The 41,162-nt window shown below is 67.2% G+C and carries 38 protein-coding genes and 1 tRNA gene (1 of these 39 running past the window's edge); 20 read left to right on the plus strand and 19 right to left on the minus strand.

Annotated elements, in window-relative coordinates; translation table 11 throughout:
• The 7 genes from B0W80_RS11715 to B0W80_RS11745 all read right to left on the minus strand — a co-directional run.
• Positions 1-1,116, minus strand: partial view of a HAMP domain-containing sensor histidine kinase gene (locus B0W80_RS11715; protein WP_256856548.1) — the 5' portion only. It extends 321 nt beyond the left edge of the window; 1,116 of the gene's 1,437 nt are visible here — the first part of the coding sequence; it begins with the start codon at positions 1,114-1,116; the stop codon falls past the left edge of the window.
• 187 nt (positions 1,117-1,303) lie between these two features.
• A complete protein-coding gene (locus tag B0W80_RS11720) occupies positions 1,304-1,513 on the minus strand; it encodes a hypothetical protein (protein WP_076999314.1) in 210 nt (69 codons plus the stop codon).
• A gap of 79 nt (positions 1,514-1,592) precedes the next feature.
• Positions 1,593-3,488 (minus strand): sensor histidine kinase, encoded by a 1,896-nt coding sequence (locus B0W80_RS11725; RefSeq protein ID WP_076999315.1) that lies wholly within the window; start codon positions 3,486-3,488, stop codon positions 1,593-1,595.
• Entirely contained in the window at positions 3,476-4,168 is a 693-nt protein-coding gene (locus tag B0W80_RS11730) for a response regulator transcription factor (protein WP_076999316.1), read from the minus strand. Before B0W80_RS11730 ends, B0W80_RS11725 begins: the two co-directional genes overlap by 13 nt.
• Positions 4,169-4,238: 70 nt before the next feature.
• On the minus strand, positions 4,239-5,195 hold the full coding sequence (locus B0W80_RS11735; RefSeq protein ID WP_076999317.1) for an alkaline phosphatase D family protein: 957 nt from the start codon (positions 5,193-5,195) through the stop codon (positions 4,239-4,241).
• Positions 5,196-5,281: 86 nt separating this feature from the next.
• The gene (locus B0W80_RS11740; RefSeq protein WP_256856549.1) at positions 5,282-10,144 is read right to left on the minus strand and encodes an NAD-glutamate dehydrogenase; all 4,863 of its coding nucleotides are present in this window, start codon (positions 10,142-10,144) and stop codon (positions 5,282-5,284) included.
• A 171-nt stretch (positions 10,145-10,315) separates the two neighbouring features.
• Positions 10,316-10,753: a CBS domain-containing protein gene (locus B0W80_RS11745; RefSeq protein ID WP_076999318.1), complete on the minus strand. Its 438-nt coding sequence runs from the start codon at positions 10,751-10,753 to the stop codon at positions 10,316-10,318.
• A 106-nt stretch (positions 10,754-10,859) separates the two neighbouring features.
• On the opposite strand from B0W80_RS11745, the gene B0W80_RS11750 reads away from it, so the two are divergent.
• The gene (locus tag B0W80_RS11750; RefSeq protein WP_076999319.1) at positions 10,860-11,651 is read left to right on the plus strand and encodes an SDR family oxidoreductase; all 792 of its coding nucleotides are present in this window, start codon (positions 10,860-10,862) and stop codon (positions 11,649-11,651) included.
• A gap of 12 nt (positions 11,652-11,663) precedes the next feature.
• Here the strand turns inward: B0W80_RS11750 and B0W80_RS11755 are convergent, their stop codons facing one another.
• Together B0W80_RS11755 and B0W80_RS34865 are read right to left on the minus strand one after the other, a co-directional pair.
• Entirely contained in the window at positions 11,664-12,044 is a 381-nt protein-coding gene (locus B0W80_RS11755; protein WP_076999320.1) for an FHA domain-containing protein, read from the minus strand.
• Positions 12,045-12,188: 144 nt separating this feature from the next.
• Positions 12,189-13,115, minus strand: a complete 927-nt coding sequence (locus B0W80_RS34865) for a LysR family transcriptional regulator (RefSeq protein ID WP_179106891.1) — start codon at positions 13,113-13,115, stop codon at positions 12,189-12,191.
• Between the two features lie 142 nt (positions 13,116-13,257).
• Here B0W80_RS34865 and B0W80_RS11765 point away from each other — a divergent pair, with 142 nt between their 5' ends.
• From B0W80_RS11765 to B0W80_RS11785, 5 genes are all read left to right on the plus strand, one after another.
• Entirely contained in the window at positions 13,258-14,235 is a 978-nt protein-coding gene (locus B0W80_RS11765; RefSeq protein ID WP_076999322.1) for a tripartite tricarboxylate transporter substrate binding protein, read from the plus strand.
• 52 nt (positions 14,236-14,287) lie between these two features.
• Positions 14,288-14,782 (plus strand): hypothetical protein, encoded by a 495-nt coding sequence (locus tag B0W80_RS11770; RefSeq protein WP_076999323.1) that lies wholly within the window; start codon positions 14,288-14,290, stop codon positions 14,780-14,782.
• Positions 14,779-15,498, plus strand: a complete 720-nt coding sequence (locus B0W80_RS11775; RefSeq protein ID WP_076999324.1) for a S9 family peptidase — start codon at positions 14,779-14,781, stop codon at positions 15,496-15,498. Before B0W80_RS11770 ends, B0W80_RS11775 begins: the two co-directional genes overlap by 4 nt.
• 14 nt (positions 15,499-15,512) lie before the next feature.
• A complete protein-coding gene (locus B0W80_RS11780) occupies positions 15,513-16,187 on the plus strand; it encodes a hypothetical protein (protein ID WP_076999350.1) in 675 nt (224 codons plus the stop codon).
• 389 nt (positions 16,188-16,576) lie between these two features.
• The gene (locus B0W80_RS11785) at positions 16,577-18,013 is read left to right on the plus strand and encodes a phospholipase D family protein (protein ID WP_179106892.1); all 1,437 of its coding nucleotides are present in this window, start codon (positions 16,577-16,579) and stop codon (positions 18,011-18,013) included.
• A gap of 104 nt (positions 18,014-18,117) precedes the next feature.
• Here the strand turns inward: B0W80_RS11785 and B0W80_RS11790 are convergent, their stop codons facing one another.
• Positions 18,118-18,768: a hydrolase gene (locus tag B0W80_RS11790; RefSeq protein ID WP_076999326.1), complete on the minus strand. Its 651-nt coding sequence runs from the start codon at positions 18,766-18,768 to the stop codon at positions 18,118-18,120.
• A 160-nt stretch (positions 18,769-18,928) separates the two neighbouring features.
• Between B0W80_RS11790 and B0W80_RS11795 the strand changes: the two genes are divergently transcribed.
• Positions 18,929-19,810: a LysR family transcriptional regulator gene (locus tag B0W80_RS11795; RefSeq protein WP_076999327.1), complete on the plus strand. Its 882-nt coding sequence runs from the start codon at positions 18,929-18,931 to the stop codon at positions 19,808-19,810.
• A 34-nt stretch (positions 19,811-19,844) separates the two neighbouring features.
• Here B0W80_RS11795 and B0W80_RS11800 read toward each other — a convergent pair whose 3' ends face one another.
• The 6 genes from B0W80_RS11800 to B0W80_RS11830 form a co-directional block, all read right to left on the minus strand.
• Positions 19,845-20,747, minus strand: coding sequence for a pirin family protein (locus B0W80_RS11800; protein WP_076999328.1), 903 nt, complete (start codon positions 20,745-20,747; stop codon positions 19,845-19,847).
• 255 nt (positions 20,748-21,002) lie between these two features.
• Positions 21,003-21,092 (minus strand) — tRNA-Ser (locus B0W80_RS11810).
• Positions 21,093-21,146: 54 nt separating this feature from the next.
• Positions 21,147-22,478: a serine--tRNA ligase gene (gene serS / locus B0W80_RS11815; RefSeq protein ID WP_076999330.1), complete on the minus strand. Its 1,332-nt coding sequence runs from the start codon at positions 22,476-22,478 to the stop codon at positions 21,147-21,149.
• Positions 22,479-22,528: 50 nt separating this feature from the next.
• A complete protein-coding gene (locus tag B0W80_RS11820; protein WP_373038562.1) occupies positions 22,529-23,461 on the minus strand; it encodes a threonine/serine dehydratase in 933 nt (310 codons plus the stop codon).
• A gap of 35 nt (positions 23,462-23,496) precedes the next feature.
• Positions 23,497-24,462, minus strand: a complete 966-nt coding sequence (gene ispH, locus B0W80_RS11825; RefSeq protein WP_076999331.1) for a 4-hydroxy-3-methylbut-2-enyl diphosphate reductase — start codon at positions 24,460-24,462, stop codon at positions 23,497-23,499.
• Between the two features lie 2 nt (positions 24,463-24,464).
• Positions 24,465-24,923 (minus strand): peptidylprolyl isomerase, encoded by a 459-nt coding sequence (locus B0W80_RS11830; RefSeq protein WP_076999332.1) that lies wholly within the window; start codon positions 24,921-24,923, stop codon positions 24,465-24,467.
• 65 nt (positions 24,924-24,988) lie between these two features.
• Between B0W80_RS11830 and radC the strand changes: the two genes are divergently transcribed.
• Positions 24,989-25,666 carry a DNA repair protein RadC gene (gene radC / locus B0W80_RS11835; RefSeq protein ID WP_076999333.1) on the plus strand — a complete coding sequence of 226 codons (678 nt, stop codon included), beginning with the start codon at positions 24,989-24,991 and terminating at the stop codon, positions 25,664-25,666.
• Positions 25,667-25,705: 39 nt separating this feature from the next.
• A complete protein-coding gene (locus tag B0W80_RS11840; protein WP_076999352.1) occupies positions 25,706-26,365 on the plus strand; it encodes a Smr/MutS family protein in 660 nt (219 codons plus the stop codon).
• A 9-nt stretch (positions 26,366-26,374) separates the two neighbouring features.
• Here B0W80_RS11840 and B0W80_RS11845 read toward each other — a convergent pair whose 3' ends face one another.
• Positions 26,375-26,794 carry a group II truncated hemoglobin gene (locus B0W80_RS11845; protein ID WP_076999353.1) on the minus strand — a complete coding sequence of 140 codons (420 nt, stop codon included), beginning with the start codon at positions 26,792-26,794 and terminating at the stop codon, positions 26,375-26,377.
• A gap of 89 nt (positions 26,795-26,883) precedes the next feature.
• Between B0W80_RS11845 and B0W80_RS11850 the strand changes: the two genes are divergently transcribed.
• The 9 genes from B0W80_RS11850 (at position 26,884) to B0W80_RS11890 (ending at position 35,149) form a co-directional block, all read left to right on the plus strand.
• Positions 26,884-27,714, plus strand: a complete 831-nt coding sequence (locus B0W80_RS11850; RefSeq protein ID WP_076999334.1) for an ABC transporter substrate-binding protein — start codon at positions 26,884-26,886, stop codon at positions 27,712-27,714.
• 112 nt (positions 27,715-27,826) lie between these two features.
• Positions 27,827-28,522, plus strand: coding sequence for an amino acid ABC transporter permease (locus B0W80_RS11855; RefSeq protein ID WP_076999335.1), 696 nt, complete (start codon positions 27,827-27,829; stop codon positions 28,520-28,522).
• Between the two features lie 16 nt (positions 28,523-28,538).
• On the plus strand, positions 28,539-29,249 hold the full coding sequence (locus tag B0W80_RS11860; RefSeq protein ID WP_076999336.1) for an amino acid ABC transporter permease: 711 nt from the start codon (positions 28,539-28,541) through the stop codon (positions 29,247-29,249).
• The gene (locus B0W80_RS11865; RefSeq protein ID WP_076999337.1) at positions 29,246-29,989 is read left to right on the plus strand and encodes an amino acid ABC transporter ATP-binding protein; all 744 of its coding nucleotides are present in this window, start codon (positions 29,246-29,248) and stop codon (positions 29,987-29,989) included. Before B0W80_RS11860 ends, B0W80_RS11865 begins: the two co-directional genes overlap by 4 nt.
• A 25-nt stretch (positions 29,990-30,014) precedes the next feature.
• A complete protein-coding gene (locus B0W80_RS11870; protein WP_076999338.1) occupies positions 30,015-31,022 on the plus strand; it encodes an isopenicillin N synthase family oxygenase in 1,008 nt (335 codons plus the stop codon).
• A 212-nt stretch (positions 31,023-31,234) separates the two neighbouring features.
• Positions 31,235-31,657 (plus strand): rubrerythrin family protein, encoded by a 423-nt coding sequence (locus B0W80_RS11875; RefSeq protein WP_076999339.1) that lies wholly within the window; start codon positions 31,235-31,237, stop codon positions 31,655-31,657.
• An 85-nt stretch (positions 31,658-31,742) separates the two neighbouring features.
• Positions 31,743-33,095: a (Fe-S)-binding protein gene (locus B0W80_RS11880; RefSeq protein WP_076999340.1), complete on the plus strand. Its 1,353-nt coding sequence runs from the start codon at positions 31,743-31,745 to the stop codon at positions 33,093-33,095.
• Between the two features lie 5 nt (positions 33,096-33,100).
• Complete coding sequence (locus tag B0W80_RS11885) at positions 33,101-33,682, plus strand: DUF3501 family protein (protein ID WP_076999341.1); 582 nt, start codon at positions 33,101-33,103, stop codon at positions 33,680-33,682.
• A gap of 105 nt (positions 33,683-33,787) precedes the next feature.
• Positions 33,788-35,149 carry a hypothetical protein gene (locus tag B0W80_RS11890; protein WP_143684584.1) on the plus strand — a complete coding sequence of 454 codons (1,362 nt, stop codon included), beginning with the start codon at positions 33,788-33,790 and terminating at the stop codon, positions 35,147-35,149.
• Between the two features lie 95 nt (positions 35,150-35,244).
• Here B0W80_RS11890 and B0W80_RS11895 read toward each other — a convergent pair whose 3' ends face one another.
• Both B0W80_RS11895 and B0W80_RS11900 read right to left on the minus strand, forming a co-directional pair.
• Complete coding sequence (locus B0W80_RS11895; protein WP_076999343.1) at positions 35,245-36,450, minus strand: PLP-dependent aspartate aminotransferase family protein; 1,206 nt, start codon at positions 36,448-36,450, stop codon at positions 35,245-35,247.
• Complete coding sequence (locus B0W80_RS11900) at positions 36,447-37,811, minus strand: cystathionine beta-synthase (protein WP_218668892.1); 1,365 nt, start codon at positions 37,809-37,811, stop codon at positions 36,447-36,449. The genes B0W80_RS11895 and B0W80_RS11900 overlap by 4 nt, the downstream gene beginning before the upstream one ends.
• Before the next feature lie 94 nt (positions 37,812-37,905).
• On the opposite strand from B0W80_RS11900, the gene B0W80_RS11905 reads away from it, so the two are divergent.
• The gene (locus tag B0W80_RS11905) at positions 37,906-38,841 is read left to right on the plus strand and encodes a LysR family transcriptional regulator (RefSeq protein WP_076999345.1); all 936 of its coding nucleotides are present in this window, start codon (positions 37,906-37,908) and stop codon (positions 38,839-38,841) included.
• A 152-nt stretch (positions 38,842-38,993) separates the two neighbouring features.
• Positions 38,994-41,150, plus strand: coding sequence for an acetate--CoA ligase family protein (locus B0W80_RS11910; protein ID WP_256856551.1), 2,157 nt, complete (start codon positions 38,994-38,996; stop codon positions 41,148-41,150).
• The last annotated feature ends 12 nt before the right edge of the window (positions 41,151-41,162 follow it).

Here is a 41,162-nt window from a genome sequence, read left to right on the forward strand (position 1 = left end):
GATGGCGTTGGCCAGCAGGTTGCCGATCATGCGGCGCACGCGAATCGGGTCGGTCAGCACCGTGCCGGAGCTCACGTGCATGCGAAAGCTCAGGCCCTTGGCCTCGGCGACGGGGCGGTACTGCAGTTCGAGGTCGTGCAGCAGCTGGGCCACGTCCACCCGCTCGATGTGCAGGCGCACCTGGCCCGAGTCGATGCGTGCCAGGTCGAACAAGGAGTCGAACAGCGCATTGACCGCGTGCGTGGCTCGAACGATCTTGGGCGCGATCTCGGCCACCAGCTCAGGTTCGTTGCGCAGCCAGTCGGCGTAGAGCGACAGCGCCAGCACGGGCTGGCGCATGTCGTGGGCCGCGCTGGCCAGGAAGCGGTTCTTCATCGCCACCGCCGACACCGCCGCCTGGCGCTGCTGCGTCAGCGAGTTGATCAGAATGTGGTTGTGAAAGAGCAGCTCGAAGCTGTTGCGCGCGGTTTCGTGGATGCGCCGGCCGGCCCTCAGCAGCAGCCACCAGTGCAGCCCTGGCAGCAGCAGGAAGCCGTAGTGGAAATGCGGCCGCTCGAAGTTGAGTTCGATCACGCGGAACACGATCGCCACCAGCATGGTCACGAACAGCGTGTTGACGTAGCGCTTGAGCAGCGGCGGATGCAGCGCCAGCCCGTTGAGCGGAAAGGTGGCGACGCCGGCCACGATGAGCCAGCTCATGAACTGGTTCACGAGCGGCGTGCGCTCGAAGAAGATCAGGATCGACAAGCCCCAGGCGAAGGCACTGGCGCTCCAGAGGTATCGGTAGCGCTCGATGAAGTACTGCTGCGCGGCCGAGTCGCGGTCGGCATAGTGCCGGCCGTACACCTGCTCGCCCCAGATGCGGCAGCCGGTCGCGCCGATGCCGATGGCCAGCCACGCGAAAAGCTGCCAGGGCGGCACGTGGCCCCAGCTCAGGCCCACCATGGCCGGCATCAGCGCCGCGGCCAGCAGGTAGGAGCCGCGCGAGGCCCGCATGAGGCTGCGGATCAGTTCCCCGCGAACCCACGGTTCAGCCTCGTCGGCCGAGGCCGGCGCAGGCGTCAGGCTGGCGAAGGACGAATTGCCCAGCCCGGCGAAGGACGAATTACCCATCATGCGCGCGGTCCCTCTTTTCCCAGGTCGGCTATGAATGCGGCCATAAAAAAAGCCCCTTGTTCGAGGGGCCCCTGCTCGCGGCTCTGAGGCACGCTGTAAAAAAATCCGGCAGCGGGTGCGGCACGACGGCCCTGCCCGCGAATGCGCGGCCTGGCTGCGATCTTAACTGCGGCGCGGCGCCGCCGAGCTACGCGCCGCCGAAGTAGCGCATGGCCGTGCGGCCGAGCGGCGTCAGCGCGATGACCACCGCGCCGGCCTGCGCCGCACCCTGCGGCTCGAATTCCGCTTTCACATATCCCGCATCGCGAAGGATGCGCAAGTCCTCGATGTCCGCCTGTGAATCGAGCGTCATCGGCAACGAAGCGCCGGCAATTTTTCTCAGCAGCTCGTAAGCCATCCCCGTCCTCCACTGGATTCGTTCGTCTTGTTGGTCGGCATTTTGGCGCATGCCGGCGCTCCGCCACCGCGCTCCCGGATCAGGCTTTTCCCTGAGCGCCGGGCCATTCGAGGACTACCGCGGTACCCCCCTCCCGCCCGCCTCCGATCTGCAAGGCCGCACCGATGGCGTCGGCGCGCGCATGCATGTTGGCGATGCCGCGACCGGCGGCGGCCGGCGCCTCGCCGCTTCGCATGCCGCTGCCGTTGTCTCTGAGTTCGATGCGCACCTTCGGCGACGGCCCGTCCTGCCAGCTCGCAAGCAGCGCGATGCGCGTGGCCCTGGCGTGCTTGAGGACGTTGGTGAAGGCCTCCAGCAAGATCCGCTGAAGCTGCAACGAGGCTTGCGCGTTGAAGGCCGCGATCGGCGGCAGCTCCACCACGTCCCAGTCCAGCGCAATCCCGGCCGCGTCGAGCCGAGGCTGCAGGCGGTAGCGCAGCGTGGCGAGCATGGTGGGCAGGTCGTCGTGCATGGGCTGCAGGGAGTCGACCGCCATGCGCATCTCGTCGAGCGCCTGCTGCACGTGTTCGGTGAGCACGTCGGTGCGCGCATCGCGCTGCGTCACCAGGTTCAGCAGCCCGACGAGCTGCGAGCCGACACCGTCGTGGATCTCGCGCATGATGCGCTGCCGCTCGAGCAGCACCACCTGCTCCTCCTGCTGCGTGCGCAGTGTCTCGAACGCGGCACGCAGTTGCTGTTCGCGCTCCGCCACCCGCTGCGACAGCTCGGCATTGAGCACCCGGTAGTCCGCCACCAGCCCGCTGTATCGCTCGACCACCAGCCCGGCGAGGATCAACACGAAGAAGAAGATGGCGTGCGAGGTCAACGTGAACTCGGCGCCGCCGAACAGGCCGGCACGCACAGCCAGCAGATCGTGCGCGCCCGCCATCACGGCCAGGCTGCCGGCGCCCATCAGCACCCATGCGATGCGCCGGCGGCTGCCGAAGGCCTCGCGCACCACCACCGGCAGGCAGACGGCCGCCGCCAGTTCGAGCAGCGTCAGGCCGATGGTCCAGAGCACGGGCCGCGACAGCGCGAACGAGGCCGCTGCCAGCACCACCGCCGTACCCAGAGTGGCCTGGATCGTCCTGACCAGCCAGGGCGGGTTGCGTCCCAGCACCAGCAGCACGAAGCGCGCGATGAGCGCGATGTGGCAGGCATATCCGATGGCCACCAGTGCGCCCCACAGCGGCCAGGGCACCGGCACGTCGACCCAGGCGCGATCCAGATTGCGGATCACGCCGGACAAGGCGGCCAGGCTGAAGCAGCCGTAGAGCACGTCGCGCTGCCGCCACCACAGGCCGGCCGCCAAGCCGCCCATCAGCAGCAGGCTCACCGCATAGACCACCGAGGACGTGTGCCGCCAGCGACGCTGCGCGACCTGGACGGCCTCCATGGCCGTCTCCGGGCCGTAGCGCACCACGCCCAGGCCGCCACCGCGCTGGCGTTGCATGCTCGCCTCGACGAGCAGTTCGTTGGGCTGCGAGGCGCGCAGCAGCACGGCCGGAATGCGGAGCAGGTGGCTCGCCTTGGCCGCGTCGTGGCCCGGGTCGCCCAGCGTGCCGAGCTGCGCGATGACCACGCCGTTGAGCGACACCCGGGCCTGGTTGCCGGTACCCGAGAGGACCAGGGCCTGCGGCTCGCCATTCGCGCCGGCGCCGGGCGGCAGCTCGATCCGGTAGCGCGCCGTCCCGCCGCGGCCCGGAAACTCGTGGTCCCATCGAAACGGAAGTTCGATGCGCCGCTCGCTGGCAGGCAGCCCCTCGGGCTGGAATGAGGCGATCGCCGAATTCGACACCGATCCCTGGGCCAGCGCCTGCGCCGGCATCGCCAGGACCATGCAGGCCATGAAAGCCACGAAGGCCAAGGCGGCCGTGGCCCACCGGCCCCGCCTGCGGCACAAATGCGCGAAGCGCGCCACGATCAGGGAAGCCACCCCAGGTTGCGGGCCTCGAACACGGCTTCCGACTTGTTGTGGACGTCCAGCTTGCCGTAGATGTTGCGGATGTGCGTTTGGACGGTGGTGATCGACACCCCCATCCGCCCCGCCACCTCGAGGTAGGGAAAGCCGCGCGAGACCAGGTCGAGCACCTCGAACTCGCGCGGCGACAGGCGCTCGGTCGCAGCGCTCGCGCTCGGGACACCCGCAGGCGCCAGCGTCGGCGCAGGCGTCGGCATCGGTGGCTTGTTCGACTGCCAGCGCCGCAGCAGCTGCCGGGCGATCACCGGCGACATCGGCGAGCCGCCCGCGCGCAGGTTGCGGATGTGCGTCGCGAGGTCGGCCTCGGTTCCGTCCTTCAGCAGATAACCGCTGGCGCCGGCCTCGAAGGCCTGCACCATGTTGGCCTCGTCGCCGAAGATCGAGATCACCATCACCGCGCAGGCCGGCTGGGTGCGCCGGCATTCGCGGATCACCTCCAGCCCCGAACGGTCGGGCAGGCCCAGGTCGACCAGCAGCACGTCGACCGGGTTGTCGGCCAGCCAGGCCAGGATGTCGCGCGCGCTGCCCGCGCCGTGCACGAGCGCCAGCGACGGATCGGCGCGGATCACGCGCGAGATGCGTTCCCGCATCGAGCAGTCGTCTTCGACCAGGGCGACTTGGGTGGGCGGCATCATGAACGACGTAGGGGATGTGGAAACGAAGGCCCGCGCATTGTTCATGGCCTGGCCCGCGCCGGCAAGGACGCTACTGCCATGCGGCGCGATCGATGCTGCCTTGGTACTGCAAGACACCCGACTTGAAGATCTCGATCTTCACCGTGCCGTCGTCGATGTCGAGCAGGCCCCAGTTGCGCTGCAGCGCGCCGATGGTGACGCCGGTGCGCACCGCCGCGCCGGAAGAGGTCGTCTCGAAGAGGCGGCGGCCGCCGGGCAGGTCGTAGCTGGCCAGGTTGTTGTCGTGGATGTCACCGCTCAGGATCACGATGCGGTGCTGAGCGGCAAGTGCCAGCAGCCGGTCGTATTCGTGCTTGTGGTCGAGCCAGGTCTCGCCGTTGCGCGCGTCGAACACCACGCCGGTCGCGATCAAATGAACGGTGGCCGGGTCGGCCGCCGCGCAGGCTGCCTCCATCGCAGCCAGCTGGGCCTGGCCGAGCAGCGGTCCGCTGCCGCGACGGCTCTTGTAGCTGCGCCCATCGGTCAGGTGGAGCAGCACCTTGTGGGCAAGCTGCACCGTGCTGTAGCCCGGCTCCGGCACATTGTTCGGCCAGGCGAAAGGCGCCGCCGGATAGCTGCCCGGTGCCAGGCGCGCCGCGAGCGCCTTGCGGAACGCGGCAAACACCGCCCGGCTGGGCGGAATCAGATGCGCCCACGCCGGCTGCTTGGCGACATCGGCGCCGCAGGCGTCGTTCCACAAGAAATCGTGGTCATCCCAAATGGCGTGGGTCTCCAGCCCGGGCATCTGCACCAGCGCGCGAAAGTCCGGCTGCGCCAGCTGGCTCGCGATGCGCCCATGCGCATGCTGCGCGAACTGGTTCGCGGTCATCTCCTTGATCGCGCCGACGCTGGCACCCTGCCCCACGTCGTAGTAGGCCGAATCGCCCAACAGCACCAGCACGTCGGGCTGGCGCGCGGCGACCTCTTGCCACGCGGGCTGTTGCGGAAAGCTGACCGCGGACATGCACGAGCTGAAGGCGATGCGCATTGGTGATCCTCGAACGTGGGCGAGCGCAGCATAGGCGTCGCCCGCCCCGTCGGCCATCCTGCCTTTGAGGGAGGCGGCCTTCCCCGCTACGCCAGCGCCCGCAGTTCCCGCAACGCCACGGCGAGCATGGCCGCATCGGGCGCCGCCACCGCGCGCAGTTCGCCCATCAGCTGCGCGGCGCGTTCGAGCGTGCGGCCATTGCTGGCCTGCCAGGCATCGACCAGCGCATCGGGCGATTCCGATTCGGCCGCGGGATCGGACTCGGCGCCACCCGCCAGCACCGCGCCGGTGATGGCGCGCTGCAAGCCCGACAGGTCGTCCTGCATCGCGCCCTTCGCCAGCGCCTGCCAGTGCTGGTCGCCCGGCAGGGCCGAGATGCGGTCGCGCAGCCAGGGCATGCCGAGCTTGTTGGCCAGGTCGAAGTAGATCGCCGCGACCAGTTGCACGGGCCAGCGCGCGCTGCCGGCGATCTCGGCGATGTCGAGCGTGGCGTAGAGCGTTCCGAAATTGAGCACCCGTTCGGCCAGCTCGCGCGGCACGCCCTTCGCGGTGTACTGCTCCACCGCGGCTTCGACGCGCGCACGCTCGTCGGCGTCGAGCAGCTGCGGCAGCCGCGCCGACAGGGTTTCGACGTTCGACTTGAAGTGCTCGATGGTCGACGCCATGTCCTCGGCCAGACGCCGAGAGCGCAGGAACCACGTGGTGCCGCGCTCCAGCTGGCGACTGGTGTCGATGAGCATGCGCGACTGCACCTCGTCGTCGACGCGGTTGTCCAACGCCTCGATGGCCAGCCACAGCGGCACCATGCCGAAGATCTCGCGCGACAGCAGGTAGGCACGCACCACCTCGAAGGCACGCGCGCCGGTGGTCTCGACCAGCCGGTGCACGAAGGTGCTGCCGACGCGGTTGACGGTGCTGTTGGTGACGTGCGTCGCGATGATCTCGCGCTTGAGCGGATGGCGCGGCATCCAGCCCGCGAACTTCTCGCGCATCAATGCCGGGAAGTAGCGCTCCAGCGCGGTCGCGACCCAGGGGTCGTCGGGCAGCGGCGATTCCAGCAGCTCGTCGTAGAGCCAGATCTTGCTGTACGCCAGCACCACCGCGCGCTCGGGGCTCGACAGGCCCTGGCCCTGGGCGCGGCGCTCGGCCAGCTCCTCGTCGGTCGGCAGGTATTCGATCGCGCGGTTGAGCCGCCCGGCCTTCTCGAGGAACTGCATGAAGCGCGTCTGCGCATCGAGCAGCTGCGGCGCCATGCGGCTCGTGACCGACAACACCTGCGTCTGGAAGACGTTGTCGCGCAGCACCAGCGCTGCGACGTCGTCGGTCATCTCGGGCAGGATCGCGTTGCGCTGCTTCTCGGTGAGCTCGCCCTCGGTGATCGGCAGGCCCAGCAGGATCTTGATGTTGACCTCGTGGTCGGACGTATCGACCCCCGCCGAGTTGTCGATCGCGTCGGTGTTGATGCGCCCGCCCGCACGCGCGAACTCGATGCGCCCGAGCTGCGTGGCGCCCAGGTTGCCGCCTTCGGCAAAGACTTTGCAACGCAGCTCGCGGCCGTTGACGCGCAGCGCATCGTTGGCGCGGTCGCCCACCTGGGCATGGGTTTCGCTGGTCGCCTTGACGTAGGTGCCGATGCCACCGTTGTAGATCAAAGCGACCGGCGCCTTGAGGATCGCGTTGACCAGCTCGGTGGGCGTGAGCGAATCGGCTTGGATGTCGAGCACCTGCTTGACCTGCGGTGTCAGCGCGATCGACTTGGCGCTGCGCGCGTGGACCCCGCCGCCTTCGGAAATCAGCGAGGCATCGTAGTCGGCCCACGACGAGCGCGGCAGCTTGAACATGCGCTCGCGTTCGGCGAAGCTCTTCGCGGCATCCGGCGTCGGGTCGAGGAAGATGTGTCGATGGTCGAAAGCCGCCACCAGCAGGATGTGCCTCGACAGCAGCATGCCGTTGCCGAACACGTCACCCGACATGTCGCCCACGCCCGCCACCGTGAACTCGGTGCTCTGGGTGTCGATGCCCATCTCGCGGAAATGCCGCTTCACCGATTCCCACGCGCCGCGCGCGGTGATGCCCATGGCCTTGTGGTCGTAGCCCACCGAACCGCCCGAGGCGAAGGCGTCGCCGAGCCAGAAGCCGTATTCCTTGCTGATGCCGTTGGCGTAGTCGCTGAAGGTCGCGGTGCCCTTGTCGGCGGCCACTACCAGGTAGGGGTCGTCCGGGTCGTGGCGGCGCACCTGCGCCGGCGGCACCACCCTGGTACCGGCCAGGTTGTCGGTGATGTCGAGCAGGCCGCGCAGATAGTCCTGGTAGCAGGCCACGCCCTCGCGCATGTAGGCGTCGCGGTCGCTCGGCGAAGGCGCACGCTTGAGCACGAAGCCGCCTTTCGAACCCACCGGCACGATCACGATGTTCTTGACCATCTGGGCCTTCACCAGGCCCAGCACTTCGGTGCGGAAATCTTCCGGCCGGTCGGACCAGCGCAGGCCGCCGCGCGCCACCCGGCCACCGCGCAGGTGCACGCCCTCGAAGCGCGTCGAGTAGACGAAGATCTCGAAGAGCGGCTTGGGCGCCGGCAGGTCCGGCACCTTGGCCGCGTCGAACTTGAAGGACACGAAGCTGCGCCGCCGCCCATCGGCATCGCGGCGCCAGAAGTTGGTGCGCAGCGTGGCCTGCATCAACGCCAGGTACTGCCGCAGCACGCGGTCTTCGGAGAGGTTCGACACCGCATCGAGCGCCGTCTCGATCTCGCGTACCTTCTGCGCTTCGCGCTCGGCCGCGTCGCCGGCCACCTCCGGATCGAAGCGCACCTTGAAGAGCTCCACCAGCGCGCGCGCGATGCCGGCATGCGTGGCCAGCGTGCTCTCGATGAACGATTGCGACAGCGAGAAGCCGATCTGCCGCATGTACTTGGCGTAGGCCCGCAGCACCACGATGTCGTGGGCCGGCAGGCGCGCCGCGAGCACCAGCCGGTTGAAGTCGTCGTTCTCGACCTCCCCGCCCAGCACGGCGGCGAAGGCCTCTTCGAACACCGGGCGCAAGGCGTCGACCTCGATGTCGGCGTCACCGGTGGCGCTCTGCAGGCCGAAGTCGTGGATCCAGACCGGTGCCTCGCCAGGCGGCGACAGGCGGTGCGGATGCTCGTCGAGCACCTTCATGCCCAGGTGCTCCAGCATCGGCAGGCTGGACGAGAGCGTGAGCGGCTCGCCGCGGCGCAGCAGCTTGAAGCGCAGCGTGTCGGGCGGCGCTTCGAGCGGCCGGTACAGGTTCATGCCCAGCGGCTGCGCATCGTCCAGCCCCGAGATCAGCTCGATGTCGTGCACCGCGGCGCGCGCGGCGAATTCATCGCGGTAGCCGGCCGGGAAGGCGCCGCCGAAGCGCCGCAGCAAGGCATTGCCGCGGGCCTCGCCGGCGGCTTCGATCAGCGCCGTCTTCAGGTCGTCGTCCCAGCGCCGGGCCGCGGCGACCAGCCGCTCTTCGAGCTCCCGCACGTCGAAGTCGGGAATGCTGCCGGGCTTCGTGCGCACCGTGATCTGAATGCGCGCCAGCACCGACTCCGACAGATGCACGTTGAATTCGGAGCTGGTGCCGTTGAACGCGCGCAGCAGGATGTCCTGCCATTTCTGGCGCAGCTCGGTGGTGTAGTTCTCGCGCGGCGCGTAGATCAGGCACGACAGAAAACGCTCGAACGGATCGCGCCGCACGAACAGCCGGAAGCGCTGGCGTTCGCCCAGGTGCAGGATGCCCATGGCAGTCTGCAGCAGGTCGTCGTCGCCGGTCTGGAACAGCTCGTCGCGCGGATAGGTCTCGAGGATGTTGATCAGCGCCTTGCCCGAGTGGCTTCCGGCCGCCAGGCCGGCGCGCTCGACCACGCTCGCGATCTTGCGGCGAAGCAGCGGAATGTCCGCCGGGTTCGCGCTGTAGGCACTCGAGGTGAAGAGCCCGAGGAAGCGGTCTTCGCCGCAGACCTCGCCTTGGTTGTCGAAGCGCTTGACCGCCACGTAGTCGAGGTGGCCGGGGCGGTGCACGGTGGAGCGCGAGGTCGACTTGGTCACCACCAGCAGCTCGGGCCGGCGCGCGTAGGCCCGCACCTCCGGCGGCAGGGCGGCGAAAGCGGCGGCGCCGTCCGACTTGGACCCGGCCTCGCGCAGGATGCCGAGCCCGGAGCCGGCAACCACCTTCAACACGTCTTCGCCATCGACGCGCGCCAGCTCGTGGCTGCGGCAACCGAGGAAGGTGAAGTGGCCATCGGCCAGCCACCGCAGAAAGGCCTGGCCCTCGGCCAGCTCCTGTGGCGGAAGCGGCGGCGCACGTTCGTCCAGGCCCTGCACGATCGACAGCACACGCTCCTGCATCGCCTTCCAGTCGCCCACCGCCAGCCGCACGTCGTCGAGCACGCGGGCCAGGTCGCCGGCCAGCGCCTCCATGCGCTCCGCCTCGGACACGCGGTCGACCTCGACGTGAATGAAGGATTCGCGGCGCGCGTCGGGCGAGCTGCCGTGCTCGGCGGCCAGGCCTTTCAGAACGCCATCGGCGCCCCGCTCGACCGCCACCAGCGGATGGATGATCAGGTGCAGCGTGAGCCCATGCCGGTTGACTTCCATCGTCACCGAATCGACGAGGAAAGGCATGTCGTCGTTGACCATCTCGATGATGGTGTGCGTGGACTGCCAGCCGTGCTCCGCGACGGTCGGGTTGAAGACGCGCACCTTGGGACGGCCCGGCTCACGCTTGCGCGCGAAGCCCCAGTGCGAGAGCGCTGCGCCGTAGAGGTCGGCGGCTTCCCGGTCGGCCAGATCCTCGGGGTCGACCTGGCCGTAGTAGCGCTGCACGAAGCCGGCCACTTCGCCTGCCGTTTCGGCCGGCAGCTTCGTGCGTACCAGCCGCTCCACTTCGTCCAGGCGTTCTGCCCGGCGTTCCGTTTCCGTCGTCTGCGTTGTCATCAGCATGCTCGTCTCCGGTTCGGGCTCGTAATCTACATCGCAACGAGGGCGAAAGGATGACTTGCGGATGACGATGCGCCGCGGCGCCCGGCATCGGGAACCACCGGGTCGGATCGGGGCGCACGTGAGGGAGCACCGGGCATCGAATGCCCGTCGATCGCAGCGAGTGGCGGCGTATCAGCCGGCGATGTACTGGTGCAGCTGCTCGATGATGAACTTCTGCTCCGAGATGATGCCCTTGACCAGGTCGCCGATGGAGATGAGCCCGATCAGCTTGCCATCGTCGTCGAGCACCGGCAGGTGGCGCACGCGGCTCTCGGTCATCACGGCCATGCACTCCTCGCTGGTCTGGGACGGGCGCACACAGATCACCGAGCTGGTCATGATCTCGCGCAGCTTGGTGTCCTTGGACGAGCGCGCCATCAGCACGACCTTGCGCGCATAGTCGCGCTCGCTGAGCACGCCGACCATGCGGTCGCCTTCCATCACCAGCAGGGCGCCGATGTTCTTTTGCGCCATCAGCGCGACGGCCTCGAACACCGAGGCGTCCGGCCCGATGCTGTGCACGACGCCGGTGCCGCCTTTTTCCTTGAGGATTTCAGCCACTGTCTTCATTCATCTCTCCGGGTAGGGCACGTGCATGCATGAAAGCACAGGCCGGGCAGGCTCGGCAAGCCCCCTCTACCATCGACGTCATCGCAATACCACGGTGGAGTGACTCATGGATCTCGAACTCAGCGGCAAGCACGTGCTCGTGACCGGCGGCAGCCGAGGCATCGGGCTGGCCTGTGCGCGCGGCTTTTTGCGCGAAGGCGCGCAGGTCAGCCTCGCGGGGCGCAGCCAGGGCCACCTGGATGCGGCGCTCGCGCAACTGCGCTCGGAGGGCCACGCCGCGGTGCGCGGCTACGCGGCCGACCTGGCGGATGCCCAGGCCGCACTCGCGATGCTGGACGCGGCCGAGGCGGGACTGGGGCCCGTCGACATATTGGTCAACTCGGCCGGCGCGGCCCGCCGCACGCCCTTCGACGAACTGCAGCCCCCCGCCTGGCAAAGCGCGATGCAGGCCAAGTTCTTCACCTACATCCACGTGATGGACCCGGCCATCAAGCGCATGGGCGCGCGCGGCGCCGGCGCCATCGTCAACATCATCGGCATGGGCGGCAAGGTCGCTTCGCCCACCCACCTGGCCGGTGGGGCCGCCAATGCCGCGCTGATGCTGGCCACCGCAGGGCTGGCGACCGCCTACGGGCCGCGCGGTGTGCGCGTGAACGCGGTCAACCCGGCCATGACGCTCACCGACCGCATGGCCGAGGGGCTGGCCGCCGATGCGCGGCTCAAGCAGCGCAGCGTGGAGGAGGTGCGGCGCGACGCCGAAGCACGCATGCCGCTCGGCCGCATCGCCACGCCGGAGGACATCGCCGATGCGGTGCTGTTCCTGTGCTCGCCGCGCGCGGGCTACATCTCGGGCGCGATCGTGTCGATGGACGGGGCGGCGACGCCGATGGTGGTCTGAGCGCTCGAGCCGCTAGCGGGTGACGCTGCCGCGCACCGACGCCGGCGGCCGCAGCTTGTCGAGGTCGAGCAGTAGGCCGGGCACTGTCATGAGCCGCAGGGCTTCGACCTGGGTGTACTCCTGGTCCCCTGCCAGAAAGCGCAGTTCGCAGGCGCCGACGCGGATGCTGTCGCCGTTGGCGAGCACCTGGGTCTCGATGCGCTCGTCGTTGACGTAGGTGCCGTTGCGGCTTCCCATGTCCTTGATGGTGACGAAGGCCTCACCCACGGAGATCAGGGCATGCACCCGGCTCACCTGGTCCACGTCGATGACGAGATCGTTCGTGGTGGCCCGGCCGATCCTGGTTTCCTTCCCCAGCGCTATCTGCTTGGTCTGGCTCGCGCTGATCATCATGATCAATCGTGGCAAAAATCGCTCCTCTTTGTAGGCTTAGTCTTACAAAGGAAGCGTAGCCCAGATTCCCAGGGCCACAGGTCGTAGAACCCCTCGTCGGGGTAACAAGGTGTTCGAGCCCGCGCGGCACTCTGCCGTGGCGCCTCAGACCATGCCCATGGTCCGGGCGATCAGCTCGAACTGCTGCCGCAGCCAGCGATGGGCCGGGTTGTGGTGCATGCGCTCGTGCCAGAACATCGACGTGCTCACGTCCTCGAGCGCGAGCGGCGGTTCGAGCACCTGCAGCTGCCACACCACGGCAAAGTGCTGGGCGATGCGCTCGGGCAGCGTGGCCAGCATGTCCGACTGCGCCACCAGGCCCGGCGACACCAGGGTGGACGACACCCGCGCACCGATGGTGCGTGCCATGCCCGCATGCTCCAGGGCTTCGTCGACCACGGATTCAAGCGTCGATGCCCCCGTGCGGCCCAGGGCGTAGAACACATGCGGGTACCTCGCGTACTGCGCCCGGGTCAGCCGCCCCTGCACCTCGGGATGCCCGGCCGCGGCGATGACCCGCATGGGCTGGCGCAGCAGCGGCGTGAAGCGCAGGCCCGGCGGCGCATCGCGGATGAAGGCGACCACGAGGTCGATGCCGCCCTCCTCCAGGTCGTGCCGCACGCGCGCCAGGTCGGGCGGCTGCAGGGTCAGCTGCACGGCCGGCGCGAGCCGGCGCACGTGCGCGATCAGCGAGGGCATCAGCAGGTAGCCCAGGGTTTCGCTCGCGGCGATGCGGAAGCGCTCGGTCGCCGTCGCGGGCTCGAAGTCGGCACGGTCGGCCACGGCCTGATCGACCAGGTCGAGCGCCTGTTGGAAGCGGTCGGCCAGTTGCCGCGCGCGTGGCGTGGCGACCATGCCTTTGTCGGTTCGCACCAGCAGCGGATCGGCGAACTGCACACGAAGCCGCGCCAGGGTGGCGCTCATCGCCGGCTGCGTCATGCCCATGCGCTCGGCAGCGCGCGTCACGTGGCCCTCGGCCACCAGGGCGACGAGGCAACGCAGCAGGTAGACGTCGAGATGGCGGGCTTGCATCGCCTGGATTATCCGCAGCGCCGCATGACCGCGCAGCCCTTCATGTGTGCCACGGCATGTCTGCATGCCGGGCCGGACATGGCGTGCGACGACGCCGCTCCACACAATCGCCGCAAGACCACAGGCCACAGGAGACGACACGATGAAGACATTCGCCATGCACGCACTACTGGCCGGCACTTTGCTGACCGCCGGCCACGCGGCGCACTCGCAGCAGCCCGACAGCTACCCCTCGAAGCCCGTGCGCATCGTGTTCGGCTTTCCGGCCGGCAGCGCCACCGACGTGGCGGCGCGGCGCGTGGCCGCCAAGCTCAGTGCCGAGCTGGGCCAGACCTTCTACGTCGAGAACCGGCCAGGCGCCGGCGGCAGCATCGGCGGCGAGGTCGCGGCCAAGGCGCCGGCCGACGGCTACACGCTGCTGGCCGCCACCACCAGCGAGATGGCGATCAACAAGCCGGCCGGCATGCGCGTCGGCTTCGACCCGGCGAAGGACTTCATCCCCATCGGCCTGCTGTTCACCAGCAACCCGGTGCTGGTGGCGAGCAACGCGTCGAAGCTCGAGACCGTGCCCGAACTCGTCGCACGCGCCAAGGCGCGGCCGGGCGAGGTGAACTGGGCGACGGTCAACGCATTCCAGCAGGTGTTCATCGCTTCGTTCCAGAAGGCCGCGGGCGTGAAGCTCAATGTCGTGCCCTACAAGGGCACCGCCTTCGCGATGACCGACGTGGTCGGCGGCCAGCTCGACGGCATGGTGGGCTACCCGGCCGAAGCCATGGCCCAGACCTCGGTCGGCCGCGCCAAGGCGCTGGGGTTGGGCGGCGCGCAGCGCAACACCTTCATGCCCGCCACGCCCACGCTGGGCGAGCTCGGCTATGCCGACCTGGACCTGGTCGTCTGGGGCGGCATCTTCGCGCCTGCGGGTACGCCGCGGCCCATCGTCGACAGGATCAACCGCGCCATCCGCAACGCCAACGCCACGCCCGACGTGCGCGAGGCACTGGCCAAGACCGGCTCGGAGGTGAAGCTCTACAACGCCGACGAGTTCGCCGCCTTCATCGGCAACGAGATCACGCGCTGGGACAAGCTCGTGCGCGAGACCGGCGTGAAGATCGGCGAATGAGCGCGTCGCCGGTCCAGTATTTTTCCAACCCCGTCAAAAGAAGGCCCATCCCATGACCGTCGCCGACAAGACCTACGAGATGCCCATCCAGGCGTTGACCCCGCAGCAGATGCAATCGCGCGTGGCGCGTTTCAAGGAGCTGCGCTTCCCGCCCGACCGCTACCCCGACAGCCAGCTGCCGGGCCACGTGCGCCGCAACTACCTGGTCATCGGCCGCGGCCTGGTGGTCGAGGGCGGCAAGGACCCGATGTCGGCGATCCCGATCGACGAGGGCTTCCAGATGTCGTACGTCGAAGCCGAGCCCGGCAACGGCCCGATGCTGCACAACCACGACACCAACGAAACCTTCGTCGCCATCAAGGGACGCTGGCGCGTGATCTGGGGCGTGGACGAGGAGCATTCGGTCGACCTCGATCCGCTGGACGTCTGCTCGATGCCGGCCTACACCCCGCGCCGCTTCATCAACCTCGAGCCCGGCGAGGGCAGCACCATGGGCCTGCTGCTCGCGGTGCAGCCCGGCAACGCGCCCAACTGCGAGTTCATGTGAGCGGCTCCGAAGAAGGCATCACGCTGCAGGTGCTGCACACCACGCGCCGCCGCGTGCCGCTCGCGATCTGGCACCGCGCCGGCCTCGACACGCCGCGGCCGCTCGTGTTGATCGGCCATGGCGGCAGCGGCCACAAGACTGCGGCGGCCGTCGAGCGCGTGGCGCATGCGCTGGTGCGCGAGGCCGACTTCGTGGTCGCCGCGATCGACGGGCCGGTGCATGGCGAGCGGGCCGCAGCAGGCGAAGGCGCCGAGGCCGTGCGCGACCGCTTTCGCACGCTGTGGGCAGATGGTGGCAGTGTCGAGCCGATGGTGGCCGACTGGACCGACGCGCTCGACGACCTGTGCGCGATGCCCGTCGTCGACGCCGAGGTGATCGGCTGGTACGGCCTCTCGATGGGCACGGCCTATGGCCTGCCCGTGGTCGGCCGAACGCCCCGCGTGCGCTGCGCCGTGCTGGGCCTCTGGGGCGACTGCCGCCCGCGCGGTGACGAGATCCTTCAGCAGGCCGCGGCCGTGCGTGTTCCCGTGCTGTTCCAGGCCAAGCCAGGGGACGAGATCATCACGATCGCGGGTGCGCAGAAGGTCTTCGCGGCGCTCGGCTCGGCCGACAAGCGGCTCACGCTGCATCCGGGCCTGCACATCGAGATCGGCGAGCCGCAACTGGCCGAGGCGGTCGACTTTCTGCAGCAACGCCTGCGGCGCGGACGGGCATGAACGGCGCGTCGCCGATGCGCGCGGAACCGCGGCACCGCATCCTGACCGCGCCGCCGCCACCGCCCGCCGCGCTCGTGGAGGCGCTGCGCGCCTGCGCGACGGCCAACCTGGCTGACAGCCTGCCACAAGTGCAAGTCGCCCTCGGCCTCGTGCCGCGCCATGCCGTGGCCGGCGTGCTGTGCGGGCCTGCGCTCACCGTGCGCGTGGCCGCCGGCGACAACCTGCTGGCCCAGCATGCGATCGATCTTGCACAGCCCGGCGACGTGATCGTGATCGACGGTGCCGCCGGCGCGGAGCGCGCGCTGGTCGGCGAAGTCATGGGCCGCTGGGCGCACGCACGCGGGGTCGCCGGCTTCGTGGTCGACGGCGCGGTGCGCGACCTGGACTACCTGCGCCAGGGGCCGCTGCCGGTCTATTCGCGCAGCGTCTCGCCGCGCGGGCCCATGCGCACGGGCAACGGTGAAATCAACGGCGAGGTCACGGTGGGCGACGCCGTCGTCCGCGCCGGCGACCTGGTCGTGGGTGACCTCGACGGCGTTGTCTTCGTGCCGCAGGCCAGCGCGCCCGCCGCGATCGAGGCTTGCCTGCACATGATGACCTGCGAGCGCGAGACCTTCGAAGCGATACGCAACGGCACGCTGTCGCGGGCGTGGGTCGCCCAGGCGCTGGGCGGCGACGTGGCGGGCTAGCAGCCGATCGTTCCACTTCGGGCGACACAGCGTCCCCGGTTCCGGGGCTACCTTGGCGCGTGAGGGCGCAGCATCATCACGCCAGCCTGCAAGCGGAATCGGTTCGACGCTTCGGCGAGCCTCGCGAGACGAGCTTCGACCGTCACGGTCGAGGCACACCTCGGCGCTATCTCAACGCAACCGGAGCACGTCTTATCGCCTCGCCAGAGTCGGCGCAGTCTCATCGCTCGCCGCATCTATTCGCAACCTGTGTTCATGCCGGCATCGTGGCGATGGCGCTCGGGCTCGGCGCTTGCAGCACATTGCCCGACCAGAGCCCTCGCCTGCGAACCGTCGCGATTTCCGCCGAAGGATCGCAAGCCCGGCTGGACCACGTCGCTCAGGCGTCCATGGCCGATGCACCGGCTGGCGCCAGCGGCTTTCGACTGATGCTCGGTCCGGGCGGGCTGGACGCCCGGCTCGCGCTCATGCGCGGCGCGCAGCGCTCGCTCGACCTGCAGTACTACCACCTTCACGACGATGCCACCGGCCGGCTGGTGCTGCGCGAGTTGCGCGACGCCGCGCGGCGCGGCGTGCGCGTCCGGCTGCTGCTCGATGACTTGTACACGGACGGGCTGGAGCCGCTGCTCGAGGGGCTGGACGCCTACCCGAACGTCGAGATCCACCTGTTCAACCCCTTCCCCACGCGCGGCAGCATGGCCAAGCGCTTTGCGGCCGCGATGCTGGACTTCGCGCGGCTCAACCGCCGCATGCACAACAAGCTCTTCGTTGCCGATGGCGTGCTGGCAGTGACCGGCGGGCGAAACCTCGGCGACGAATATTTCATGCGCGGCACCCAATCGAACTTCTTCGATTTCGACATGCTCGTGGCTGGGCCGGTAGTCGCGCAGATGTCCAGCCTGTTCGACGAGTACTGGAATGCCGAACAGGTGCGAACCGCTGCATCGGTACTGCGCCCGGTCGCATCTTTCGCATCCCTGCGGCAAGCCTTCGATCAGCGCGTCGATGGCGTCGACACGCCTGATCCGCCGGCTTTTCGCGGGTTGGATCGATCGGGCCGCTTGCCGGTGGCCGACGAGCTGCGCGCGGGGTCGGTGCGAATGGTGTACGGCGCTGCCCAGGCCTTCGCCGACTCGCCGGCCAAGGCCTGGGGCGAGCGGCAGAGCCACCGCCTGCCGAGCGGCGCGCTCCTGGACAACAGCCACGTGCTGCTGACGACCGAGTTCCGTGCTGCGCAGCACGAGATCTGGCTCTCGTCGCCTTACATGGTCCCAGGCCCGGAGGCGCTGGAGCATGCGCGCACCAGTCGCAAGAATGGCGTGCGAATCAGCCTGCTCACCAACTCGCTGGCGGCCACGGACGAGCCTGTCGTGCATACCGGCTACCGGCGTTATCGCGACAACATGTTGCGGGCCGGCGTGCAGATCCACGAGCTGCACCCGAGCCTCGGCCGGCGGCTGCTTCTGCCCGGTGAGGTCGGCAGCGCGCCCCTGCGTCTGCACACCAAGGCCGCGGTGATCGACCGCAAGCAGATGTTCATCGGCTCGGTGAACATGGACCCACGCTCGGAGTCGTTGAACACGGAATTCGGGTTGCTCGCACAAAGCCCCGAACTGGCCGCTGAAGCGATCGGCCTGTTGGAGCTGCTCAAGCAGGAGGCCTCTTACCAGGTCAGGCTCAAGCAGGACTCCAGCCGTGATCTGGAATGGGTCTGGACCGATGAACGCAAGCAGCTGGAGGTGATCGACACCGAGCCCGGCTCGGACCCTTGGACGCGCCTGAAGCTCTACATCCAGTCGCTGCTGATTCCGGAGTCGCTGCTCTAGGCGGGGGCACCACGTCGATGCCACGAGAGCCCGCAACGATGATTGCCCTGCAGGCGCTTCTGCCCGATACGAAAGGGGCGTTTCATGCCCCTCGCATCGTCTTATCAGGCGCTGGCGGGCACCGGCGTGTTGAGCAACTGCTGCTCCCAGAGGTACGCGATGCCGCTGCCGCCGGCATGTTGCGTGATCACCTTCGTCAGTTCGGCGGCTTTTTCGGTCCGAGCCCAGTCCCGCTGCCATTCAGACGCCACCGCGAGCCAGGTCAGCATGTTCGCGCCGGCTGCGATCATCCGCTGGATGGCGACCTGATGCGCCTCGACCGACACGCCGCCGGAAGCATCGGTGACGACGGTGACGTCCCAGCCTTCGCCGAGGGCCTGGATCGTCGGCATCGCGACACACACCTCGGTCCACAGACCCGCGATGATCAGTTGCTTGCGGCCGGTTGCCTTGACGGCGTCGACCACCGTCTTGTCCTGCCAGGTGTTGATGAACGTACGGTCGATCACCTCCTGGCCGGGGAAGACCTCGGTGAGTTGAGGAAAGAGGAGGCCGCCTCGTTCGGCGATCACGCTGGTCAGGATGGTGGGCACACCGAAGGCCTTGGCGGCTTTTGCCAGGCCCACGGTGTTGTTGATGACCATCTGCGGTTCGTGACTGTTCAAGTTCGCAAGTTGGTAAGGCTGATGATCGATCAGGACGAGGATCGAATCTTCCGGACGAAGAAGTGAAGAAAGACCGTTGCGAGAAGTCATTGATGGGTTCCTGTGTTGCCGCTGCATGCGGAATGGCGGGATGGGTTCCGGGCGACGATGCCTTCGTGGCGTCGTCGCCTGCAGCCAGTATTCCGGTCTCGCGCAGCACGCGGTAGTACCATCATTCGTCGAACTGTGTCGCCGTCAAAGGAACGCCAGATTGGACATCGAGGACCTGCGTACATTCGTCGAAGTTGCCCATGCCGGGGGCGTTTCGCCGGCTGCCGTTCGGCTGGGAATTTCCAAGTCGATCGTGAGCCGGCGGCTGGTCCGGCTCGAGGGGGAACTCGGTGTCCAGCTTCTCGCGCGATCCACGCGCGGCGCGGCGCTCACCGAAGCCGGTGCCACGTTCCGGGACCATGCGGCCAGGGTCTGCGCCGAGATCGACACAGCCATCGAAACGATCCGGCCTTCAGGCGAGCTTCGCGGCCGCCTGAGGATCGCTGTGCCGCTGACGTTCGGGCCGACCCACTTCGCGCCCATGCTCGCGGAATGGGCCCGACGCCACCCCTTGCTCCAGCTCCAGACCTGCTACAGCGATCGATTCGTCGACCTGATCGCGGAAGGCTACGACTGTGCAATTCGTGTGGGCTATCTCGAAGACTCCAACCTCATCGCGAGGCGCGTCGGCCCCATCTACGGCAAGCTCGTGGCGAGCCCGGGGTATGTCAGCAAACATGGCGCCCCCGAAACACCGGATGAGCTGTCCGGCCATGAGGCCCTGATGCAGGGCACCGAAGCCTGGCAATTGATGGATGGCGACCGAATCATCAGCGTTCGGCCGCAGGGACGCTTCAAGGCCGACAACGGCACGGCCCTGGTGGCCGCTGCAGTCGCGGGAATCGGCATCGCGTACCTGCCCGACTGGCTCACTCACGAGTACGTTGCTTCTGGCGCGCTCGTGCCGATCATGGAGCGCTACCCACCGCCGCCAGCGGGTGCGTATGTCGTGCGACCGCCGGGCCAGCATCCCGCACGCAAGATTCGCGTGCTGACCGAGTTCCTGATCGAACACTGCGAGCAGTTGTCGGAACGACGATGAGCCGGCCCTGCGGGACGGTCAACGCCGTCGCGCGTCAGCGGAAGACAGGCACGTTGCCGGTGCTGGTGCGACGGTTTCCCGCTGCGACCATGCGTTGACGCAGTTCTTCGATGCGACGCTCGCCGGCCTCCAGCGCCTGCGCGGACGTGTGCACCGAGTAGTTTCCAAGGTGCAGTTCGTGCGGGTGCGGAACGGCCGAGGCCATCACGAACACTGCATCGCCCTCCGGCCCTGCCTGCACAGTGATCGCGGCTTCTGCGTCTTCGAAGACCACCATGTCACCCGCACGCACGGAGGTGTCGGCCTGCAGGGCTCCTTTTGCCAGGGCCAGCCAGCCGATCGAGTGGCCGGCCGGCGGCTGATAGGTCCACGACTCACCGGCCTTCAAGGTCACCAGCAGGTAGTTGATGCCTGACGGAGCCGGCGTCGGGCTGGTCACCCCTGCATGGGTTCCGAGAATGATCCTGGCCGGTCCGACAGTCGGGATGCCTTGCGACTCGATGTAGCGGCTCTCCGGTTCGCCGTTCTCCAGATCGGGCGGTAGCGCGAGCCAAAGCTGAAAGCCCTGCACGAAGTTCACGTCGTCTGGCGTGAGTTCCTTGCCATGCCACACGCCACTGCCTGCGCGCAACCATTCGACACCGCCGTACGACAAGGTCCCGGTACCCGACGACGGATCGTCGAACTTCATGCGTCCCTCGGTCAGCACGGTCACGGTCGCGATCCCGGAATGGGGATGGATGGACATGCCCGCGCCGGCGCGCATCGCGTCGAGCATCGGACGTTCCATGTCGAAGATGTCGAGGAAGACGAAGGGCTTCAGGCTCTCGCCCAGGTCGGACGGGCTCATGAGACGCGTAATGCCGCCATGGCTGTGCCCGCGGGTGCGATAGACGATGCGCCTGATGGTGGTGGTGGGGCTGGCGACGGCTTGCATGATCGTTCTCCTTGTGTACGGAAGATCGTAGGCTGGCAGGCCGTTCTTCACTAGCCTCGCGGCATCGACATCAGCGTTGCGAAATGCGGAACGCCCGAGGCGCAGCGATGTTGCTGCACCCCGTGCATGCCGCGCATGCCTTCATCGTTCCGTGTCGGCCCCGAGGAAACGCTGTTCTCGATGGCGCCCCTGATAGAACGCATGTCGATTGCGAAGTCGCCGGGGCAAAAGAAAACCCGCGCGAGGCGGGTTGTCTGGAGGAGAGGGAGGGATTCGAACCCTCGGTCCGTTCGCACGGACGCCTGATTTCGAGTCAGGTACATTCGACCACTCTGCCACCTCTCCGGTGTCTGGTCTCTTGTCGAGCCCGCGATTCTAGCAGCAGTTTTGGCTGCTTTTTCAGGCCCGAAGCACGCCGAGACCGCCCAGGTAAGGCCGCAGTGCTTCAGGCACCGCGATGGAGCCGTCGGCCTGCTGGTGGTTCTCGAGCACGGCCACCAGCGTGCGCCCGACCGCCAGGCCCGATCCGTTGAGCGTGTGCACCAGTTCGTTCTTGCCCTGCGCATTCTTGAAGCGCGCCTGCAGCCGCCGCGCCTGGAAGGCATCGCAGTTCGACACCGAGCTGATCTCGCGGTAGGTGTTCTGCGCCGGCAGCCAGACTTCGAGGTCGTAGGTTTTCGAAGCACCGAAGCCCATGTCGCCGGTGCACAGCAGCACCACGCGATAGGGCAGGTTCAATGCCTGCAGCACGGCCTCGGCGTGGCCGGTCATGGCCTCGAGCGCTTCGTCGCTCTTCTCCGGATGCGTGATCTGCACCATCTCGACCTTGTCGAACTGATGCTGGCGAATCATGCCGCGCGTGTCGCGGCCGGCGCTGCCGGCTTCCGAGCGGAAGCACGGGGTGTGTGCGGTCAGCCGGATGGGCAGTTGCGCCTCGGTCACCACCTCGTTGCGCACGAAGTTCGTAAGCGGCACCTCGCTGGTGGGGATCAGGTAAAGCGCCGAGTGGTCGGGTGCGGGCTCGCCTTCCTGGCCGCCCTTCTTGGCGGCGAACAGGTCGCCCTCGAACTTGGGCAATTGGCCGGTGCCGCGCAGTGTGTCGGCATTGACCACGTAGGGCACGTAGCACTCGGTGTAGCCGTGCTGCTGCGTCTGGATGTCGAGCATGAACTGCGACAGCGCCCGATGCAGCCGTGCGATCGGGCCTTTCATGACGGTGAAGCGCGAGCCCGCCAGCTTGACGCCGGTTTCGAAGTCGAGCCCCAGCGGCGCACCCAGGTCGACGTGGTCGCGCGCCTCGAAGCCGAGCGCGCGCGCGTCGCCACCGTTGCCGCCCTCGGGGCTCCAGCGGCGCACCTCGACGTTGGCGTGCTCGTCTTCGCCCACGGGCACGCTCGCATGCGGCAGGTTGGGCACGGCGAACAGCAGCGCCTGCAGTTCCGGCTGGATCTGTTCGAGGCGCGTGGCGGACGATTCCTGCTCGGCCTTGAGCGCATTGACCTCGGTCATCAGCGCGTCGACCGATTCGCCCTTGGCCTTCAGCGGCCCGATCTGCTTGTTGAGCGCATTGCGGCGGGCCTGCAGTTCTTCGGTGCGGGTCTGCAGCGTCTTGCGCTCGGCCTCGAGCGCGCTGAAGCTGGCGACGTCGAGGAAGGTCTGGTTCTTCTTGCGGGTTTCGAGGCGGGCAACGACCGAAGCGAGGTCCTTGCGCAACAGGGTGATGTCAAGCATCCGGCGATTTTAGGTGGGGCGCGGCCCCGCGCCCTCTCCCTGTCGCCCCGTCAACCGGCCAGGGTCGCCGGGTCCACGTTCGCGCCGCACACGATCAAGCAGACCTTCTCGCCCTCGCCCGGCTGGTAGCGGCCGGTGTGAAGCGCCGCCAGCGGCAGTGCCGCGGCCGGCTCCACGGCCAGCTTCAGCTCGTTCCACAGCCACAGTTGCGCGGCGCGGATCGCGTCGTCGGACAGAAGCAGGGCGTCGTGCAAATGGCGCTGGGTAATGCCCCACGACAAGCCGCCGACGCGCCGTGCACCCAGCGCATCGGCCGCGATGCCGCTCACCTCGACGTCGACCGGCGCCCCGGCCTCGCGGGCGCGGTAAAGCGTCGGCGCGCGCTCGGGCTCGAGTGCCACCACGCGGCTGCGCTGCTCGAACCAGGCCGCCAAGCCGCCGATGAGGCCGCCGCCGCCGACGCTGACCAGCACCGAATCGGGCAGGCCACCCTCTTGCTCGATTTCGCGGCCCAGCGTGCCGGCTCCGGCCACCACCTCGGGCTGGTCGTAGGCATGCGTCAACAACGCGCCGCTCTCGCGCTGCCGGGCGAGGCAGGCGGCCAGCGCGTCGGCATACACGTCGCCACCGACGACCACGTTCGCGCCCAACGCACGCAACCGGGCGCGCTTGGCCTCGGACGAGACGGTCGGCAGGAAGACCTCGCAGGGCACGCCCAGCGCCTGCGCCGCGGCTGCGGTCGCGATACCGGCATTGCCGCCCGAGGCGACGATGGCGCCGGCGGCCGGTATCTCGTTGGCGAGCAGCCGGTTCGTCATGCCGCGTGCCTTGAAGCTCCCGCTGACCTGCAAATGTTCGAGCTTGAGCCAGACCTCGACGCCGGGCACCGCGATGCCCAATGCGCGGCCGGGCAGTTTCCACAAGGGCGTGCGGCGGACGAAACCCGGCACGCGCGCCTCGAAGCGCGCGGCGGCCGAATCGATGTCGTGCCGCCAGTCGACCACCACGTCGTCGGCGCTCACGAGATGTGCCCCGGCGCGGACTTGTCGTCCAGCTTCAGGCCCTTGGGCAGCGGGAACTTCAGCGTTTCTTCGATGCCGTCCATCTTGCGCACCGACACCGCGCCCAGCGCCTTGACGCGATCGATCACCTCGCGCACCAGGATCTCGGGTGCCGAGGCGCCCGCAGTCAGCCCGACGCGGCTCTTGCCTTCGAACCACTCGGGCTTGAGCTCGTCGGCCGAATCGACCATGTAGCTCTCGGTGCCCAGGCGCTGCGCCAGTTCGCGCAGGCGGTTGCTGTTGGAGCTGGTCGGGCTGCCGACCACGATCACCAGGTCCACCTGCGGGCTCAGCAGCTTGACGGCGTCCTGCCGGTTCTGCGTGGCGTAGCAGATGTCCTGCTGCTTGGGCTCGCGCACGCTCGGAAAGCGCGCACGCACCGCGGCCGAGATCTCGGCCGCATCGTCCACCGACAGCGTGGTCTGCGTGACCACCGCGAGCTTCTCTGTCTGTGCGGGCTGGACCCGCGCCACGTCGGCCACGTCTTCCACCAGGTGGATGCCGCTGGTGAGCTGGCCCATCGTGCCCTCGACCTCGGGATGCCCCTTGTGGCCGATCATGATGAACTCGTAGCCTTCCTTCGCGAGCTTGGCGACCTCCACGTGCACCTTGGTCACCAGCGGACAGGTGGCGTCGAAGATCTCGAAGCCCCGTGCACGCGCCTCTTGCTGCACCGCCTTGCTGACACCGTGCGCGCTGAAGACCAGCGTCGCGCCCGGCGGCACTTCGGCCAGGTCTTCGATGAAGATCGCGCCCTTGGCCTTGAGATCATTGACGACGTAGGTGTTGTGCACGATCTCGTGGCGAACGTAGATCGGCGCGCCGAACTTGACGATGGCGCGCTCGACGATCTCGATCGCGCGGTCGACGCCGGCACAGAAGCCGCGCGGTTCGGCAAGGATGACCTCTTGCACGTTGGCCATGTTCACAACACCCCGATCAGTTGCACTTCGAAGCTCACCGGCTGGCCTGCCAAAGGATGGTTGAAGTCGAAGCGCACCGCCGTCTCGCCGATCTCGACCACCGCACCGGCATAGCTGCCGGTGCCGTCCGGCGTGGGGAACTGCACCACGTCGCCCATCGCATAGCGCTCGTCGGGGTCGCCCATCTTGGCGAGCAGGGTGCGCGCCACCCACTGCTGCATGTCGGGATTGCGGTCGCCGAAGGCCTCGCCGGGCGGCAGCTCGAACGTGGTGTGCGTGCCTTCCGCCAGGCCGATCAGCCGCTGCTCCATCGCCGGCGAAAGCTCCCCGGTGCCCAGCGACAGGGTGGCCGGCTTGGCACCGAAGGTGTTGATGATGTCGCCAGCAGGCCCGGCGAGCCGGTAGTGCAGCGTGAGGAAGGAGCCGGGCGCGACGACGGCGGCGGAAGAGGTGGAGGACACGGTCGGGGATCGCTATAGACTCGGGGCCCGTATTTTAGGGAGCGGCCCAAGAGCCCATTCCAGCCATGTCTTTCGACGAAATTCCCCTGGAGATGCGCCCGCGTGAAAAACTCATGACGCAAGGCGTGGGTGCGTTGGGCGATGCCGAGTTGCTGGCACTGCTGCTGCGCACCGGCACCCAGGGCAAGAACGTCCTGCAGTTCGCGCAGGAAATCCTTCATTCCTTCGGCGGACTGGCCGGCCTGCTGCACGCCAAGGTCGACGATCTGCGCCGCATCAAGGGCCTGGGCGGCAACGCCAAGCGGGCCGAGATCTTCGCCGTGCTCGAAATCGCCCGTCGCACCTCGGCCGAAGAGCTCAAGCAGCGCGCGGTCATCGACAGCCCCGAGACGGTCAAGCAGCACATCCAGCTCCAGATCGCAGCACGGCCTTACGAGGTCTTCGCGGCGCTCTTTCTCGATGCCCGGCACCGGCTGATCGCACTGGAAGAGCTTTTTCGCGGCACGCTGACCCAGACCAGCGTCTACCCGCGCGAAGTGGTGGCGCGGGCGCTGCACCACAACGCGGCCGCCGTGATCCTGGCGCACAACCACCCCAGCGGCTGCGTCGAGCCCTCGCGGGCCGACGAAGCCTTGACCAACGCGCTCAAGGCCGCCCTGGCGCTCATCGACGTACAAGTGCTCGACCACGTGATCGTGGCACCCGGCCGCTCGTTGTCGATGGCGGAGCGCGGGCTGGTCTGACGCTGCCGCCGGGCCCGGGCGCGTATGCTCGGCCGGGTCATGCCCAGAAGCAAGCCCCCCGCACTCAAGAGCCTTTCCGACCTCAAGGGCGTGCAGAAGACGCTGGCCGATCAGCGCGAACGCGAAGCTGCCGAAGCAGCCGCGCGCGCCGCGGCCGAGGCGAAGCGCGCCGCGGAGCAAGACCTGTTCGCCCGTGCCGTCGGCACCACTCAGCCGTTGCGGCGCAACGCCTCGGTGACGCTGGCACCCGAGCCGCCTGCGCCGATCCCGGTGCAGCATCAGCTCGACGAGCAACGCGTGCTGCGCGAGTCGCTGTCCGACGAGTTCGACGTCACCACCCTGCTCGACGCCGACGACGCGATGAGCTTTCGCCGCCCCGGCATTCCGACCGAGGTGACGCGCAAGCTGCGCGCCGGCGAATGGAGCATCCAGCGCGAGATCGACCTGCACGGCATGCGCAGCGACGAAGCGCGCGAAGCCCTGGGCGGCTTCATCCGCGAGGCCGGCAAGCTGGGCGTGCGCTGCGTGCGCGTGGTACACGGCAAGGGGCTCGGCTCGCCGGGGCGCCAGCCAGTGCTCAAGGCCAAGGTGCAGCGCTGGCTGATACAGAAGAGCGAGACGCTGGCCTTCGTGCAGGCCAAGCCGGCCGAGGGCGGGGCCGGGGCGCTTGTGGTGCTGTTGACGCCGACGCGGCGCTGACGCCGCTCTTCAACCGTTGCGGTTGCGCATCCAGTCGGCGGTTTGAAAGAACGAGTCGCGAAGTCGTGCCCGCAAGCCTTCGGGCACACCCGTCTCTTCCATCGCCTGGCCCATGCAGGCCAGCCACTCGTCGCGTTCCTTGATGCCGATCGAATGGCCGCCGATGCTTTGGGGCATGTGCCGCGCCCGCAACATCGGATGGCCGAAGCGGTCGGTGTAGTGCTGGGGCCCGCCGAGCCATCCACAGAGGAACCAGAACAGCCGCTGGCGCGCGTTGTCCAGCGAAGGGCCATGGACGGCCCGCAACCGTGCATAGGCGGGCTCGAGCTCCATCAGGTCGTAGAACCGTTCGACCATCGCATGGACCTTGTCTTCGCCGCCGATCCATTCGAAGGGCGTGTCGAAGGGTGGTTTCTCTTGAATCTGCATGTCGGCAGTATGCATATGTGAATGCGGTATTTCGCCGCGAAGGCTTTTGTTGCTAAGGTGCCTGCCCCCTTTGCTCTGGAGAACAAGAGATGCGTTTTGCCTTCGCCGCCACCGCCCTCGCTGCGGCCACCCTGCTCATCGGCACCATCGCGCAGGCCGATCAGCTGGCCGACATCAAGAAGAAGGGCCAGCTCGTCGTCGGCGTGCTCGGCACCGACGAGCCCGCCACCTTCATCGACCCCAAGACGCGCGAGATCATCGGCTACGAGGTCGACCTGGTGAACGCCATCGCGAAGAAGATCGGCGTGAAGCCCGTGCTCAAGCAGATCGCGGTGGCCGCGCGCATTCCCGAGCTGCAGCAGGGCCACGTCGACCTGGTCGCGGCCGGCCTCACGCACAACAAGGAGCGCGAGGCGCAGATCGAGTTTTCGCTCACCACCTTCGTCACCGGCCAGAAGGCCATCGTCAAGAAGACCAGCAACATCACCGAGGTGTCGCAGCTCGGCGGCAAGAAGGTGCTGACCATCCGCGGCGGCACACAAGAGCCGAACATCCGCAAGGCGGTGCCGACGGCCGACGTCGTGACCTTCGACACCAGCCAGCAGGCCTTCCAGGCGCTGCAGCAGGGCAAGGGCGTGGGCTACGTCGACGACGAGGCCGCGCTGCTCAACAGCTATGCCAAGCTGGGCCCGCAGAAGACGCAGTACGTGGTGCTGCCGCAGAACCTGAGCACCGAGGCGCTGGCCATCGGCATCAAGAAGGGCGAAGCCGACCTCAAGAAGGTCGTCGACGACACGCTGCGCGAACTCGAAAAATCAGGCGAGGCCGACAAGATCTTCATCAAGTGGTACGGCCCGAAGACCAAGTCGGGCTTCGACAAGCGCAACTTCAAGATCGAGAGCGACAAGATCGACAGTTGATCCGCTGATCCGCTGATCCGCTGATCAACGGACGGGGCGGCCCACCGCCCCCGTCCGCGGATGCGTACCATGTGCCCCGCGCTCACGCCGGGGCACCGGCATCTCATCGCCCATGCCGCTTTTCGACTATTCGCTCCTGGTGTCCGGCCAGTACCACGACATGCTGGTCGCGGGTTTCCTGCTGTCGCTGCAGCTGCTCGCAGCCTCGCTCGCGTTAGCGCTGCCGGTGGCCCTGGCGGTGGCGCTGCTGCGCCTGTCGCCGGTCGCGGCGCTGCGCGGGATCGGCTTCGCCTATGTCGAGTCGATCCGCAACATCCCGCTGCTGGCCCACATGCTGTTCTGGTACTTCGGCGCGCCCGAGCTGCTGCCCGACAGCATCAAGGAACGCCTTTATGCCGGCCGCATCGAGGCCATGAGCGCCATCGTGGCGCTGGGCCTCTACACGGCGGCGTACATGGCCGAGGACATCCGCAGCGGCATCCGCGCCATCCCCGCGGTGCAGATGGAAGCAGGCCGGGCGCTCGGCTTCGGCTTTCTCGCGACCATGCGCCGCGTCATCCTGCCGCAGGCGCTGCGCGTGACCGTGCCGCCGCTGATCTCGCAGACGCTCAATCTCTGGAAGGGCACCAGCATCGCGACCGTCGTCGGCGTGGCCGAGCTCATGTACCAGGCCGGACAGGTGGAAAGCGCCACATTCCGCAGCGCCGAGTCCTTCGCCTTCGCCACAGCGGCTTATCTGACGGTGTCGCTGCTGATCACCGGCGCGGCCAGCTGGTACCAGTACCGCTATCCGCCGAGGGCGATGTGAAACCGGGGCACGCGACGTGATCGACCTCATCCGCGACTACTGGGTCTACTTCCTGATCGGGCAGTACCCGAATGGCCCGCTGGGCGGACTCGCGCTGACCGTGGTGCTGGCCTCCCTGGGCCTCGTGCTCGCACTGCCCTTCGGCCTGCTGCTGGGCCTGGCGCGCGTGAGCCCCTGGCGCTGGTTGCGCTGGCCGGTCACCTCGGTGGCCTTCGTGGTGCGCGGCACGCCGCTGCTGATGGTGGTGTTCTGGGCCTACTTCTTCCTGCCCAGCGTGACCGGCGTCAAGACCGACCAGTTCACCACCATGCTGATCGCGCTGGTGGTTTTCGACGGCATCTACATCGGCGAGATCGTGCGCGCCGGCATCCTGGGCCTGCCGCGCGGGCAAGTGGAAAGCGCGCGCTCGCTGGGCCTGGGCTGGGGCCGCACCATGCGCCTCGTGGTGCTGCCGCAGGCACTGCGCAGCATGCTGCCGTCGCTGGTGAACCAGTTCGTGTCGACCATCAAGGAAACGTCACTGGGCTACATCATCGGCCTGGCGGAGGTGTCGTTCATCGCATCGCAGATCAACACGCAGGTCTTCACCAAGCCGGTCCAGGTCTACCTGATCCTGGGCCTCACCTACTTCATCCTGTGCTTCGGGCTGTCGCGCTTCGCCTACTGGCTCGAAGCGCGGACCGGCAAGCGCACCACGGCCCGCGAGGCCCCGAAGGCACCCGCATGATCGAATTCGACAAGGTCGACAAGTGGTACGGCAGCTACCACGCGCTGGTCGAGGTCAGCGAGACCATCGCGCGCGGCGAGGTGGTGGTGGTCTGCGGCCCGTCGGGCTCGGGCAAGTCCACGCTGATCCGCACCATCAACCGGCTCGAGCCGATCCAGGGCGGCCGCATCATCGTCGACGGGCGCGACATCCATGCGCGCGACATCGACCTGAACGACTTCCGCTCGCGCATCGGCTTCGTGTTCCAGCAGTTCAACCTGTTCCCGCATCTGACGGTGATCGGCAACTGCACGCTGGCGCCGATCGCGCTGCGCGGGCTTTCGCGCGCCGAGGCCACCGAGCGCGCCATGGCCCTGCTCGAACGCGTGGGCTTGGCGCACAAGGCCGATGCCTTCCCGACCGAACTGTCGGGTGGGCAGCAGCAGCGCGTGGCGATCGCGCGGGCGCTGGCGATGCAGCCACCGCTGATGCTCTTCGACGAGCCCACCAGCGCGCTCGACCCCGAAATGGTCGGCGAGGTGCTGCTGGTGATGCGCGACCTCACGCGCGAGGGCATGACGATGGTGGTCGTCACGCACGAGATGGGCTTCGCGCGCGACGTGGCCGACCGCGTTCTCTTCATGGACGCCGGCCGCGTGCTGGAACGCGCCACGCCCGACGACTTCTTCAACCGCCCGCAGCACCCGCGCGCGCAGCAGTTCCTTGCCGACATCCGCACGCCCTTTGCCCATGCCGTTTGAGTTCGAGTCTGATAGCCTGCATTCGATGAGCTCTTCGCGTTCGCTCCCGGTGATCGACGTCGCGCCGCTGGTCGCACGCGCGCCAGAGCGTGCCGCGGTCGCCGCGCAGATCGGCGAAGCCTGCCGCGCGCACGGTTTCTTCTACGCCACCGGCCACGGCGTCGATCGTGCGCTCACGCAGCGGCTGGAAGACCTGAGCCGCGACTTCTTCGCCCTGCCCGAGGCCACCAAGATGCATTGGCGCATGGCGCTCGGCGGCCGCGCATGGCGCGGGTTCTTTCCGACCGGCGGCGAGCTGACCTCGGGCCGGCCCGACTGGAAGGAGGGCCTGTACCTCGGCACCGAGCTGCCGGACGACGACCCGCTGGTGCTGGCACGCACGCCCGTTCATGGCCGCAACCTGTTCCCGGCCGTGCCGGGCCTGCGCGAGACCATCCTCGACTACATGGCCGCGGCCACAGGCCTGGGCCACGTGCTGATGGAAGGCATCGCACTGAGCCTGGGCCTGCCCGCCGGCTACTTCGCCGAGCGCTACACGGCCGACCCGCTGATCTTGTTCCGGCTCTTCAACTACCCCACGCAGCCGGTGCCCGAAGGCCTGGACGTGGCGTGGGGCGTGGGCGAGCACACCGACTACGGCTTGCTCACCATCCTGCGCCAGGACGACATCGGCGGCCTGCAGGTGCGCACGGCCGAGGGCTGGATCGACGCCACGCCGATCCCCGATGCCTTCGTCATCAACATCGGTGACATGCTCGACCGCATGACCGGCGGCCTCTATCGCTCGACGCCGCACCGTGTGCTGCGCAATACGTCTGGGCGCGACCGCTTGTCCTTTCCGTTGTTCTTCGATCCCAACTACCACTCGCGCGTGAAGCCGATCGAGGGTTTACCCAGGCCGGCATTGGTCGACGACAGCGCCACCCGCTGGGACCGGGCCAACGTGCATGCATTCGACGGCATCTATGGCGACTACCTGCTGGGCAAGGTGTCGAAGGTCTTCCCTCAGCTACGCGAGGCCGTGCTGCCGTGATGCTGCTCATCGGCAGCGTCTGCGATGGCGATGGCGATGGCGATGCGATGCCGTGCCGTGCGATTGCCAGCCTCAATGACCCCAATTGAGGCTTTGTATTGCCGCCCCGACGACAACTAGCGTAGGCTGCGGGGGCGCCGTGTGCCCGCCACCTCTTCGGCCGGCCGCGACGGTTCTACTTGCACAACCCTAGCCACTCCCAGGAGAAAGCCATGGAATTGAAAGGTTCGAGAACCGAGCAGAACCTGAAGGACGCCTTCGCAGGCGAATCCCAGGCCAACAGGCGTTACCTGTACTTCGCGAACAAGGCCGACATCGAAGGCCAGAACGACGTCGCGGCGCTGTTCCGCTCCACAGCCGAAGGCGAAACGGGCCACGCACATGGTCACCTCGAGTTTCTCGAGCAAGGCTCGGGCGACCCCGCCACCGGCCTGCCGATCGGCGACAGCCGCCTCAACCTGAAGGCCGCCGTGGCCGGCGAAACCCACGAGTACACCGACATGTACCCGGGCATGGCCAAGCAGGCCCGTGACGAGGGCTTCGACGAAATCGCCAATTGGTTCGAAACGCTGGCCAAAGCCGAGCGTTCGCACGCCAACCGCTACAGCAAGGCCCTCGAGGCGCTGGTCGACTGACCCGGTCGCGCGGCGGCCGGCACCGGTGCAGCGGCGCGCAGTGCGCGCCCTGCCTGTCGTCGGCGCGCGCAACCGCAGTCCTTGCATGACGAATCGAGAAGGCAATCTCGAGGCGCCCACGCGCCATCCGGTGGACTGGAAGAACCCCGAGTTCTACGACCAGGCTGCCTGCGACCGCGAACTGACGCGCATCTTCGATATCTGCCATGGCTGCCGCCGCTGCGTCAGCCTGTGCCAGGCCTTCCCGAACCTCTTCGACCTGGTCGACGCCACCGAAGACGGCGAGGTGCACGGCGTCGACCCCAAGGCGTTCGGCAGCGTGGTCGACCAGTGCTACCTGTGCGACCTCTGCTACATGACCAAGTGCCCCTACGTGCCACCGCATCCGTGGAACGTGGACTTCCCGCACACCATGCTGCGCGCCAAGGCCATCAAGTTCCGCAACGGCGGCGTCGCGGGCGGCGAGAAGCTGCTGGCCTCCACCGACGTGCACGGCCAGTTCGCCGGCATTCCGGTGGTGGTGCAGGCAGTGAACGCGCTCAACCGCACGAAGCCGATGCGCAAACTGCTCGACGGTGCGCTGCACGTGCACCCCGATGCCTGGCTGCCCGACCTGGCCACCAAGCGCTTTCGCTGGAGCGCGCCCAAGGACGACAAGGCGCAGCCCGTGGTCGATGGCGAGCGCACACCGGGCAAGGTGGCCATCTTCGCGACCTGCTACGTCAACTACAACGAGCCCGGCATCGGCTTCGACCTGATCAAGCTGCTGCGCCACAACGGCATTCCCTACACCATCGTCGACAAGGAAAGCTGCTGCGGCATGCCCAAGCTGGAACTGGGCGACCTGGAGGGCGTGGCGAAGCACAAGGAGGCCAACATCCCCGTGCTCGCGAAGTACGCGAAGGACGGCTTCGCGATCCTCACGGCCATTCCGTCTTGCACGCTGATGTTCAAGCAGGAACTGCCCCTGCTCTTCCCCGACGATGCGGACGTGAAGCTGGTGCAGCAGGCGATGTTCGACCCATTCGAGTACCTGGTGGCGCGCCACAAGGACGGCCTGCTCAAGACCGACTTCAAGGCCGGCCTGGACAAGGTCAGCTACCACATCCCCTGCCACGGCCGCGTGCAGAAGATCGGCCGCAAGACCGAGGAGATGTTCAAGCTCATCGGCCAGACCGTGCCCGTGAAGCTCAACACGGTCGAGCGCTGCTCAGGCCACGCCGGCACCTACGGCGTGAAGACCCCCTACCACCCGGTGGCCATGAAGATCGGCAAGCCGGTGTTCAAGTCGATGGGCAAGGACCAGCCCGACTACATCAGCAGCGACTGTGCGCTGGCCGGCCACCACATCGCGCAGGGCATGGGCCACGAAGGACTGCCCGCCGCCAGGCTGCAGCATCCGCTGAGCCTGATGCGCATCGCCTACGGGCTGGAGTAGCTGCCATGACCATCACCCGCGACAGCCTGATGACGCTGGAGGCCTATGCCAAGGTCCGCAAGTCCAGCGCGGCGGCATTCATCGCCCACCGCAAGCTGCGCACCGTGCGACTGGGCGAGCATGTGAGCGTGCAGTTCGAAGACGAGGTCACCATCCGCCGCCAGATCCAGGAGATGCTGCACATCGAGAAGATCTTCGAGGAAGAAGGCATTCAGGGCGAGATCGACGCCTACCTGCCGCTGGTGCCCGATGGGAGCAACTGGAAGGCGACCATGCTGATCGAGTACACCGAGGTGCCCGAGCGGCAGCGCGAGCTGGCGCGGTTGATCGGGGTGGAGGACCGGGTGTTCGTGGAGGTCGAAGGGCATGCGCGCGTTTATGCGATTGCGGATGAAGACCTCGAGCGTGAGAACGAGCAGAAGACCTCAGCGGTGCATTTCCTGCGCTTCGAGTTTGGCGATTCGCAGTGCGCGGCAGTGCGGGCCGGGGCGCAGGTCAGGGTCGGATGTGACCACACCAACTACCTTGCGCAGGGCGTGATTCCTGCGGAAACACTCGCCAGTCTCGCGGGCGACCTGCAACGTTGAGCACCAATTAACTGCGCCTGGCGTAGCCACGCCAACGCGGAACTCCTGGGTCAACAAGTGCCACATAGTGCCGCTGGCAATTTCGCCGGTGAGATCGCTAACGTCATGATTCTCCAAAAAATACTTAAAAACTCATATAGAAATTCGCTTCCGCCGCAACCCCTCGATACACCTACTGACCTCTCAGTAAGTAACGAACCAAATATTGCTAGCGAGCTTACGAAACAATTGATTGAAAGCACCCACGACAGGTTTGCGTGCGAGCAGGTGCTTCAAAAAATGGCGGGGCGCGGTATCACGAGCCTTGCATTAAAGGGCATGATGATGACGAGGCAGCACGCGGACAACCTCGTGGCGGCATTGGCTAATACGCCTTCGTTTCTGCATCGACTGACGTCCCTGGATCTGAGCCAAACGTCTTTCAGCGGCGGAATCAGTGAGTTTTTGAAATTGCTGCCTCACGCGGAATGTCTCGAATGCTTGAATCTCTCCAACACCGGAATTTGGGGCTTATACGGGAATCAGGGAATCGAGGACATTAAATTTGGCACCCTGATGCCCAGCCACATTTCGATCATGATCGAAGGGGTAAAACAATGCACGCAACTGAGGGAACTGAAACTCGATGGCCAGCATAACCTCAAGGGCAAAATGGCCGATCTCATCAACTCCACCGGAAGATCGCGTATTGTTGAATTTAGTTTTAATGATTGTGAGTTGACTTCAAGCGATCTGCAAACAATTCATGAATTAATCGCAAGGCGCGAAGAACAGGGCGTCGGGACAGGCCCAACAATCATTGAACTCGCCGACAACCCAACCTTCGACAAAAACCTCGTCGTCGCGCTTGTTAATGTGCTGAATCACAATAAGTCAATCCGAGAATTGCACCTGCCCCAAGAGGCTTTTGACAAGATAGACGCATCGGAACTGGATATTTCGCAGAATCACACTCTTATTCGACTCCAACCCATCACTTCTTCCTTACGCATGTGTTGGGGTCTCATGCAAAATCTAATGGAACGAAATAAAATAAATTCAGCACAAATTTCACTTAAACAACAACTCAAAGACACCGAAGCGTATGAAGAATACATCAATTACGCCAGACAACTATCCACGTATTACGAGCCAAAGATCTCCGAAGAAAACATAACTGAAGATCACATGAGAGAAATACTCGCGCGCGAGCAAGAAAATCAATATTTCATGATCTGGAAAGGAGTGCAAACAATGCCGCTGGGCGATCAAAAGGCGGAAAAGCTTCTACACGCGGTTATGCTGATAACAGGAAACTTGTCACGTGGCAAGAAATACTCCCTTGACATTCGCGCGCCGCGTTCGAAATACCGGCATCTGATGAATCAATTGATCCTTAGAGACATTCGGCAGCAAACGCCAGAATCAGTGCTGGCCATCGCCAAAAATCTGGGATTGCTCAAGGAAAAAAATAAAAAGCACGTATAGGACATGCAGCAGAGCTTCGCGCAATTGCTCGACTTCGCGAAGTCATCGCCCGAAGAGCTCCTAATGGTGCGGAACACACAATCTGCGCAGCGCCCCTATGGGCGGCTGATCATGTCCAATGCGCTGGTGAGATCCGCTTGCAGATCCTCCAGCGCCTCCACGCCCACCGACAACCGCACCAGCCCATCCCCAATCCCCAACCGCGCCCGCGTCTCAGCCGGAATAGTCGCGTGCGTCATGATCGCCGGGTGCTCGATCAGGCTCTCCACGCCCCCCAGGCTCTCAGCCAACGAGAAGATGCGCACCGCCTCCAAAAAGCGCCGCGCGCCGGCCAGGTCGGTGCGCAGGTCGAGCGAGATCATCCCGCCAAAGCCCTGCGCCATCTGCTGCTTCGCCAACGCGTGCTGCGGATGCGAAGGCAATCCCGGGTAGTGCACGCGCGCCACCTGAGGCTGCGTCTCCAGCCATTGCGCCAACGCCAGCGCGTTGGCGCAATGTCGTTCCATCCGCAAGGCCAGCGTCTTCACCCCGCGTAGCGTGAGGAAGCTGTCGAACGGTCCTGCGATCGCCCCCACCGAGTTCTGCAGGAAGCCCAAGCGCTCACGCAATTCCGCGTGGCGATCCTCGCGCCCCACCACGGCGATGCCGCCGATCACGTCCGAATGTCCGTTGAGGTACTTGGTGGTCGAGTGCACGACGATGTCGAAGCCCAACTCCAGCGGCCGCTGCACGTAGGGGCTGGCGAAGGTGTTGTCGGCCACGCAGAGGATGCCGCGCTCGCGGCAGATCGCGGCGATGGCGCGCAGGTCGGCCAGCCGCAGCAGCGGGTTGGTGGGTGTTTCGACCCACACCATGCGCGTCTCGGGCGTCAGCGCCTGCAGCAATCGCATGGGGTCGGTCAGGTCGACGAAGCTGAAGCGATGTCCGGCGCTGCGCGCGCGCACCCTTTCGAAGAGGCGAAAGGTGCCGCCGTAGACATCGTCGCCCGAGACGATGTGCGCGTTGGCGTCGAGCAGTTCGAGCGTGGTCGATATCGCCGCCAGGCCGGAGGCGAAGGCGAACGCGGCCGAGCCGCCTTCCAGGTCGGCCACGCAGCGTTCCAGCGCCCAGCGCGTGGGGTTGTGCGAACGCCCGTAGTCCAGCCCCTTGTGCACGCCGGGGCTCTGCTGCACGTAGGTCGACGTGGCAAAGATGGGCGGCATGATCGCGCCGGTCGAGGGCTCGGGCGACTGGCCGGCGTGGATCACGCGGGTGGCGAAGTCGAGGTCGCGATCGTGTTGGGTGTCGTTGTCTTGGCTCACTTCAGCTTTCTCCGCAGGTGGTTGAGCAGGTCGGTGCGGGTGATGAGGCCGTGGAAGCCGGCCTCGTCCGAAATCATCGCGGTCAGGCCGCGGTCGAGCACCGCTTCGAGTTCGGCCAGGCTGGCGCTCGAAGGCAAGGTGTCGGGCAGGTCGGTCATGGCCTCCTTCACGCTGGCGCGAAAGCGCGCCGCATCGGCATGCACGCTCAGCAGCAGGTCGGACTCGTCGATCACGCCGACGAGCTGCTCGCCCTCCAGCACCGGCAGCTGCGACACGTCGGCCAGGCGCATGCGCTGGAAGGCAGTGAGCGGCGTGTCGTCTGGCCCGACGCTGATCACGCTGCCGTCCTCGAAGCGGCGCGAGACCACGTCGCGCAGGTCGCCGAAGCGCTCGCGCGCGAGCAGGCCCTGGTCGAGCATCCACTGGTCGTTGTAGACCTTCGAGAGGTAGCGCGTGCCCGTGTCGCACACGAAGCTGACCACGCGCAGCGGCTTCGTCTGCTCGCGGCAGAAGCGCAGCGCGGCCGCGAGCAGCGTGCCCGTGGACGAGCCGGCCAGGATGCCCTCGGCGCGCAGCAGCTCGCGCGCGGTGCCGAAGCTCTCTTCATCGCTGATCGAGTAGGCCTTCTTCACGCCGGAGAGATCGGCAATGCCGGGGATGAAGTCCTCGCCGATGCCTTCGACGGCCCACGAGCCGGCCTCGCCAACCGTGCCGCTGCGCGTGTATTCGGCCACCACCGACCCGGCCGGGTCGGCCAGCACGAAGAAGAGGCCGGGCTGCACCTCGCGGAAGTAGCGCGTCAGGCCGGTGACGGTGCCGCCCGAGCCGACGCCGACGACGATCGCATCGACGTCGTGGCCCATCTGCTGCCAGATCTCGGGGCCGGTGCTCGACGCATGCGCGAGCGGGTTGTCGGGGTTGTTGAACTGGTCGGCGAAGAAGGCGTCGGGTATTTCCTTGGCGACGCGCGCCGCGTAGTCCTGGTAGTACTCGGGATGGCCCTTGCCGACGTCGGAGCGCGTGGTGTGGACCTCCGCGCCGAGCGCCTTGAGGTGCAGCACCTTCTCGGTCGCCATCTTGTCGGGCACGACCAGCACGACGCGGTAGCCTTTGGCGCGTGCCACCAGCGCGAGGCCCAGGCCCGTGTTGCCGGCCGTGGCCTCGACCACCGTGCCGCCGGGCTTCAGGCGTCCGTCGCGCTCGGCCGCGTCGATCATCGCCAGGCCCACGCGGTCCTTGATCGAGCCGCACGGGTTCTGCGATTCGAGCTTGAGGAACAACGTGCAGGGCCCGGTGTCCAGCCGGGTGACGGGCACCAGCGGCGTGTTGCCGATCAGGTCGAGGACAGCGGGACGGGTCATGGTCATGCGGGCACCTCCGGCAGCCATCCTAGACCGTCGGGCCGAATCAGCTATACCTCGGGGCTTACCGCCCCTCCACGATTCGAGGACACCCGTGCCGACCGAACCCGCCTTCTCCCTGAAGCATCCCGTGGCGATGCGCTACTTCCACGAGGTGGCGAAGGCCGGGTCGTTCCGTCAGGCGGCCGAGCAGACGCACATCGCCGTGTCCGCGATCAACCGGCACGTCAAGCACCTCGAAGACCAGCTCGGCACGCTGCTGTTCGAGCGCGGCCGGGGGCGCAGCGGACTCAAGCTGACGGCTGCGGGCGAGATCCTGCTGCACCACGTCAAGCGCGCGATGAGCGAGCTGGCCGCGGCACAAAGCGAGCTCAACGCACTGCAGGGCCTGCGGCGCGGCACGGTCGACTTCGGCGTCAACGAAGGCATCTGGCGCGAGCTGCTGCCGCACTTGCTGATCGGCTTCAAAAAGGCGCACCCGGAAATCGACTACCGCGTCACCGCGGGCAGCTCGACGCGGCTGGTCGAACTGGTGATGGAAGACGAGATCGATTTCGCCGTGGCCTTCAACCCGCAGCTGAACGAGAACCTGAATGTCCTGATCCGGCGCAACGTCGACAGCGGCGTGATGGTGCCGCGCGATCATCCGCTCGCGAAGCGCCGCTCGGTGCGCCTGAGCGAATGCGCCGAATACGACCTGGTGATGCCCGACAGCTCGCTCGCGCTGCGGGCCACGCTGGACCTGATGTTCGCCCGCGTGGGCGTCAAGCCGCGTGCCGTGCTGACGACGAATTCGTACGAGATCATGCGCAGCGCGACGCAAGCCGGCGTGGGCATCGCGATCCTCACGCAGCACTTGTTTCACCATGCGCGCGAGCGGCACGAGGCCGCCTTCGTGCCGATTCGCGAGGCCTTGATCGGGCCACAGGTGCTGGTGTGCATAGCGCGCAAGGGGCGACATCTTCCGGTGGCGGCGACTGCGATGGTGGCGCAGATCGATGCGGCGTTGAAGGCGCCCTCCCGGCGGTAGATCCGCACCCCACGGCATCGCCATGTGTTCTCGCAACGAGAACACAAATGGAATTAATCGATGATTGCGAGGCGCATTGAGCGTCTATAGATTCGCTTTCACGCCACTCGAACGCCATGACTCCACGGCGTGTTGCGGAAAGGAATCCCTCGATGTTCAAGGCCACCGGCATGACCATGCCCGACCTCGCGCCGCTGCTGCGGCCCGCCTCCGTCGCCGTGCTCGGCGCCTCGACGCGCCCCGAAGCGCTGGGCCATCGCGTGATGAAGAATCTCATCGCCGTCGGCTACCCGGGCCGCATCTTCCCCGTGCATCCGAGCGCCGTCGAAGTCGAAGGACTGGGCTGCTTCCGCGACCTGCGCAGCCTGCCCGAAGTGCCCGATTGCGTCGCGGTTGCGCTGGCGGCCGATCGCGTCGTCGAAGCGCTCGACGAGGCCGCGCGCTGCGGCATCCGCGCGGCCGTCGTCTTCGCGAGCGGCTTCGCCGAAACCGGTGCAGAGGGCGGCGCGCTGCAGGCGCAACTCGCCGAGCTGTGCGAACGCACCGGACTGATCGTGTGCGGGCCCAACTGCCTGGGCCTGAGCAACGTGCACGGCCGCATGGCCCTGTACAGCGCGCCGCTGCCGGTGCCGCAGCAGGCCGGCGCGGTGGCGGTGGCCTCGCATTCCGGCTCGGCCTGCGTCGCGCTGAGCAGCACGGGCCGCCTCGGCCTGAGCCATGTCGTGTCGGTGGGCAACGGCGCCATGCTCGACGTCGACGACTACCTCGGCTTCTTCGCGGCCGATCCGGCCACCCGCGTCGCAGCGCTCTTCATGGAATCGGTGCGGCATCCCGCACGCTTCGTCGAGGCGGCGCGCCGCATGCGCGAGGCCGGCAAGCCGGTGGTGGTGCTCAAGGTCGGGCGATCGGCTGCAGGTGCTGCCGCATCGGCGGCGCATACGGGCTCCCTCGCGGGCTCGCATGCGGCCGCAGCCGACTTCTTTCACCGCGCCGGCGTGGTGCTGGTCGACGACATGGACGAGCTGATCGAAACCTGCGCGCTCATGGCACAAGACAACCCGGCGCCGTCCGGCGAAGGCATCGCCGTCATCAACATCAGCGGCGGCGAAGTGGCGCTGACCTGCGATCTGGCCCAGGAGGCCGGTGTCGAATTCGCCGCGCTGGGCGCCCCCACGCTCGATGCCCTGCGCCGATGCCTGCCGTCGTATGCCACGCCGGGCAATCCGCTCGATGCGACCGGCACCGCGGTCAGCGATCCGGCGATGTACGCGGGCGCCATTCGCATCCTGCTCGCCGACCCGAAGGTCGCGACGCTGGCGGTGTCGCAGGACTGCCCGCCCGGGCTGAGCCCGCAGGCGGCGAAGAACTACGGCGCGCTCGCCGACGCCGCCGCGCAGGTGAGCCGCGAGGTCGATAAGCCGATCGTCTTCTACAGCAACATCGGCGGCGGTCTGCATCCTGCCACCATCGCGCCGCTGGCTGGCACGCAGGTCGCGGCTCTGCAGGGCGCGCGTGCGTCGCTGAAAGCCATCGCGCATTTCCTGGCCTGGCATGCGTGGCAGGCCGACGCCGAAGCCGAGTCCGCCAGCGCCGCGCCGGCTGCGGCAGACCCCGCGTGGACAAGTCGTTTCGCATCCGGCCAGCCGCTGTCGGAATACGAGGCCAAGCGCTTTTTGTCGGAGCACGGCATCCGCGTGACGCGCGAGTCCCGCGCTGCCGATGCCGCGCAGGCGGCGCAGGCCGCCATGGCCATCGGCTTTCCCGTCGCGATGAAGGTCGACTCCGCCGACATCGCCCACAAGACCGAAGCCGGCGGAGTGCGGCTCCATCTCACCAACGAGGCCGACGTCCGCGCCGCGTTCGAAGAGATGATGGTCACCGTCCGCCAGCGTGTGCCCGATGCGCGCATCGATGGCGTGGTGGTACAGGAGATGGTCTCTTCGGGCATCGAGATGATCGCGGGCCTCTCGCGCCAGGCGCCCTTCGGACATGCGCTCATCGCCGGCAGCGGCGGCGTGATGGTCGAGCTGCTGCGCGACAGCAGCCTGGCGCTGCTGCCCGTCGACACTGCCCGAGCCCATGCGCTCGTCGAGCAGACGCGTGCCGCGCGGCTGCTGGACGGCTTTCGCGGCGCGCCGCCGGCGGACCGTGCGGCCTTCGAGCAAGTGCTCGTGCAGTTGGCCCGCATCGGCGAGCTCTACGGCGAGCACATCGAAGCGATCGACCTCAACCCCGTCGCGGTGCTGCCCTCGGGCGCCGGCGCGTGCGCACTCGACGCATGGATCGCGCTGCGCGCGCCTGCAACCTGATCCCCTTCCTCC

The organism is Variovorax sp. KK3, assembly GCF_001984055.1.
Classification (GTDB): Bacteria; Pseudomonadota; Gammaproteobacteria; order Burkholderiales; family Burkholderiaceae_C; genus Variovorax.

Excerpts from the sequence above, each read along its gene's own strand:
- B0W80_RS11720 (WP_076999314.1), bottom strand. The coding sequence starts at position 1,513 with ATGGCTTACGAGCTGCTGAGAAAAATTGCCGGCGCTTCGTTGCCGATG.
- B0W80_RS11730 (WP_076999316.1), bottom strand. The coding sequence starts at position 4,168 with ATGATGCCGCCCACCCAAGTCGCCCTGGTCGAAGACGACTGCTCGATG.
- B0W80_RS11735 (WP_076999317.1), bottom strand. The coding sequence starts at position 5,195 with ATGCGCATCGCCTTCAGCTCGTGCATGTCCGCGGTCAGCTTTCCGCAA.
- B0W80_RS11740 (WP_256856549.1), bottom strand. The coding sequence starts at position 10,144 with ATGCTGATGACAACGCAGACGACGGAAACGGAACGCCGGGCAGAACGC.
- B0W80_RS11745 (WP_076999318.1), bottom strand. The coding sequence starts at position 10,753 with ATGAAGACAGTGGCTGAAATCCTCAAGGAAAAAGGCGGCACCGGCGTC.
- B0W80_RS11750 (WP_076999319.1), top strand. The coding sequence starts at position 10,860 with ATGGATCTCGAACTCAGCGGCAAGCACGTGCTCGTGACCGGCGGCAGC.
- B0W80_RS11755 (WP_076999320.1), bottom strand. The coding sequence starts at position 12,044 with ATGATGATCAGCGCGAGCCAGACCAAGCAGATAGCGCTGGGGAAGGAA.
- B0W80_RS34865 (WP_179106891.1), bottom strand. The coding sequence starts at position 13,115 with ATGCAAGCCCGCCATCTCGACGTCTACCTGCTGCGTTGCCTCGTCGCC.
- B0W80_RS11765 (WP_076999322.1), top strand. The coding sequence starts at position 13,258 with ATGAAGACATTCGCCATGCACGCACTACTGGCCGGCACTTTGCTGACC.
- B0W80_RS11770 (WP_076999323.1), top strand. The coding sequence starts at position 14,288 with ATGACCGTCGCCGACAAGACCTACGAGATGCCCATCCAGGCGTTGACC.
- B0W80_RS11780 (WP_076999350.1), top strand. The coding sequence starts at position 15,513 with ATGCGCGCGGAACCGCGGCACCGCATCCTGACCGCGCCGCCGCCACCG.
- B0W80_RS11785 (WP_179106892.1), top strand. The coding sequence starts at position 16,577 with ATGGCCGATGCACCGGCTGGCGCCAGCGGCTTTCGACTGATGCTCGGT.
- B0W80_RS11790 (WP_076999326.1), bottom strand. The coding sequence starts at position 18,768 with ATGACTTCTCGCAACGGTCTTTCTTCACTTCTTCGTCCGGAAGATTCG.
- B0W80_RS11800 (WP_076999328.1), bottom strand. The coding sequence starts at position 20,747 with ATGCAAGCCGTCGCCAGCCCCACCACCACCATCAGGCGCATCGTCTAT.
- serS (WP_076999330.1), bottom strand. The coding sequence starts at position 22,478 with ATGCTTGACATCACCCTGTTGCGCAAGGACCTCGCTTCGGTCGTTGCC.
- ispH (WP_076999331.1), bottom strand. The coding sequence starts at position 24,462 with ATGGCCAACGTGCAAGAGGTCATCCTTGCCGAACCGCGCGGCTTCTGT.
- radC (WP_076999333.1), top strand. The coding sequence starts at position 24,989 with ATGTCTTTCGACGAAATTCCCCTGGAGATGCGCCCGCGTGAAAAACTC.
- B0W80_RS11840 (WP_076999352.1), top strand. The coding sequence starts at position 25,706 with ATGCCCAGAAGCAAGCCCCCCGCACTCAAGAGCCTTTCCGACCTCAAG.
- B0W80_RS11845 (WP_076999353.1), bottom strand. The coding sequence starts at position 26,794 with ATGCAGATTCAAGAGAAACCACCCTTCGACACGCCCTTCGAATGGATC.
- B0W80_RS11850 (WP_076999334.1), top strand. The coding sequence starts at position 26,884 with ATGCGTTTTGCCTTCGCCGCCACCGCCCTCGCTGCGGCCACCCTGCTC.
- B0W80_RS11855 (WP_076999335.1), top strand. The coding sequence starts at position 27,827 with ATGCCGCTTTTCGACTATTCGCTCCTGGTGTCCGGCCAGTACCACGAC.
- B0W80_RS11865 (WP_076999337.1), top strand. The coding sequence starts at position 29,246 with ATGATCGAATTCGACAAGGTCGACAAGTGGTACGGCAGCTACCACGCG.
- B0W80_RS11870 (WP_076999338.1), top strand. The coding sequence starts at position 30,015 with ATGAGCTCTTCGCGTTCGCTCCCGGTGATCGACGTCGCGCCGCTGGTC.
- B0W80_RS11875 (WP_076999339.1), top strand. The coding sequence starts at position 31,235 with ATGGAATTGAAAGGTTCGAGAACCGAGCAGAACCTGAAGGACGCCTTC.
- B0W80_RS11880 (WP_076999340.1), top strand. The coding sequence starts at position 31,743 with ATGACGAATCGAGAAGGCAATCTCGAGGCGCCCACGCGCCATCCGGTG.
- B0W80_RS11885 (WP_076999341.1), top strand. The coding sequence starts at position 33,101 with ATGACCATCACCCGCGACAGCCTGATGACGCTGGAGGCCTATGCCAAG.
- B0W80_RS11890 (WP_143684584.1), top strand. The coding sequence starts at position 33,788 with ATGATTCTCCAAAAAATACTTAAAAACTCATATAGAAATTCGCTTCCG.
- B0W80_RS11900 (WP_218668892.1), bottom strand. The coding sequence starts at position 37,811 with ATGACCCGTCCCGCTGTCCTCGACCTGATCGGCAACACGCCGCTGGTG.
- B0W80_RS11910 (WP_256856551.1), top strand. The coding sequence starts at position 38,994 with ATGTTCAAGGCCACCGGCATGACCATGCCCGACCTCGCGCCGCTGCTG.